General features: G+C 40.1%; 50 protein-coding genes (2 of these 50 running past the window's edge). 28 read left to right on the top strand and 22 right to left on the bottom strand.

The window, feature by feature from the left end:
* From C7Y70_RS06740 to C7Y70_RS06730, 3 genes are all read right to left on the bottom strand, one after another.
* On the bottom strand, positions 1 to 2830 hold the 5' portion of the coding sequence (locus tag C7Y70_RS06740) for a hypothetical protein (protein ID WP_135473906.1). 1850 nt of this gene lie to the left of the window's left edge; only the first 2830 of its 4680 coding nucleotides appear in the window; it begins with the start codon at positions 2828 to 2830; its stop codon lies off the left edge, out of view.
* A gap of 250 nt (positions 2831 to 3080) precedes the next feature.
* Positions 3081 to 4228 (bottom strand): IS3 family transposase gene (locus C7Y70_RS06735; protein WP_135473904.1). Its coding sequence is split into 2 segments (ribosomal slippage): positions 3081 to 3991 and positions 3991 to 4228, totalling 1149 coding nucleotides; the frame shifts between segments, so codons are not numbered across the junction.
* Between the two features lie 32 nt (positions 4229 to 4260).
* Positions 4261 to 5106: a tyrosine-type recombinase/integrase gene (locus C7Y70_RS06730; protein WP_135473902.1), complete on the bottom strand. Its 846-nt coding sequence runs from the start codon at positions 5104 to 5106 to the stop codon at positions 4261 to 4263.
* Positions 5107 to 5238: 132 nt separating this feature from the next.
* Here C7Y70_RS06730 and dusA point away from each other — a divergent pair, with 132 nt between their 5' ends.
* The 7 genes from dusA (at position 5239) to C7Y70_RS06695 (ending at position 10051) form a co-directional block, all read left to right on the top strand.
* Complete coding sequence (gene dusA, locus C7Y70_RS06725) at positions 5239 to 6213, top strand: tRNA dihydrouridine(20/20a) synthase DusA (protein WP_135473899.1); 975 nt, start codon at positions 5239 to 5241, stop codon at positions 6211 to 6213.
* A 237-nt stretch (positions 6214 to 6450) separates the two neighbouring features.
* Entirely contained in the window at positions 6451 to 7119 is a 669-nt protein-coding gene (locus C7Y70_RS06720) for a PspA/IM30 family protein (RefSeq protein WP_135473897.1), read from the top strand.
* 12 nt (positions 7120 to 7131) lie between these two features.
* The gene (locus C7Y70_RS06715) at positions 7132 to 7335 is read left to right on the top strand and encodes a PspC domain-containing protein (protein ID WP_099294827.1); all 204 of its coding nucleotides are present in this window, start codon (positions 7132 to 7134) and stop codon (positions 7333 to 7335) included.
* A gap of 12 nt (positions 7336 to 7347) precedes the next feature.
* The gene (locus C7Y70_RS06710) at positions 7348 to 7674 is read left to right on the top strand and encodes a hypothetical protein (RefSeq protein ID WP_135473895.1); all 327 of its coding nucleotides are present in this window, start codon (positions 7348 to 7350) and stop codon (positions 7672 to 7674) included.
* 98 nt (positions 7675 to 7772) lie between these two features.
* On the top strand, positions 7773 to 8291 hold the full coding sequence (locus C7Y70_RS06705; RefSeq protein WP_135473893.1) for a copper chaperone PCu(A)C: 519 nt from the start codon (positions 7773 to 7775) through the stop codon (positions 8289 to 8291).
* Positions 8292 to 8299: 8 nt separating this feature from the next.
* Entirely contained in the window at positions 8300 to 9286 is a 987-nt protein-coding gene (locus C7Y70_RS06700) for a DUF2333 family protein (protein ID WP_135473891.1), read from the top strand.
* Between the two features lie 3 nt (positions 9287 to 9289).
* Positions 9290 to 10051, top strand: a complete 762-nt coding sequence (locus C7Y70_RS06695; RefSeq protein ID WP_099294823.1) for a TIGR04219 family outer membrane beta-barrel protein — start codon at positions 9290 to 9292, stop codon at positions 10049 to 10051.
* An 18-nt stretch (positions 10052 to 10069) separates the two neighbouring features.
* Here C7Y70_RS06695 and C7Y70_RS06690 read toward each other — a convergent pair whose 3' ends face one another.
* Both C7Y70_RS06690 and C7Y70_RS06685 read right to left on the bottom strand, forming a co-directional pair.
* On the bottom strand, positions 10070 to 10957 hold the full coding sequence (locus tag C7Y70_RS06690) for a TIGR03899 family protein (RefSeq protein ID WP_135473889.1): 888 nt from the start codon (positions 10955 to 10957) through the stop codon (positions 10070 to 10072).
* 1 nt (position 10958) lies between these two features.
* Entirely contained in the window at positions 10959 to 11366 is a 408-nt protein-coding gene (locus C7Y70_RS06685; RefSeq protein ID WP_245321383.1) for an SRPBCC family protein, read from the bottom strand.
* 283 nt (positions 11367 to 11649) lie between these two features.
* On the opposite strand from C7Y70_RS06685, the gene C7Y70_RS06680 reads away from it, so the two are divergent.
* Positions 11650 to 13845, top strand: coding sequence for an EAL domain-containing protein (locus tag C7Y70_RS06680; RefSeq protein ID WP_099294820.1), 2196 nt, complete (start codon positions 11650 to 11652; stop codon positions 13843 to 13845).
* A gap of 104 nt (positions 13846 to 13949) precedes the next feature.
* A complete protein-coding gene (locus tag C7Y70_RS06675; RefSeq protein WP_099294819.1) occupies positions 13950 to 16124 on the top strand; it encodes a YgiQ family radical SAM protein in 2175 nt (724 codons plus the stop codon).
* A 63-nt stretch (positions 16125 to 16187) separates the two neighbouring features.
* On the opposite strand, the gene C7Y70_RS06670 is transcribed toward C7Y70_RS06675, so the two are convergent.
* The 3 genes from C7Y70_RS06670 to coaBC all read right to left on the bottom strand — a co-directional run bounded on the left by C7Y70_RS06670 (position 16188) and on the right by coaBC (position 21039).
* Entirely contained in the window at positions 16188 to 18947 is a 2760-nt protein-coding gene (locus C7Y70_RS06670; RefSeq protein WP_135473885.1) for a prolyl oligopeptidase family serine peptidase, read from the bottom strand.
* A 198-nt stretch (positions 18948 to 19145) separates the two neighbouring features.
* Positions 19146 to 19733 carry a nucleoid occlusion factor SlmA gene (gene slmA, locus C7Y70_RS06665; RefSeq protein ID WP_135473883.1) on the bottom strand — a complete coding sequence of 196 codons (588 nt, stop codon included), beginning with the start codon at positions 19731 to 19733 and terminating at the stop codon, positions 19146 to 19148.
* Between the two features lie 112 nt (positions 19734 to 19845).
* A complete protein-coding gene (gene coaBC, locus C7Y70_RS06660) occupies positions 19846 to 21039 on the bottom strand; it encodes a bifunctional phosphopantothenoylcysteine decarboxylase/phosphopantothenate--cysteine ligase CoaBC (protein WP_135473881.1) in 1194 nt (397 codons plus the stop codon).
* Between the two features lie 160 nt (positions 21040 to 21199).
* Between coaBC and radC the strand changes: the two genes are divergently transcribed.
* The 3 genes from radC (at position 21200) to rpmG (ending at position 22551) form a co-directional block, all read left to right on the top strand.
* A complete protein-coding gene (gene radC, locus C7Y70_RS06655; RefSeq protein ID WP_135473931.1) occupies positions 21200 to 21874 on the top strand; it encodes a DNA repair protein RadC in 675 nt (224 codons plus the stop codon).
* 273 nt (positions 21875 to 22147) lie between these two features.
* Positions 22148 to 22384, top strand: a complete 237-nt coding sequence (gene rpmB / locus C7Y70_RS06650; protein WP_006793236.1) for a 50S ribosomal protein L28 — start codon at positions 22148 to 22150, stop codon at positions 22382 to 22384.
* 11 nt (positions 22385 to 22395) lie between these two features.
* Complete coding sequence (rpmG, locus tag C7Y70_RS06645) at positions 22396 to 22551, top strand: 50S ribosomal protein L33 (protein ID WP_004587947.1); 156 nt, start codon at positions 22396 to 22398, stop codon at positions 22549 to 22551.
* Positions 22552 to 22751: 200 nt separating this feature from the next.
* On the opposite strand, the gene C7Y70_RS06640 is transcribed toward rpmG, so the two are convergent.
* A complete protein-coding gene (locus C7Y70_RS06640; RefSeq protein ID WP_099294815.1) occupies positions 22752 to 23678 on the bottom strand; it encodes a manganese-dependent inorganic pyrophosphatase in 927 nt (308 codons plus the stop codon).
* A gap of 199 nt (positions 23679 to 23877) precedes the next feature.
* Here C7Y70_RS06640 and C7Y70_RS06635 point away from each other — a divergent pair, with 199 nt between their 5' ends.
* Complete coding sequence (locus tag C7Y70_RS06635) at positions 23878 to 24393, top strand: hypothetical protein (RefSeq protein ID WP_135473879.1); 516 nt, start codon at positions 23878 to 23880, stop codon at positions 24391 to 24393.
* Between the two features lies 1 nt (position 24394).
* Positions 24395 to 25204: a bifunctional DNA-formamidopyrimidine glycosylase/DNA-(apurinic or apyrimidinic site) lyase gene (gene mutM / locus C7Y70_RS06630; protein WP_099294813.1), complete on the top strand. Its 810-nt coding sequence runs from the start codon at positions 24395 to 24397 to the stop codon at positions 25202 to 25204.
* A gap of 43 nt (positions 25205 to 25247) precedes the next feature.
* On the opposite strand, the gene C7Y70_RS06625 is transcribed toward mutM, so the two are convergent.
* Genes C7Y70_RS06625 through C7Y70_RS06610 form a run of 4 tightly spaced genes read right to left on the bottom strand, consistent with a single transcriptional unit; the run spans position 25248 to position 28855 of the window.
* Positions 25248 to 25709: a DUF3299 domain-containing protein gene (locus C7Y70_RS06625; protein WP_245321396.1), complete on the bottom strand. Its 462-nt coding sequence runs from the start codon at positions 25707 to 25709 to the stop codon at positions 25248 to 25250.
* A gap of 49 nt (positions 25710 to 25758) precedes the next feature.
* The gene (locus C7Y70_RS06620; RefSeq protein WP_135473875.1) at positions 25759 to 27078 is read right to left on the bottom strand and encodes an ABC transporter permease; all 1320 of its coding nucleotides are present in this window, start codon (positions 27076 to 27078) and stop codon (positions 25759 to 25761) included.
* A complete protein-coding gene (locus C7Y70_RS06615) occupies positions 27075 to 27764 on the bottom strand; it encodes an ABC transporter ATP-binding protein (protein WP_135473873.1) in 690 nt (229 codons plus the stop codon). The genes C7Y70_RS06620 and C7Y70_RS06615 overlap by 4 nt, the downstream gene beginning before the upstream one ends.
* Before the next feature lie 17 nt (positions 27765 to 27781).
* Positions 27782 to 28855, bottom strand: a complete 1074-nt coding sequence (locus tag C7Y70_RS06610) for a CDP-glycerol glycerophosphotransferase family protein (RefSeq protein ID WP_245321381.1) — start codon at positions 28853 to 28855, stop codon at positions 27782 to 27784.
* A gap of 211 nt (positions 28856 to 29066) precedes the next feature.
* Here C7Y70_RS06610 and C7Y70_RS06605 point away from each other — a divergent pair, with 211 nt between their 5' ends.
* The 9 genes from C7Y70_RS06605 (at position 29067) to C7Y70_RS06565 (ending at position 38185) form a co-directional block, all read left to right on the top strand.
* Positions 29067 to 30173 (top strand): phosphoribosylaminoimidazolesuccinocarboxamide synthase, encoded by a 1107-nt coding sequence (locus tag C7Y70_RS06605; RefSeq protein WP_099294809.1) that lies wholly within the window; start codon positions 29067 to 29069, stop codon positions 30171 to 30173.
* Positions 30174 to 30332: 159 nt separating this feature from the next.
* Positions 30333 to 30992 (top strand): methylamine utilization protein, encoded by a 660-nt coding sequence (locus C7Y70_RS06600; RefSeq protein WP_099294808.1) that lies wholly within the window; start codon positions 30333 to 30335, stop codon positions 30990 to 30992.
* Positions 30985 to 33300: an EAL domain-containing protein gene (locus C7Y70_RS06595; protein WP_135473871.1), complete on the top strand. Its 2316-nt coding sequence runs from the start codon at positions 30985 to 30987 to the stop codon at positions 33298 to 33300. The genes C7Y70_RS06600 and C7Y70_RS06595 overlap by 8 nt, the downstream gene beginning before the upstream one ends.
* Entirely contained in the window at positions 33287 to 34120 is an 834-nt protein-coding gene (locus tag C7Y70_RS06590; protein ID WP_135473869.1) for a DUF3034 family protein, read from the top strand. Before C7Y70_RS06595 ends, C7Y70_RS06590 begins: the two co-directional genes overlap by 14 nt.
* Positions 34120 to 34536 carry a group 1 truncated hemoglobin gene (locus C7Y70_RS06585; RefSeq protein ID WP_135473867.1) on the top strand — a complete coding sequence of 139 codons (417 nt, stop codon included), beginning with the start codon at positions 34120 to 34122 and terminating at the stop codon, positions 34534 to 34536. Before C7Y70_RS06590 ends, C7Y70_RS06585 begins: the two co-directional genes overlap by 1 nt.
* A 92-nt stretch (positions 34537 to 34628) precedes the next feature.
* Positions 34629 to 35696: a CDP-glycerol glycerophosphotransferase family protein gene (locus C7Y70_RS06580; RefSeq protein WP_135473865.1), complete on the top strand. Its 1068-nt coding sequence runs from the start codon at positions 34629 to 34631 to the stop codon at positions 35694 to 35696.
* Entirely contained in the window at positions 35693 to 36100 is a 408-nt protein-coding gene (locus C7Y70_RS06575) for an adenylyltransferase/cytidyltransferase family protein (protein WP_135473863.1), read from the top strand. The genes C7Y70_RS06580 and C7Y70_RS06575 overlap by 4 nt, the downstream gene beginning before the upstream one ends.
* A 71-nt stretch (positions 36101 to 36171) precedes the next feature.
* Positions 36172 to 37407 carry a capsular biosynthesis protein gene (locus C7Y70_RS06570; RefSeq protein WP_135473861.1) on the top strand — a complete coding sequence of 412 codons (1236 nt, stop codon included), beginning with the start codon at positions 36172 to 36174 and terminating at the stop codon, positions 37405 to 37407.
* A complete protein-coding gene (locus tag C7Y70_RS06565) occupies positions 37340 to 38185 on the top strand; it encodes a sulfurtransferase (protein ID WP_135473859.1) in 846 nt (281 codons plus the stop codon). Before C7Y70_RS06570 ends, C7Y70_RS06565 begins: the two co-directional genes overlap by 68 nt.
* On the opposite strand, the gene C7Y70_RS06560 is transcribed toward C7Y70_RS06565, so the two are convergent.
* The 3 genes from C7Y70_RS06560 to C7Y70_RS06550 all read right to left on the bottom strand — a co-directional run bounded on the left by C7Y70_RS06560 (position 38186) and on the right by C7Y70_RS06550 (position 42750).
* Positions 38186 to 39715: a sulfotransferase gene (locus C7Y70_RS06560; protein WP_135473857.1), complete on the bottom strand. Its 1530-nt coding sequence runs from the start codon at positions 39713 to 39715 to the stop codon at positions 38186 to 38188. It lies immediately after the preceding gene.
* A 52-nt stretch (positions 39716 to 39767) separates the two neighbouring features.
* Complete coding sequence (locus tag C7Y70_RS06555; RefSeq protein WP_135473855.1) at positions 39768 to 42167, bottom strand: TonB-dependent receptor; 2400 nt, start codon at positions 42165 to 42167, stop codon at positions 39768 to 39770.
* A gap of 232 nt (positions 42168 to 42399) precedes the next feature.
* The gene (locus C7Y70_RS06550; RefSeq protein WP_135473853.1) at positions 42400 to 42750 is read right to left on the bottom strand and encodes a DUF5522 domain-containing protein; all 351 of its coding nucleotides are present in this window, start codon (positions 42748 to 42750) and stop codon (positions 42400 to 42402) included.
* 52 nt (positions 42751 to 42802) lie between these two features.
* Here C7Y70_RS06550 and C7Y70_RS06545 point away from each other — a divergent pair, with 52 nt between their 5' ends.
* Positions 42803 to 43129: a hypothetical protein gene (locus tag C7Y70_RS06545; RefSeq protein ID WP_099294799.1), complete on the top strand. Its 327-nt coding sequence runs from the start codon at positions 42803 to 42805 to the stop codon at positions 43127 to 43129.
* An 89-nt stretch (positions 43130 to 43218) separates the two neighbouring features.
* On the opposite strand, the gene C7Y70_RS06540 is transcribed toward C7Y70_RS06545, so the two are convergent.
* Entirely contained in the window at positions 43219 to 44187 is a 969-nt protein-coding gene (locus tag C7Y70_RS06540; protein WP_135473851.1) for a class 1 fructose-bisphosphatase, read from the bottom strand.
* 162 nt (positions 44188 to 44349) lie between these two features.
* Here C7Y70_RS06540 and C7Y70_RS06535 point away from each other — a divergent pair, with 162 nt between their 5' ends.
* Entirely contained in the window at positions 44350 to 46779 is a 2430-nt protein-coding gene (locus C7Y70_RS06535) for a zinc-dependent metalloprotease (RefSeq protein WP_135473849.1), read from the top strand.
* Between the two features lie 134 nt (positions 46780 to 46913).
* Positions 46914 to 47687 carry a YggN family protein gene (locus C7Y70_RS06530; RefSeq protein ID WP_099294796.1) on the top strand — a complete coding sequence of 258 codons (774 nt, stop codon included), beginning with the start codon at positions 46914 to 46916 and terminating at the stop codon, positions 47685 to 47687.
* A 58-nt stretch (positions 47688 to 47745) separates the two neighbouring features.
* On the opposite strand, the gene C7Y70_RS06525 is transcribed toward C7Y70_RS06530, so the two are convergent.
* Positions 47746 to 49374, bottom strand: a complete 1629-nt coding sequence (locus C7Y70_RS06525; protein ID WP_099294795.1) for a methyl-accepting chemotaxis protein — start codon at positions 49372 to 49374, stop codon at positions 47746 to 47748.
* 127 nt (positions 49375 to 49501) lie between these two features.
* Entirely contained in the window at positions 49502 to 50200 is a 699-nt protein-coding gene (gene rsuA, locus C7Y70_RS06520) for a 16S rRNA pseudouridine(516) synthase RsuA (RefSeq protein WP_135473847.1), read from the bottom strand.
* Positions 50201 to 50258: 58 nt separating this feature from the next.
* Between rsuA and zapE the strand changes: the two genes are divergently transcribed.
* Positions 50259 to 51377 (top strand): cell division protein ZapE, encoded by a 1119-nt coding sequence (gene zapE, locus C7Y70_RS06515; protein WP_135473845.1) that lies wholly within the window; start codon positions 50259 to 50261, stop codon positions 51375 to 51377.
* 97 nt (positions 51378 to 51474) lie between these two features.
* Here zapE and C7Y70_RS06510 read toward each other — a convergent pair whose 3' ends face one another.
* Positions 51475 to 54495: a TonB-dependent receptor gene (locus C7Y70_RS06510; RefSeq protein ID WP_135473843.1), complete on the bottom strand. Its 3021-nt coding sequence runs from the start codon at positions 54493 to 54495 to the stop codon at positions 51475 to 51477.
* Between the two features lie 325 nt (positions 54496 to 54820).
* Between C7Y70_RS06510 and C7Y70_RS06505 the strand changes: the two genes are divergently transcribed.
* Positions 54821 to 56947: a winged helix-turn-helix domain-containing protein gene (locus tag C7Y70_RS06505; protein ID WP_135473841.1), complete on the top strand. Its 2127-nt coding sequence runs from the start codon at positions 54821 to 54823 to the stop codon at positions 56945 to 56947.
* A gap of 58 nt (positions 56948 to 57005) precedes the next feature.
* On the opposite strand, the gene C7Y70_RS06500 is transcribed toward C7Y70_RS06505, so the two are convergent.
* Both C7Y70_RS06500 and C7Y70_RS06495 read right to left on the bottom strand, forming a co-directional pair.
* A complete protein-coding gene (locus tag C7Y70_RS06500; RefSeq protein ID WP_099294790.1) occupies positions 57006 to 57335 on the bottom strand; it encodes a 5-carboxymethyl-2-hydroxymuconate Delta-isomerase in 330 nt (109 codons plus the stop codon).
* Between the two features lie 8 nt (positions 57336 to 57343).
* A protein-coding gene (locus tag C7Y70_RS06495; RefSeq protein WP_099294789.1) for a hypothetical protein crosses the window boundary here: on the bottom strand, positions 57344 to 57671 show its 3' portion. 260 nt of this gene lie beyond the right edge of the window; only the last 328 of its 588 coding nucleotides appear in the window; its start codon lies off the right edge, out of view; the stop codon is at positions 57344 to 57346.

The following is a 57671-nucleotide window of genomic DNA, read 5'->3' as shown; positions in this document are numbered from 1 at the left end:
AGTTTAACCTCACTTCTGATTCCGCCAGAATCCAGTCAATTACATAGTCGGCTTTGCTGACTGGCAATTGAATCAAAACCTTTGCTAATAAGTGGTTTAAAATTAAAGAAGTTGTTTTTAAATACGGTTTTATTATGTCATTCAATGCATCTGGGTCGTTTTGCAGGTTTCCCGCTGCATTTTCAATTATTTTAATAACATAGTGGGATATACTTTCAGCTGTATCATAATGAGTGTAACCGTCTCTTCTAAGCCAAGTATTTTCGTCTTGGTCTTCATCAAGCTCAGAAATAATTTGGCTAATATTTGCTAACAAACGTTTCAGCGCTTTTTTAGGGATATGGTCTGCAATTATTTCTGCACCTTCCATGTCAGACTCGGAAAATTTGTCCCTGTTAGTTAGTTGTCGGATTTTATCGTCAACATAGTATCTAGGTTTTCCTAATACAGGTTGATAATGCTCCAAGAGCATAACGATTAAATCTAATGCACGCTCCGGTGAACGTTTAGGTAATTTTCTCCAGTCAACAAAGTTTGTACTGGAACCTAATCTCAGTAACTTTTTTCTCAACTCAAACATTTCGTTTGAGTCATCCTCTAAATTCCAACACAGTGCACTAAAAGCTAGTCTATTTGAGTCACCGGATGCTCCAACTATACGTTGCACTGCTTGAATAACTTTTTCAGGTATTTTCTCTGCTACAGAACTAAGCAGCTTTGCTGCCTTTCTTTGTATCTCTTGATTTGACCCTTCAAGCCACTGGGTCAAAGTTCCATTATTAATAAGGTACTCGATGATGGCTTGGTTGCCATACGCAGATATTGATAAGAAGTATGGTCTATGTTGCTCCAACAATAAAATTGAATCTACAAACATTTTAGCGGGCGCTTTTAAATCAGTTACCTCTTTCAATGCATTAAAAGTTAGGTATTTAAGATGAAACCTGATGCTATCGCACTCTAGTAAGGTTTTAATACTATTGAAAAAAATTTTCTGCCCTTCAGCAAGCAGCATATTTAAAGCGTATTTAAGATGCTCTCTTTTTGTTAAAGTCTGTTTGTTAAAGCTGCCTATTTGTTCAAGTAATTTTTCTGGGGATTCTAAGGCTGCATTGAATAAGTTGTAACCAACTTGATAGTCAAATAGAGCTTGATGTCGAAAACTGATTTGTTTGTTTTGTATTGTTAAAATCCCAACAGAAGTCAAGATTTTTAATGCATTGACTGGGATGTTTATCACAGAGGACTCAGCTATGGACAACTTAGACTGGACAGTCATTAGTCTTAAAACTTCATCTAACGCATTGGTAATTTGTTGTTCGGTAACGCTTTTACTTGCAACCGTTATTCGGTCATCCCAAAAGCTTTTTACTAGCTCTAGTTTGTTGGCAAAGTTTGGTGCTGTACCACTTGATTGAGCAATGGACAAATAGATACTTAACCATAGTGGAATTGATAAAGTATTTTGTTTAGCTTCGGTTAACTCTGAAAAGTTTTCATAAGGAGTTACGAATCTAGATATATCGCCTTCGGACAGCTTAGTAAGCTTAACTGTGTTGACTAGCTCTCGGTCATCCATCATTTTAACCCAAGAGTTTAAAGCTACATCTTCAATAATATCAAAGTCTCTTGAAGCAAATACTATTGATATGTCGATATTTTGTCTTCGAAGTTCTACTATTTGACGTACTAGATCTTGGCAAATATTTAAAGCTTCATCTGAATGTGCTGCCGTCCACCTTATTGCATCTAATTGATCAAGAATTAATACTATTCTTTGACCGCCAGCATATTCAGAAAGTGCCTGTACAGGAGAATAAGGGAAACCTAGAGATTGTCCCATTATGTCTGCGTTTTGTTCTAATTTCTGCCTGTCGAGCCTAAATGAAAGTATAACGTGTTGCTTGCTTTCTAGCTTGTTATGTAACTCCAAAAGGAACGCGCTTTTACCCATCCCAGCTTCAGCGGTTACTAAAGTTACAGGGAATTCTTTTATTGAATCAATAGTCTCAGTTATCTCCGGCCTCGTAATTAGGGTATTACTAATTAAAAATGGAGTTATTGATTGTTTGAAGTTTTTATTAACATTCGCAATGGTTGTTGAAATACGACTGTCGTCAACAGTTAACTTTTTCTCAAATCCTGCTTTAGACAAATCTTCAACCAACATTTGAGTAGTTATCTTAGCCCTTAACTTATTTTCATTGTCGGCATAGTGTTTAAGATAATCGACAAGTAAGTTCGGTTTTCCTAAATACAGTCTGTTTGCATAGTCATGAAGTAGCTCAACTGTGAACTTATCAATTTGGTAAGGCTTTATAATTAAACTTCTTAAAACTAGCCTCGCTTTTTCCAGATCGACATCTTCCTCAGTATTAAGGTTTAAACGTTTACATAACTCCTCAAAATGGGCTTTTCGGGCTTTGCTGGAACATATCTGTTCCTTGTAGAAATCTTTTACGTCTTCAGGGCTATTTAGTGCGCTGTCGCGCAGATCAGATAATTGTTTGGAAGGTAGCGGAGAAACAACATGAAACTCTCTATTTCCTCTAGATATTTGCTCATAAGCATTTGCCAATATACCTTTCTCAGCTAAAAGGCTTATTGTCCAAGTTTCTCGGTCTCCTGAACTTGATTTACACTGGTGATGTTCAGCAGAGCTGTCTCTATTTTCAACAATGACATCCGTGCCAACTTCGTCAGAGCCTACAGGTTCTACAATGACAGATGTAATTTTTTCATCTAGTAACCTTAATAGCTGATATGCAATCCAGCTTGCTTCGTATCTATTCCCTATTTTTTCAGCATAGCCACCGCTTTCTAATGCCATTATCCCTCCTGAACAACCTTAGACTTAATACATTATCTTATTGTTATATGTGGCACAAATAAATCAAAACAATAGAGGCAAGGAAAGGAATTTTCTCCATTTGGTACTATTTAGAGTTAGGTCATTATAATTTACATGAGGATGCTCAATCACCACTTAGAAAATGCCGTCAACCACCGCTCCCAGGCCGTGGAACGTGACTGGAAGCCCCTAAGGAAATCCAACTGACATTTGGACTTCCCAGCTTTCACTAGACAGTTTTTAACTCAGAATAATACGCTTCTTCAAACTTAGCAGGTGAAACACCGCCTGTATGTGAGTGGCGCTTTTTGGGATTGTAAAACATTTCTATAAAATTGAATATCTCAGCTTTCGCATCTTCGCGTGTCGAGTATATCTTACGCTTAATTATTCGCTTTTTAATTGTCGCAAAAAAGCTTTCAGCAACCGCATTATCATGACAGTTCCCAGCGCGGCTCATTGAAGGCACAAGATTATGTACTTTCATAAATGCGAGATAATCAGCGCTACCGTATTGACTACCTTGATCACTATGCACCATTACCTCAGCCTTCGGTTGACGTTGATATACAGCCATCAACAGTGCGTTTATAACAAGGTGCTTGTCCATATTTTTATCCATCGACCAACCCACAATACGCCGAGAGAATAAATCCATCACTGTTGCCACATATAAAAAACCTTCATAGGTTCTTATGTAAGTTATGTCGCTTACCCACGATTGATTCGGCGCTGGTGGGTTAAATTGACGCGCTAATAAGTTATCTGCAATCCGCGATGTCTTACCGCCTTTAATATGGCGGCGCTTATACCCAATTTGCGCTTTAAGCTTATGTTGTCGCATGATCTTAGCTACACGATTTACGCTGCATTGCTCACCGGCTTCACGTAAGTCAGCATGTATCCAAGGGCTACCATACGTGCCGCCGCTGGCTACGTAGAATTCTTTGATGAGTTTCAACAAGCGATTATCTTCAAGCGCTCTATCGCTTAAAGGCTTTTTTAACCACGCATAAAAACCACTACGATGCAGTTTAAAAAGACGGCACATCGTCGTAATGGAAAACTCATCTTGGTGATCACGAATGAAGCCGTACTTTACTCGGGGTTGCTGGCAAAGTACCTTGCGGCCTTTTTTAAAATATCCCGTTCCTCCGTGACACGTTTTAATTGCGCTTCTAATTTAGCTATCTTCAATTTTTCATCGGATGATTGAACGGCTTTAGGTTTATCCGATAACTGGCTCCGCCAGTGATATAACGTTTTGGTACAAATATCTAATCGTTCAGCGACTTCTGCAACTGAATATCCACGCTCTGTAATTTGTTTAACAGCCGCTTCTTTAAACTCTTGGGTATAACGTTTGCCTTTGCTCATAAAACACCTCTTATTAGAAGTTACAATGTAACTTATTGGGTGTCTAGCAAACTATGGGAAGTCCAAAGTATTTCAATGGCATTACCAAGAAGTGGGATTTCATCATGATTGCCACTGGAGCCGTTTGGGTTTTTACGGTCTCGCACTAATATTGTTTTTCTTGCCAAATTGAGATCACTCCACCGTAATGAAGTGACTTCTGATATTCGCAGGCAGGTAAGCAAAGAAATCTTGAAAATACTAACGTAAGGAATTTGGTTGCAATGGTGCTGAGCCTTTTTAGTCAGTTCATTCAGTAGCTTGTCGTACTCGTTACACTCTAATCTACGGCTTCTTGGAGTTGATTTTCCTATAAGTTTAAGATCGTAAAGTGCTTGATAAGCTTCAACAACAGGTTGTTGATTACAGTGCACGCCAAGTAGCGACTTACCAATTCGAAGCACCTTTCTTATTAAGCTTACATCGATACTGATGGTTGCTGGAGAGGGATTATGTTCTGAATTTTTGCGTTGCAAACAAAATTGAACAATATCGTGGCTTTGTATTTTAGAAGAAACTAACTCGGCAATAGGATATTTGATAATCGTTTTATAGCTGTAACTAGCAGTACGACCCAGAGGGCGGTTCGACTTTTCTTTGCTTTTCATATACTCATTGATTAGATCTCCTAATGTCATTTCTTTTAGCCCTAGATGATGCATCGCCTCATTTATTTCTAATTGACTCACTAGGTTTTTGGCCCACTTAACAGCAGCCGTTTTTGATGAATGTGTTTTAGATTTTGAAAAGGTAATTTTGCCCTTATTTTTCTGAATAACCGACGCACAAAACACAGGTTGTTCTGCGCGAAATCGTTTTCGGATGGTATAATGAGCCATAATTGTTGTCTGCCTATTGTCTTCCTGAGGGTTAAAAATCAGAGGAAATAGCCGGAAATCGTCAGAATTTTAGAGAATCAAAAAGTTGTTAAAAATTAACGTAAAGCCATATAAATCGGTAGGTGCAGAGAGATGACTGCAAAAAAAATAGATCGAAGATTTTCAGTAGCACCCATGCTCGATTGGACAGATCGCCACTGCCGTACTTTTCATCGTAAAATGACAAAGCACACTGTGCTTTATACCGAAATGGTTACTACGGGCGCAATTTTGTTTGGTCGTGGTGATTACCTTCATTTTAATCAGCATGAAAATCCGGTTGCTTTGCAATTGGGAGGCTCTGATCCCGAAGCGCTTGCTAAATGCGCTAAGTTGGCAGCTGAACGTGGTTATGATGAAGTTAATCTGAATGTTGGCTGTCCGTCTGACCGTGTTCAAAACGGGCGGTTTGGTGCGTGTTTAATGGGCGAACCGCAACTGGTCGCCGAGTGTGTTGCTGCCATGAAGGCCGAGGTGAATATACCAGTAACGGTTAAAACGCGCATAGGTATAGATGAACAAGATTCATATGAGTTTTTATGTGAGTTGATTGAAGCAAGCCATAAGGTTGGCTGCGATGATTTTATTATTCACGCTCGTAAAGCATGGTTAAAAGGCTTAAGCCCTAAAGAAAACCGAGAGGTTCCTCCTCTTGATTACCCACGTGTTTACCAACTTAAAAAAGATTATCCTCAATTACATCTAAGCTTAAATGGTGGCGTAAAAACAATTGCTGATAGTCAAACACACCTTGAGTATGTTGACGGTATAATGATCGGCCGTGAAGCGTATAGTAACCCGTTTATTCTTAGCGAAGTTGATGAAGCCATTTATAATGAGCAACCCTTCACTTTATCTCGCCATGACGTAGTACGCTCAATGTATGACTATATTGAGTTAGAGATGCAGCAAGGTGCAAATTTTTGGCATATTGCACGCCATATGCTGGGCATTTTTCAAGGTCAGCCAGGCGCGAGGGGGTTCCGTCGTCATTTATCTGAAAATGGACATGGAAAGCAGGCAGATTTATCAGTAATGGATAAAGCACTCAGCTTTGTTCCTGAGTAGTTTTTTATTGAATACGAATAAAGCCGCTTTTTAGCGGTTTTTTTTGATCCTAAAAGTTAGTCAAAACATTCATTTTTTAGTTAATTTAACTTTTCCATTCATTCTCTAGTCATCTTTCTTGTTTTCAATATCAAGATTAACTAATTGAAATTAATAATATAAATTCATTTTTATTTAACTTGGCACAAGTCTTGGAATCTCTTAGTGGTAATTACCCATATTCAACAGGAGAAAATCATGGGCTTAGTAAACCGCGTAACAGATCTTATTCAATCAAATTTAGTATCGGTATTAGATAAAGCCGAAGATCCAGAAAAACTACTTGCTCTACTTGTGCAGCAAATGCAAGAAACGCTGGATGAATGTCGTTCAACAGCCGCCGCTCTTTTATGCGAGGAAAAGACATTAAAGCGGGAGCAAAAAAATAAACAAGCTCGCATTGCTGATTGGCAAACTAAGGCTGAAATCGCCATCGAGAAAGGCCGTGATGATTTAGCATCCGCCGCATTAAAAGAGAAACAAAATGTGTCTATTGAGTTGGCGGCGATAGAGCCTGAACTTACTAAGCTAGCTGATTCTCTGGCGACGTTACAAGAAGATGCCCAGCGATTGCAAAATAAGTTAACTGAAGCAAAAGCAAAGCTTGCTAGTTTTCAAAAGAAACACACTGTAGTTGCTGCAAGGGAGCGAGTGAATCACCAACTTAATAGTAACAAAATTGCAGATGCACTATCTCGTTTTGACGTGATTGAGCGTCGTGTTGAGTCAATTGAATCTCAAGTTGAAGCATACGATATTACCAAATCAGCTAATAGCACAGCAGAGCAAATCGACGCACTAGTTAAAGATGAGGCGCTCGATAAAGAGCTTGCAGCGCTTAAAGCTAGCTTAAAACAAAGTGCATAGGAGTAAATAAAGATGAATACATACAATAACCAAACCCGTTGGAAGAAAGATCCATTAAATAAAAAGATTTCAGGTGTCTGTAGTGGCTTTGCTCGTCGTTTTGATTTTCCTATATGGGCAACGCGCTTAGTGACTATCTTACTTTTAATACAGTTTCCATTGTTTATAGGTGGCGGTTACCTTGCCGCGCATTTTTGTTTAGATAATGAAGTGTAGCGGGAGAGTGCCATGAAATTTATTGCAGTGTGCTTATTATTAATCGTAATTATAACGTGGAGCCCATTTGAAATAGTGCAGTTTGATTCATGGCAGCTTCCTTTAATTATTGCAGATTTGAGCTGGGTTGGTATTGAATTATTTGGTGTACTTGTAGCCATTATTGTAGCTATCGCTGCAATTGCTTTACTTAGTGCGGGTTTGCTTGGTGCTGGGATCATAGTTTGCATTGGTGTGATCTTGGCTTTGTTATTTGGATCAGTAGTTATTGCATGGCCGTTAATATTAATTGTGTGTTTATGTTGGCTTATAGCTGATAATAAAAAAGCCGCGCAGTAGAGTGGCGTAATATGGTGTTGAATCACTAATATTACTGACTATTTTTTCGCAAATATGCTAAATTTAGTCTAAAGAATGATTTATTAACAAGGAACGAAATGACTTTTAAACCATTATTCCCATTAGTGTTATCGGCTATTATTGGCATGAGTTTATATTCAGTGTGTGCCCACGCTCATTCAGAGCATCATCATGACACAGACAGCCAGATTATTGTTAACCATGCACAAATAAGGGCTTTCTTACCAGCTAGTGAATCGACAGTGGGTTATTTAAGTATTGCGAACCACGGTGAAAAGTCGATTCAACTTACTAAAGCAAGTATAGAAAGTTTAGGACGTGTTGAAGTTCATGAACATACTCATGTTGATGGCGTAATGAAAATGCAGCAAGTCGATTCATTAGTGATAAAAGCACATCAACAAATTGACTTTAAGCCAGGTGGATACCATTTAATGGCTTTTGAGCCAATTGAACCGTTAAAAGTCGGGCAAGAATTAAAACTCACGCTATATTTTAATGACGGAAACCGAGTGTTTACTCAAGCTAAAGTGGTATCTTTAGAAAGCCAAGTTGAACAAACGTCGCAATCTGATAACAATCACAAGCATCATTAGGAGGCTTAATGTCACAACATAAAGGGAAAATTATTGGTGCCTTGGTACTAATATTTATCTTGTTTTATGCATTAGCGGTGTATTGGAGTGTTGAACCTGAACGCGTCAATGTCGTTACCTATGCAAAGCAGCAAGCACAAGAGCGAGGTGAGAAACTCGTTACTGGTTATGCGACAACGTCATCGTTAATTAATGTGACAAGTACATTATTGAATAAGTCAGGTGGTTACTTATCAAATGATATGATGCCGCCAAGTGTGCTTATGGATAATATGCCAGCTTGGGAGTTCGGGGCTTTAGAGATGTCCCGTGATCTTGCACTATCGATGCGTAAAGATTTTAGTCGCTCACAATCTCAATCTACCGAACATGAATCTTTAAAAAAAGCACAACCGCAATTTAACATCAGTTCTGAAGCATGGGCTTGGCCAAGTGCTGAAAGTGAGTATCAAAAAGGAATCGACTTTCTAATCCTTTACCGTACGCAAATTGCAGACCAAGGTAATCGTCAGAGTCAGTTTTATGCTCGTGCAGATAATCTTCGTGGCTGGTTAAAAGAAGCTGAAAAACGCCTTGGTAGCTTAAGTCAACGATTGAGCGCTAGTGTGGGTCAAGAGCGCCTCAACACTGATTTAGCGGGCGATAAAGAAGCACATCAAGCAACATATACCCCATTACAAAATCAAGTAAAAACCTCTTGGTGGGAAATTGATGACGTTTTCTATGAGTCGCGAGGTGCAACTTGGGCTTTATTGCACTTTTTGCAAGCTGTAGAATATGATTTTGCTGATGTGTTGGAAAAGAAAAATGCACGCGTTAGCTTACAACAAATTATTCGTGAGTTAGAAGCAACTCAAGAAACTGTTTGGAGTCCGGTGATTTTAAATGGTAATGGTTTTGGCTTAGTGGCAAATCACTCATTGGTAATGGCAAATTATATATCTCGGGCCAACGCGGCTCTAATTGAACTTAGCGAACTTTTAGCGCAAGGATAAAAAATGAAAAAGTATTGTTTAGCAGCTGCCCTTTCTATGGCATGTTTAGCACCAGCAGCTCAGGCTGACACTTTATTAGGTCTGTATATTGGTGCAGATGGGTGGCAATCAGATAACTCTGGTAGCTTTGCTGATAGTGGTAACATGCAAGATTTTAATTTTGAAGATGAAACATTCATCAGTTATTACGCAGCATTAGAGCACCCAGTGCCATTGGTACCAAATGTTAAACTAAAGTACACAGAGTTAGAACTAAATGGTTCAACCACGTTGAATGGTACTTTTGAGTTTGGCGGCTCAACTTTTACTACAAACACGACAGCAACAACGGTAAGTGATTTGTCACACGTTGACTATATTCTGTACTACGAAATTTTTGATAATGACCTTGTATCAATTGATTTAGGTCTGAATGCAAAGCAGTTTGATGGTGACATTACTGTAACAGGCACTGATAATGGTGAAACAAAAAGTGAGAACATTGATTTTTCAGGCTTTGTTCCACTTGCTTACGGACGTGCTGAAGTAGGCTTACCGCTTACAGGTTTAAGTGTCTTCTTTGAGGGCAGTCTATTAGCTATTGATGATAGCAAAGTACAAGACTATCAAGCTGGTATTGCTTGGGAGTTAATTGATAACTTAGCAGTAGACGTAGCGATTAAAGCAGGTTACCGCCAAATGACTTTAGAGCTTGATGATATTGATGATCTATACACAGACATTGATGCTTCAGGCCCGTTTGCTGGCATTCAAGTCCACTTCTAAGCATTATTTTGCGTGGCACTACTTTTTAAGTGTGTGCCACGTTACATCAAACTCCTCATCTAACGCACTGCTTAATAATTGTTTATAGCCTTTATTTACAGGCATATTTATTAGCTTTCTTAATTCATCGCCAGTTTGGGTAAATTTATAATAGCTTAAAACTAGATCATTGCTTTTTGGTTTCAGCATTGCTTTTTGGTTTAAAAAAGTTAAGTTCAGTTCTTGGCCTGCTTTAAGTACCCCTGACTCTATTTCTTTGCGGTATATAAGGCCAATATCCATTAAGGTCAATATATCTGGAAAGCTGATCCCCGCTCTACCTAAATTAAGCGACACTTTATTCCCTTTGCGTAAGAGATCAAATATAGATGGTTTTTTATAAAAGCCGAGTAAAATTAAATGACTGTCGTCCTTTTCGTTGTAACCACAAAGCGCGGTACACTTTTGCAATGCATCAGCTTCTCTTTGTGTCATTTGCTTAAGAGTTTGCAAGCTTTTGATTGAAAAAGTCCCTGGTGCAACCGTTTCTCCGGCAAGTATTTTAGCCCATAATTTTTGCATTGACTCATTTGAGGTGTCTTCACATAGTGCAATAAAGCGCTCTACCCAGTCACTATCAGGTTGACCATTACTTGTTACATCTGGGCAAAAGTTAACGGCCATTGCCATAATTGCTTCAATATTTTGTTGCTGGTTTATCAGTAAGCGCTGCTGCCTATTTTGAGCGCGAGTAAATACAGAGTCTTCGCTGTTAATCCTAAAGGGAACAGGTGAGCGGCCTTGCGCATCATAGCTCTCATTTTGCACTGAAGCGCGAGGAGCGCTACTCTTAACGATGGCATAGCCTAGCTTAGATTCAATGATATTAGCTAAGTTAATTTTTGCTTGTGAAGCTTTGACAGTCATATTAATTCCTATCGTCCTTGATTTTCAGTTGCACGGTTGTGCTTAAGTTATTAAGTCCAAGTGCGACAGTATTGTTTAAAATATATTGGCTAAAAAGTGCAAGATATCCCCCTAGAATTGGCGTAGTGACTTCACCAATCAACTTACACGAGACAATTGTATGTGCTTGCGCTTGAGTAAAAGTGAAAGACCCACTAACAATATGCTCATTATTAAAAAGAATATTAAAATTAATGGAAGAGTCAGTAATGCTGGTGATTGTCATTTCACCCGTGCCCCATTTACTTTGCCAAAATTGATGCGCGCCGACGCCTGAGCTTGGCTTTGCAATCTCAAATTGAATACTGGGATCAAGCTTCTCCCAAGGAGACCAAGTCCGCCAGTTTGAAAGGTCAGTAATATATGGCATTATCAATTCTTTATTCGCTTTGATATCTAGCTTTTGAGTAACCTTATACTGCTGAGGCAGTAATAACCCAATGACTAATAGGGTTAAACAGAGAATAAATATCAGTTGAATTAACGTTTGTATGATCTTAATGCTTAATCCTTAAAATATAATTTGATTTCAAGTACAACAAGGTGTTATTCATTGACTATAATACGTAATGTGTCATTCATCTATATTAAATAAGACATCATTTAAATTTAAAATAGCTGTTGCACACTGTATTTAAACTGAAGGATTTATAATGTCGTCTAAGCACAGTGACTTTTTGTTTTTTGATCATGAGGAAGAAGCCTCTTCGCAAAGCGCCTCTACGGGGTTTTGGGATGTATTAATAGTTGATGATGATCCTGAAATTCATTCAGTGACTAAGCTTGCTCTTTCAGGCGTTGAGTTTTGGGGACGGATACTGCGTTTTCATCATGCATATTCAGCAGCTGAAGCTATCGAGGTGTTGAGTAATACCCCCAATATTTCGGTTATATTATTAGATGTTGTAATGGAGTCTGATGATGCGGGTTTAAATGCCGTTAAGCACATTAGAGAAACGCTTCAAAACCATTCAGTGCGTATCATTTTACGAACCGGGCAACCCGGTTATGCCCCAGAAGAGCAAGTCATACGCGAATACGATATTAATGATTACAAAACCAAAACAGAACTAACTCGCAGTAAACTGGTGACCTCTTTAGTGACTGCCATCCGCTCTTACGAACAGATTTGTAAATTAGAGTATCAAGGACAAGCGCTGAATAATATTCTTTCAGCGTCTAAAGCTATTTTAGGCTTTACTGACATAAAAGCATTTACTATGGCGGTTATTAAGCAGTTATCAGTCATCCTTGATTGCGAGGCGCAAGGTATTGTGTGTGGTTCGCTAGATGATACGAACCGTATTCAAGTATTAGGAGGCTGCCAAGAGTACAGCGATTTTTTTGGTCAAGGCGTTGAGCAATTAGATAATGGTAGAGTGATTCTGCAAGTACAAAAATGCTTTGAACAGTTAGAGCATCAATACACAGATCACGATGGGACATTTCTTTTAAAGAGTAAAAATCGTCAAGCAGCCATTTTTTTGGAATACGCATCAAAGCCTAATATTGAACAACTCCAATTTGCTGAGATTTTTTTAACAAATGTTAGTGTTGGGCTTGATAACGTTCGGTTATTTAACCGCCTCAGAGATGCTGCATTTAAAGATACCTTAACTGGGCTTTCAAATAGAACGCATTTTATTGAGCAAGTAGAAAAATATCACAGGGTTAATAACAACGCGCATGTTTTTGTATTAATTGATGTGGCTCACTTTTCAGATATCAATAACGGATTGGGCCAAGAGGTTGGTAACCATTTACTTATAGCGATTGTCGAACGTCTTCAACAAGAGTACCCAACGGCTCAATTACTGTCTCGTATTGGTGCAGATGTTTTTGGTTTTTTGATTGCCCAAAATGAGTTTGATGAGACTGAGCTATTTGATAATTTAACCTTACCTTTTCTCGTTGCAGAGCACCTATTGCCGATTGAATTTAAAGCAGGGCTTTGTGAACAAAAAGATTTTCAAAAAACCGGCATACAAACGTTAAAACTCGCTTACATTGCATTAAACCAGGCCAAAAAAGATAAGCGTAATTCAGCCGTTTATTATACACCAGACATGGAAGAGAAAATGGCGTGGCGATTGGGTATTATTCGTCAGTTACGCCAAGACTTTGAACGCTCAAAGTTAGCGGTTTGGTATCAGCCTCAACTTGACTTAGATAACCTTGAATTGATTGGTTGTGAGGCATTACTCCGTTGGCCTTCAGGGCAGGGCAACTTTATTTCTCCTGCTATATTTATTCCTCTCGCTGAAGATGCTGGGTTAATTATAGATATCGGGCAATGGGTATTGGAGCAAGCATGTGAGCAACATAAGCGCTTAGAGGCGCTAGGTTTTAAGGTGCGAATTGCTGTGAATGTATCTGTTCCACAGTTTAAAGTAAAAAATTACGCCGAATTGGTTAAAAATACTTTATTGAAGTATCAAGTTAATCCAGCATACATCGAGTTAGAAGTGACAGAAAGTGTGGTGATGGATGAGCTTGATATTGTGATTGAAACACTACAAAACCTTAAAGCTTTTGGTATTGATGTGGCAATTGATGACTTTGGCACTGGCTTTTCATCGCTGAGTTACTTACAAAAGCTTCCCGTTAATCGCTTAAAGATAGATCGTGATTTTATTAAAGATATTCCAGATGACGACAATGGAGCGATTGCCTCGCTTGTGATAGCGCTGGGTGCTCAGTTAGGCTTAAAAACGATTGCTGAGGGAGTTGAAACACAAGCCCAAGCTGATTTTTTGAAGCAGTTGGGCTGTAATGAAGTGCAAGGTTTTATGTATGCTAAGCCGATGCCTGAAAGTGAGCTTATTCAATATCTTGAGAGTAATAAATAGGTTTTACTGGGCAGCTCATTGAGCATTTACGAAATCGTTAATACCGCTTGAGCATTTATTCGGGTATACTTTGCGGCCATTTTTAAAGCAATTGGTCATATTTTATGAGCGCACTAAAAGCCAAGCGAGCCTTATTCTCGTACCCTAAGTATTGGGCAGAATGTTATGGCACAGCACCATTTTTACCTACAACTCGACAAGAGATGGATGCACTTGGCTGGGATAGCTGCGATATCATTATTATAAGTGGCGATGCGTATGTTGATCACCCAAGTTTTGGCATGGCGGTTATTGGCCGAGTACTCGAAGCGCAAGGTTTTAGAGTAGGTATTATTGCTCAGCCAGATTGGCAGTCAAAAGATGCCTTTATGGAACTTGGTCGCCCTAACTTATTTTTTGGTGTGACAGCCGGTAACATGGACTCGATGATCAATCGTTATACGGCTGAAAAGCGTATGCGCCATGATGATGCTTATACACCGGGTAATGTGGGGGGCAAACGCCCTGATCGCGCCGTGATGATTTACTCACAAAAATGCCGCGAAGCCTACAAAGGCATTCCTATTGTTATCGGTGGTATAGAAGCAAGCCTTCGTCGTATAGCGCACTATGACTATTGGCAGGAAAAAGTACGCCGCAGTATTTTATTTGATGCCAAAGCGGATATTCTTATTTATGGTAATGCTGAACGCCCGCTGGTGGAAGTCGCTCACCGCATCGCTGCTGGTGAAACCATGGATACCATTCAAGACATTCGTGGTACTGCGGTTATTCGTAAAGAGCCCATACCCGGATGGCGCGGTAGTGATTCCACAGCCATTGATAAAATTGGCAAAATTGATCCTATCCCCAATCCGTATGGTGCAGACGATGTAGGCTGTAGTAAAAGTGAATTCAAGCAAGCCGGCATTGATTTAAAGGCCGAAGCCGCTAAGCCAATTACGATACAACCTGCGCGTCCTAAACCATGGGAAAAAACCTACGTTAAGTTGCCAGCGTTTGAGCAAGTAAGCGTTAACAAGCCGCTGTATGCGCATGCCTCACGTATTTTGCACCAAGAAACTAACCCAGGTTGTGCCCGTGCGTTGTTCCAGCGTCACGGCGATCGCTCTATTTGGGTAAATCCGCCAGCGTATCCGCTGGAAACTCATGAAATGGATGCCGTATTTGGTTTGCCGTATCAGCGTATACCACACCCAAGCTATGGTGATGCGAAAATCCCAGCCTACGATATGATTAAAACCTCGGTTAATATTATGCGGGGTTGTTTTGGTGGGTGTTCTTTTTGTTCAATCACAGAGCATGAAGGGCGTATTATTCAAAGTCGCTCGCAAGAATCGATCATTGATGAAATTGAACAAATTCGCGATAAAGTACCGGGTTTTACAGGTGTTATTTCTGATTTAGGTGGCCCTACAGCGAACATGTATAAGTTGCGTTGTAAGAGCAAAAAAGCCGAGAGCACGTGTCGTCGTTTATCATGTGTTTATCCTGATATTTGTAAGCATATGGATACTGACCATACGCCAACCATCGATTTATACAAAAAAGCGCGTGAAGTAAAAGGGGTTAAGAAAATCCTGATTGCATCGGGTGTACGCTATGATTTAGCAGTGCAAGATCCACGCTATGTAAAAGAGCTCGTTACGCACCATGTGGGCGGGTATTTAAAAATAGCACCGGAGCATACCGAAGACGGGCCATTATCTAAAATGATGAAACCTGGAATGGGCGCTTACGATCAATTTAAAGAACTTTTTGATAAGTACTCGAAAGAGGCGGGTAAAAAGCAGTATTTGATCCCTTACTTTATCTCGGCTCACCCGGGCACAAAAGATGAAGACATGGTGAACATGGCATTATGGCTCAAGTCTAATGATTTTAAACTCGACCAAGTGCAAAACTTTTACCCATCACCGATGGCTAACGCCACGACCATTTACCACACTGAGATGAACTCGCTACGTAATATTAAAAATAATACTGAGCAAGTAGCAGTGCCAAAAGGTGCGCGCCAACGCCGCTTACATAAAGCTATTTTACGTTACCATGATCCAGCAGGTTGGCCGATGATCCGTGAAGCACTTCGTAAAATGGGTAAAGCAAAGCTCATTGGTAAAGGCCCTAACTGCCTAGTGCCAGAAGAAAGCCGCGACGAAAAGTCTGCCAAAGCGAGCAAAGGTGGCCGTCCTGCACTTAGCCGCCATACGGGCTTTAGCCAATTTAAAAAGGCCAATACTAAGCCAAGAGTAGGCGGTAACCGTCAACGCGCAAGGTAAGTTAATACGCTCATAAAAACGCCCAGCAATTGCTGGGCGTTTTTGTTTATGTTTTAAAGTACATTATTCTTCAATAAACGCTTCACCTTCAGTCATCCACTTTGCGGCTGGTTTGCCTTTTAAGTAATGATCAAAGTACTGCATCATCCGAATAGAGAAATCGACTTGATTCGGGAATTTCTTTAAGTGATGCGGTTCACCTTCGTATTGCAAGAATGTAGCGTCTTTACCGGCACGGCGCAGTGCTAAGTAATATTGCACACCTTCATGCCATGGCACAGCGTCGTCTTTATCACCAAACATGATTAAGATAGGGGTATTTACTTTGTCTGCAAAAAACACGGGTGAATTTTCAATATAAAGCTCAGGTGCTTCAAATAAGTTTTTACCGATCCGGCTTTGCCCTGTTTCGTACTGGAACTGCCGTGCAAGCCCTGATTTTAAACGAATGCCGCTGTAGGCACTGGTCATGTTAGAGACCGGCGCACCCGATACCACTGCTTTAAACATGTCTGTTTCGGTGATCATAAAAGCACTTTGATATCCTGCCCATGAGTGGCCTTGTAAGCCTATTTTATCAGGGTCTGCAATTCCTAAATCAATTAGCTTTTGGGTTGCGTTGATCATGGTTTGGGTTGATGATTTACCCGGGTGGCCTATTTCAAAACGAATATCAGGCAAAAAGATTGCGTAGCCGTTTGATGTGAACATCGGGAAGTTAGGGCGATGATTGAGCTCCATTTTAGGAAAGTCATACATGCGTTGACTCATATAGCGGTAAAAATACACCACCACTGGCACTTTATCGCCTTTTTTGTAGCCTGCAGGTTTGATAAGTACGCCTTGTAGGTCTTCTCCATCAAACCCTTTATAGCTGATAAGCTCAGGCTTTTGGCCCCACGCAAAGTTAGTAACTTGTGGGTTTAAATTAGTGACTTTTTGTGGCTTATTAAAGCTAAAGTCAGTTTGGTAAATATCAGGGAATTGCTGATATGTTTGTTCGGTAAATAAGTACTTATTAGCATGTTTCGCTTTTTTAATAACATCAAAGCGCTTGTTACCTGTTAATACTTTAGTAATTGCGTTATCTGTTAGGTTTAATTTGGCAACTTCAGTTTGCTTATCTTTTAAGTTTGTTGCACTGACGAGTAATGTTTGGCCTTTATTAAAACCAACCAGCTCTCTATCAAGCCTAATAACACGATACTGAGTATTACTTTGCTTGCCATTAGTTAATTGCGTAGCTCGTTGCGTGGCTACATCAAACGCCCAAATATCGTACTTACTATAAACCAGTACTTGGCTGCTATCGTTAAGCCAGCCGGCAAAACCATAACCTGGTTGTGCAGATGGATAGTCGTGCTTGTCATCAGCAAACGTTGCTTGAATCGCTTTGGTTAAAGTGCTTACTTTGTTGTTAGCTAGGTCTTTCAACTGTACTTGGCTGTCTTTAAAATAAGCGGCAAATTCACCATTTGGCGAAAGGCTTGGTCTAAATGGATAATCTTTAATAATTGACTTTTGCGCACCCGTTTTTACATCAACCGCATAATAATCAGCAAAAAAGCCGCCATACATAATTCGCTCAAGATAGGCTTGATTGTTATAACCAAGCAGTGCATCGCGCTTGGTATTAAGTGCAACCTCTGGCATTTCAGGGGTACTCAATTGCACTGATTTATTATTGTTTAGAAAATAAACGCTTTGATAATGGCGGTTTTTATTGGATCTATTCCATTGTTGTTCTTCACGCGGCTTAATTTCAGCATCGTTATTGTGCCAAACATTTAAGTCTTTTTGGTCGCGAATAGTGCCGTAGTCATACAGCGAGGCTTCGTCAGTATATTCTTTTGCTTTTATTTTAGGTACTAGCTTGGGTCTGTTTTCAAAGTACAGGCGTTCACCGTCTTCTGACCATTCAAGCTTGGCTGTTTTACCAATTTGCCATGTTTTATCAGCCGATTTTATATCAGTCAGTTGCTCGTTTTTATATAACTTTAACTGGTAGTCGCGACGACGCATATCGTCATTAACATAGTTACCTAGTGTAAAGGCCACAATGTTTTGCGTGGGATGCCACGCTATTTTGTTAACAACAACACCGGGCTCATCAATGAGCACATTGTTGGTAAAGTCATTGTTGAGATCGAGTAAGGTGACTTGGTTATCAGTCCCATCGCTGTCTATTTGGCTTGCAAGTAACTGGCTCGCGTCACTGCTAATTGCGTAGCTAAATACCTGTAAAATAGTGTGGCTGGTTTTATTGTTTAAGTTAACAACGACTAAATCAAAAGCGGTGTCTTTTTTATCCGGTTTGATTTCACTTGTTTTGTTTTTATCGGCATCACTTGAATCATCTTCTTTATCAGCTTTTTTGTTTAAACGGTAAGCGAGCCAGTTACCGTCATCTGACAGTTTGTAGTCTTTTACATCATCAAACTGTTGCTGCTCACCACTAAGAGCATTAACTAACACGAGGTTATTTTTAAGTTTGTTTTTCTTTTTAGTGGTTTCTTTTTCTAGCAAGGTAGGAATTTGGGTAAATACAACCCAGTTAGCGGCTTTGTTGATTGTGGGTTTAGTACCGCGTGGTACTTCGGCAATTAATTTATTATTGGTTAAATTATAAACTTGGCCCGTTGCATCACCACGGTAAGGTTTAGCGCTAAAGCTAAGGATGTTCCCGTCTTCAGACAGCTGAGTGCCTTTTGCTGCTTTAAAATCAAATACATCTTTAAACTGCAGTGCATCTTTGGCTGTAGCCGCTGCACTACCTAAGCTTGCCACTAAGGCAATACTAAGTAGGGATAATTGCGCTTTCATTATTAATTCTCGTTTTGTTTTATTACCCTTATCATAACGGGTTTATTTAACAATTCGAGTAGAAGCGATAAGTGCACGAAAATGAGAGTTAAGATAGCAAATACAAAAAAACCTTGTAAGCATAACTCACAAGGTTAATGATTTAGAACCTAGAACCTAGAACCTAGAACCTAGAACCTAGAACCTAGAACCTAGAACTTAAAGCCAAATCTTTTGCAGCTCAAGCCATTGTTTTTCAAATTGGGCGCTGGGTTTTGCTTTAAAGTCACTGCGAACAAACTGATTCATTTTACCTTCGATGTACGCCAGTAAAAAGTTTGCGATAGTGACCTCATCACTTTGAAAGGTTTTCCCTTCACGTAATTTACGCTCGCGCAGCACTTGTTTTATTTGCGTTTCTAGTTTCTCAAATAAACCTTGTACACGCTCTCGTAATCGTTCTTGCTCACCTTGAAGTGCATCCCCCGTGAGAATTCGCGTAATACCTGGGTTTTTCTCTGCAAACGCTAAAAGTAATAACAAAATATTGTAGATGCGGCTTTGGGTTTCTTTTTCATTTTCAAGAATGAGGTTTATTCGTGAAAGAAGTGTGTCTTCAATAAACTCAATTAAGCCTTCAAACATCCGTGCTTTGCTCGGGAAATGACGATACAACGCAGCTTCAGATACACCTACTTCAGCTGCTAACTTAGCTGTTGTAATGCGTTGTCCTAGGCTTGTTTCCAACATTTGTGCGAGTGCTTGTAGTATTTGCTCTTTGCGATTACTTCTTTTTGTCGCAGGCATGAACATTCCTTTCTTTTAATTATTTATTGGGCTTTGCCAGAGTTGGCCACTCACTTTTTGAGCGAATGAGTGGGGCTATGTTAATGTTTTATTCAGTTTCTTTCCAGCCTTTTTACAATCGCTGAGCAAGCTCTTTCATAACATTTAGGGCTAACGCATATTTTGTGTCTATAACTAATTCTTTTTGCTGATCATGCCAGTAGAGTGTTAACGCATTATGATCAGAGTTAAATCCCAAGCCAGATTTCGATACATCATTGGCACATATCATATCAAGGTTTTTATTACTGAGTTTGCCCTTCGCATAGCTGGCGACATTTTGAGTTTCAGCAGCAAAGCCAACTGTGTAAGGCCTTTTGTGATCGAGATTTGCGACAGCAGCAATAACATCAGGGTTTTTTACTAGTGTGAGGGTAAGCTCGTCGCCTTGCTTCTTCATTTTTTGATCAGCGATATTGGCTGCGCGGTAATCCGCTACAGCGGCACACCCGATAAAAGCATCTGAATTGACTGCATGCGCTAATGAGTGTTGTAATAATTGTTCTGCAGTTTCAATGTTAATGACTGACACGTCTCTTGGTGCTGCAATATTAACAGGTCCAGAAATTAGGTTTACCGTAGCGCCTAATTCCACGGCAGCTTGAGCCAGTGCATAGCCCATTTTTCCTGAACTATGATTAGATATAAAACGTACAGGATCAAGTGGCTCTCGAGTAGGGCCCGCGGTAATTGTGATAGTTTTACCAGCGAGTAGCTGGGGTTCAGCTGGCGCAGTGCAAAGAGTAACGAGCTCACTTGGCTCGAGCATTCTCCCAGCGCCAATATCGCCACATGCTTGCTCGCCTTTACCCGGACCCCAAATATCTACACCGCGCTGCGCAAGGGTTGATAAGTTAGCTTGGGTTGCAGGGTGAGCATACATTTGTTGGTTCATAGCGGGTGCAATAGCGACTTTTGCTGGTGTGGCTAATAACAAGGTTGTTAGCAAGTCATCTGCGATACCTGCGGCCATTTTAGCAATGATATTGCTGGTGGCAGGGGCGACCAAAATTAAATCGGCCCATTTGGCAAATTCAATATGACCCATTGCGGCTTCTGCTGAAGGGTCAAGTAATGAGTCTGAGACGATTTCTCCACTGACGGCTTGCATAGTTAAAGGTGTTATAAAATGTTTTGCCGACTCGGTCATAACCACTTTTATTTCGCATCCTTGCTCTTTTAAGCGTCTCACTAACTCTGCGCATTTATAAGCGGCGATGCCACCAGTGATCCCAAGTACAATTTTTTTGTTCTTTAACATTGTTATTACTCTGCCAGCTAAATGTTCTTACTTTTATGCGCTAACGATATCAAATCTTTGGCGTAGGGACGAAGTTTTTAATTTGAATTTTATTTGTCATTTCGCAGGCGAAATTTAATTTATAGATTACAGTTATATGAACTTACTCCATTTTAGGGACGAAATGATGCAGTTAACTTCTTTACCGTTTGAGCAGCGCCCCCGTGAAAAGCTACTAACCAAAGGCGCCAAGTCGTTGAGTGATGCGGAGTTGCTCGCTATTTTTTTACGTACAGGCTTACCAGGTATGAATGTTGTAGAGCTTGCGCAACATTTAATGACTCAAAATGAAACCTTGCACAATTTATTTAATGCCTCCATAGATGATTTTTGTGCACAAAAAGGATTGGGTAAAGCTAAATTTGTGCAGTTACAAGCAGTGCTTGAGCTCAGCCGGCGTTATATGATGGAGCAATGTCAGCGCAAGGCTGTTTTTAACTCACCACAAGCGGTATACGATTACCTAACATTGGAGCTCAGAGGTTTGCAGCAAGAGGTGTTCATGGTGCTATACCTTGATAGTCAGAATAGGTTAATAAAAGAAGAAACGCTTTTTTATGGAACGATCAATGCTGCATCTGTTTACCCAAGAGAAGTGGTCAAAGCAGCGCTGAAAAATAATGCCGGGGCACTTATTTTAGCGCATAACCACCCATCAGGGATTGCAGAACCGAGCCAAGCTGACAAACTTATTACTAATAAATTGCAACAAGCTCTGCAATTAGTCGATATAAATATCTTAGATCACATCATTGTTGGTGCAGATAATTGTATTTCGTTCGCTGAGCGGGGCCTTATTTAGCTTTGTTTGGTAGATAAGTGTGTTAAAAATAAGCTGTTTACGCTTTTTTGCTAAATTAGTTTAATTTAAATGCAGTTTTTACTTTCCCTAAGGGCTTTCGATCTTTATAATTAGCCGCTATCAAATTTACATATGAGCTGATTGGATAGATCAGTGTTTGATCTTTGCCTGTAAAAGCTGTATAAAGAGCGCCCTTCGATTTATTCTCTAGGGCAGAAATACATGGCCTTAGGTTAAATTAAGCTCGAGCGAAGTTATTGGAGATATATAGACATGTCTAAAGTATGTCAAGTTACAGGTAAGCGTCCTGCGGTTGGTAATCACCGTTCACACGCGAGAAACGCGACTAGACGTCGTTTCCTACCTAACCTACAAACACACCGTTTTTGGGTTGAAAGTGAAAAACGTTTTGTAACATTACGCACTACTACTAAAGGTATGCGTATTATCGATAAAAAAGGCATCGACGCGGTTCTTACAGAAATCCGTGCTCGCGGCGAAAAAGTTTAAGGAACTGAATCATGCGCGATAAAATCCGTTTAGTTTCAACTGCTGGTACTGGTTTTTTCTACACTACCGACAAAAACAAGCGTAACATGCCTGAAAAAATGGAAATCAAAAAGTTCGATCCTAAGGCTCGTAAACACGTGATTTTCAAAGAAGCTAAAATCAAGTAATTTTAGTTCTCTTCAGAATATCAAAAACCCAGCTTATGCTGGGTTTTTTGTTTTTATTTAGCCGTCAGCCGTCAGCCGTCAGCCGTCAGCCGTCAGCCGTCAGGTTCAAGTTTCAGTTATAAAAAAACCTTGCAAGCAAAGCTCACAAGGTTAAAAATTTACAGCTTACAGCTTACAGCTTACAGCTTACAGCTTACAGCTTACAGCTTTGCGAACGCATCTTGCAGTGGTGGTACAACTTGCTTTTTACGGCTCAGTACGCCATCTAACCATACTTTACCGTCTTTAGGTGTTTCACCGTAAGCGGTTTCAACAAGCGTTGCATCATCTGATGCAATTAGCATTTGTGAGCCTTCTTTCATGATGTCAGTTAGCAGTAAAAATACTGAGTGACGGCCGCCTTCTTCTTTAAGAAGAGCAATGTCAGCTTCAAGGTCCGCTTTAATTTCATCAAATACAGCAAGGTCAATAACTTCTAATTGGCCAATGCCTACTAACTTACCGTTCATGTTGAAGTCTTTAAAGTCACGCATTACTAAATCACGTGCAGGTGTGTCTTCAACCGCAGATTTAACGCGGAACATGTCCATGCCTAGTTCTTTAAAATCTTCAACACCTGCAATTTCAGCTAGTGCTTCAACGCACTTGATATCAGCTGTAGTGCACGTTGGTGATTTAAAGATAACGGTGTCGCTTAAAATGGCACACATCATGATGCCAGCAATGTCTTTTGGTATTTCAACATTGTAAAAGTCATACATCATTTTAATGATCGTGTTTGAACAACCTACAGGGCGGATCCAACATTCAAGTGGAGTCGATGATGTTAAATCACCTAGTTTGTGGTGATCAACTACGCCGACAACGCGTGCTTCATCTATGTCATCAGGTGCTTGTGTTTTTTCTGTATGGTCAACAATGTAAACATCTTCACCGGCATAGCTTAATTTAAGTTCAGGTGCCTCAAAGCCAAAGCGGTCAAGAATAAATTGTGTTTCTGGTGAAACATCACCAAGACGAGTTGGTATAGCTGGCTCATCGATTTGGTTTTTTAAATAAGCAAGTGCAATTGCACCACAAATTGAATCTGAATCTGGGATTTTGTGACCCACTACATACATTGACATTGACGGAGCTCCTTAAAATTTGCAGATATTCTAACAAAGTAATTGTACTTTGGCACATCTCACGTCGCTGAATTTTTGTAATAATTAATAACCAAAGCGTGGGAGGTTTTGAAGGTGGATACTGATTTATTTACAGGTGCCATTTTAGTTGTTTTTTAGTTACACTTTAGTGAATTGAATCTTCAGTAAAGAGTCTCAAATGCAGCTTAGTCGCAAAGCATGGAACAATGTTTTAATTTTCTCTATGTTATTGATGATCTTCTTTTTTAATGGCCTTCATAAAAAGCTAAATAGTGTGCCTGAGCAGCCAAGTATACAAACGGTCCTGCCAACCCAAAGCTTTATTCTTGCACTTAGTTTTCCAGAACAAAAAATTGAGCGCATAGGCACCGCGTGGCGAAGTATGCCCCTTATTGAAGGTTCAACCAGTAGCGAGTGGCCTGCAAACCAAGAAAACATTGTTAAACTTATAAATGATTGGCAAAGCGCCGAACTCAGTGTGAGCGATGCATCACCAGCAAAGCTAGCCCAACCAATAACAGTTGCAACGCTGTGGTTAGCGGGTGAGCAATTACCTTGGCTGTATCAATTATACAGCGCACCACAAGGATATTATTTGTTAGATAAAAGTACACAACGGGTGTTTTTAGTTGATGTAAATAAAGCCCAGCAGTTATTCGTGAATTTTGAGTTTTTACCGAGTGAGTCTAAATAGTATGCCTGAATTACCAGAGGTCGAAGTAAGCCGTATGGGGATAACCCCACATATTTTGCAACAAACAGTGGTTAAGGTGAATATTCACAACCCAAATATGCGTTGGCCGGTACCTGACGAAGTTTACCAAATAACTCACCTCCCCGTTGTTGCTGTCGAGCGCAGGGCGAAGTATTTACTGCTTACCTGTGAGCTTGGTAGCGTGATTTTACATCTGGGTATGTCTGGTAATTTACGGGTTGTAGATAAAACTGAGCCACTTAAAAAGCATGACCATATTGAGTTTATTTTTGAAAATGACAAAGCGCTTAGGTTAAACGACCCGAGACGGTTTGGCTGCTGCTTATGGCAAGCCCCTGATGAATGCCATACATTATTGAGTAAACTGGGGCCTGAGCCATTAACCGATGAATTTACAGCCAAACGTGTGTATGAACAATCACGCAATAAAAAAACGGCGATTAAGCAATTTATAATGGATAACGCAGTTGTCGTCGGGGTGGGTAATATCTACGCGAATGAATCGCTTTTCAAAGCGGGCATTCATCCAAAACGCGAAGCTGGCAAAGTCTCTTTAGCTCGTTATCAAAAATTAGTGCCCATTATAAAAGAAACTTTAGCAGCTGCGATTGTACAAGGCGGCACGACATTAAAAGATTTTGCGCAAAGTGATGGTAAGCCTGGTTATTTTGCTCAGCAATTATTGGTGTATGGCAGAAAAGGAGAGCCTTGTTTTATCTGTAAAAAAGAATTAATAGAGATACGTTTAGGACAGCGTAGTACGGTTTATTGCAGTCAATGCCAGCGATAGGTATTAAACCTTGTAAGCAACACTTACAAGGTTAAAATTAGGCTTACAGCTCAAATGGTGCAACTCCAATCGCTTTTATTTTGTAGCCAACCTGTGCGATATCTCCACTCCATGTTTCTGTAGTGATAACACCTGTTACAACGATTGCATCATACAAGCTTTCGATAGGCACACCGCCTTTAATTGTTACATGTACAATTTGGTTTGGTGGCGGTGGCGGTACGTGAATACAGGCTCCAAAATATGGCACTAATAAGAATTCAGTGATCACTTCGCTATCACCTTCAAGTGGTACCACAAACCCCGGTAAACTTACTGATTTACCATCAAGTTCTTTAACGACTGGCGCATCGAGGTCAGGCTGAACCCAGTTTTGTTCACTGCCTTCATGATTTGCTTGATCTTGGGTGTCTATCTGTACATGGCCTTTAGGAATTAAATCTTCCCAAAAAATTTCTTTTGGTGCATTCGCATAGCTGAAAAAGCTCATCGCTAAACTAATCATAACGACGCCTAATAAGCTAAGTTTTTGAATATACTGCATGGTGTTCCTCTTAAATTCTAATACTCATGCCATCGGCAAGTGAGTAAAAATATGCACGCGTTGCGGGAATAAGCCCCACGATAAAGCCTGCCGCCATGATAGCGCCGATCAGCGCTAGTTCATAGTGTGACAACCAAGAGACGGTGATTGAAATACCTGCGTTGCTTTGTAAAAAGCCAGCGGCTCCATTCATTAATCCGTAAAACAGTCCACAGCCAAGTAAGCAGCCCAGTAAAGTGATTAATAATGATTCTATACTGATCAGTGAGAATAAGTGCCAAGGCCGCGCTCCCACAGAGCGCAAGATTGCCAATTCTCGACGGCGCTGGTTCAAACTTGCCAGCAGGGTGGTTAACATTCCTAATAGGCTAACCAATACAACCACACCAGAAAAGAGCAATAAGATTTTTTCGATAATTGATAGCATTTCCCAAAGCTCACGCAAAGTGACGCCAGGCATGATTGCAAGCAAGGCTTCATCTTTATATTGATTAATATTACGACGGATTTGCAAGGTGTACAGTGGCGAGTCAAATCCCATTAAAAAAGCAGTAATTTGCGTTGGCTCGCCAATGAGGTTTTCAGCATTATGGTCATGGTCATGGTCATGGTCATGGTCATGGTCATGGTCATGGTCATGGTCATGGTCATGGTCATGGTCATGCTCATGTCCATGGTCAGTGGGAGAGTGGCTGCCGCCATGCATTAGCTCTATCGCAGCCAGCGGAATGTGTAAGGTTTTATCAACCGGTGTCCCTGTTGCGTTTAAAATACCAACTACGGTAAATGGGTTATCATCGTGGTGGTGAAAACTGGTATTGCCCATGCCGTGGGAGATAATAATTTTCTCACCGACTTTATAACCCAGTGTTGAAGCAATTTCACTACCAATAACAACATCATTTAAATGATTAAATGGGCTACCTTGGAGGAACGATAATGTTTGCTTTTTCCCATACTTATAATGTGTGAAGTAATCAGGGCTGGTTCCAAGTACTGCATGCCCCTTATGGCTATCGCCAAGTGATAATGGAATAGTCCATTTAACACCACGTTGCTGTTTTATGTACTCATAGCTTTGCCAGCTAACACCGTTGTTGGTGTGACCAATACGAAAAACCGAGGAAAGCAGCAGTTGTATATCGCCTGTACGGGCGCCGACAATAAGATCGGTACCTGATATCGTATTACTAAAACTGCTTTTGGCGTCAACGCGGACACGCTCAATACTCAATAACAACATGACGCTTATAGCAATAGTAAACAAGGTCAAAAATGCACTGCCACGGCGATTGAGTAGGCTCTTATAAGCAAGTTTTATTAAAATCATTGTGCTTGCTCCATAATATCAACAAGACTAATTGAGCGGTTAAAAAGTGCTTGCAAGGATTCATCATGACTTACAAATACCAACGTACTACCCACTAAGTTAGCTTGTGCAAATAACAGTTCGATAAACGCTGTTCGATTCGCTGCATCTAAGGCTGATGTGGGTTCGTCGGCAATAATAAGTTCAGGGCTACCAATAAAAGCGCGTGCGGCAGCAACGCGTTGTTGTTGACCAATACTTAAATTTGCTACGTTTTGCTGGTGGTGTTCCGTTGTGAGACCAAGCGCAGTTAATAACCTTGCGGCTTCTTGCTCTATACAGTCACTTTGTTGTAGCGCCTTTTTCTGGCGAGGCTTCGAAAACTGGCAACCTAGCATCACATTTTCAATGGGTGACAAATAAGGAAGTAAATTAAAATTCTGAAAAATATACCCTATATGATCAGAGCGAAAAACATCACGTTTACGGTTACTTAAGGCTGTTAAGTCAGTATTTAAAAGTTTTACGGTACCTGAGTTGGCAGTATTGATACCAGCTAACAATGACAATAAGGTTGATTTACCAGAGCCGCTAGGTCCATGTAAAAAAACATGTTCTCCATCTGCAATGTGTAATGCAGATATACTAAGCGTTGGCTTGGTTTGTTGTTTGTGCCATTTGAAAAGTACATTATTAAGTGTGATCATAAAAACCTATATAATAATTACCAACGCCAATAATTTAACTTTTTACGCATCTTTAAGTTTCGAATTAAATTAAGCGGTTTGGGCTTAAGTTTTGGATCTGTTAATACTAATTCATTGCATGCTGCAAGTACACGTTGGCTCGATAGGCCGTCTTGGTATGGATGAAGCTGTTGACAAAAAGACTCAATATCGTCCATTAGCTGAACTGGATGAGTTAAAGCAAGCTCAATGGCTGCTTCTACCTTTTCAGGATCCGTGACATCAATAAGGTGCTTTCCTGGATTTTGATTGCAAAAAGTGACGACTGGTTTTCGTTGCAAAATAAACATTAATAAAATTGATGATGTATCACAGAGCATAACGTCAGCAGCTTTTAGAAGTGGTAATACATTATCTGTTTCAATAAAGGTTAAGTTTTCATTTTGTAATGCTTTATATTGCGCAACGAGCTGTTGTGGCATTTTTGGATGAAACTGCATTAAAATACGCCACTTACCTTGTTCACTAAAAGTCTTTATTGTTTGATAAAGCTTCGGTGCCAGAGATAAGTTTCTTGAAAATGTTGAGCAAATTAATAGGGTTTTTCTTTTATCATCAGGCTGAGTATAAATACTTTTGGTGTCTGGGTTAAATAGGGGATCCAATGTTGGCCAACCAGTTTCTTTAACAGCAAAGTGCTTATATTGGTTTGACAGTTGTTCAAATTTCGATGTTGTATTAGGACCTTGGGTACAATATAAATCAAAACACCCTCTGATATTAAAGTGATCTTCAAAGCCTTTACGATTTAGTTTGCCTGAATTGAACCCATGGAAAAGGCCTACTTTTATACCCGGAATGAAAGGAGGGATAACATTTCCTGGAACGAATGAAACATCTGGAGACCACCTGATAACTTCTTCAATCGTTAATAGCTGAGCTTCATTATCTTTTAGGAAATTTGATGTAACTTCGTCTCCTTCCAAAAACCACTTTACCTCACCTCCTTGAGTTATTATCTCTTGCTGTAATGGCCTTAAAATAGCATAAGAGTAATTTTGAGAAATATACATTAAGTATTTTTTGTTTTTAGTTGCTGTTAAATAGTCCAAGTATAGTCCCCCAATGAAAAGGCCCATATTATAACTCTATATTGTTTATGACAGCAAAATTACACTGAAATAACCTTTTACCTCTTATTTGTGAGCTATGTATAAAAGCGCGGAGATTGAGCTTTTGGCTCGTCTCGATTATTATTAGCACCTCATAACCCCAATACCATACTTATGCTCATTATGAGCATGCCATACATCCGGAGATAGCATGACTAGCTATAAAGTTTTAGACGTAAACGATGATTTACCTATTCGTACAAAAGGCCCTGTTCACAGTGGTAAAGTACGCTCAGTTTACTGGTTAACAGACGAAGACAGTGCACGCTTGATCAGTGAAAAAGGGTATAAAGTTCCTAAGGGAACTGAGCTTGCCATTATGGTGATTTCTGATCGTATCTCTGCGTTTGATTGCATTTGGCAAGGCGAAAATGGGCTCAGTGGTGTGCCGGGCAAAGGTATTGCTTTAAATACTGTGGCTTCTCATTGGTTTAAACTGTTTGATCAAGCCGGTTTGGCTGGTAATCATATTGTTGATATACCCCATCCTTATGTATGGATTGTTCGTAAAGCGAGCACTGTTAAAGTTGAAGCGATTGCACGTCAGTATATTACAGGTAGCATGTGGCGTGATTACAGCAAAGGTGTGCGCAATTTTTGTGGCTTAGAGTTACCTGAAGGCTTAACAGCTAATCAAAAACTAGACGAAGTACTAATAACACCTTCTACAAAAGGAATTATTACAGGTGTTGATGACATTCCTGAAGTTGATGATGTGAATATTACCCGAGATAACATCACTAATAATCTGGCTGTATTTAACTTCAAGTCTGAGGCCGATGTTGCGCAATACGAAAAGTTACTCGTAGAAGGGTTTGGCTTGATCAGCGCCGAGCTTGCCAAATTGGATCAGATTTTTGTTGATACAAAGTTTGAATTTGGGTACGTGGAAGATATTGATGGCACAGATAAACTTATTTACATTGATGAAGTAGGTACCCCTGATTCATCACGAATTTGGGATGGTCCAGCCTATCGCAACGGCAAAATCATTGAAAACTCTAAAGAAGGGTTCCGTCAGTTATTGATTAACAATGTGCCTGAAAGTGATGTGCTGTTAAATAAGGATCGTATGGCAGAGCGCGAACAGTTAGCGCAAGACTATGTATTACCAGAGTCAGTTATGTTGTCCGTATCTGATACTTATGTAGGTATCGCAAGTAAAATTGCAGGTCATGAAGTTACTATTCCACGCGACCCTCGCGGTGAAGTAATTGCAATCTTAGATGAGCAATACGGTCTTATTTCTAAGTCTTAATTATCATTATTTAATAAAACGACTTTTAAAAGCCCAATGATTAACTATTATTTAGTGTAATTGGGCTTTTATTCTTGCAATTGAAGTCATAGTTCAATTAACTTAATCACATCCTGATAAAAAATAATTAATGTGGTTATAAACACAAAGGATAATAAAATGGTCGTGCAAGGAATTATCATTAATTGCTTAGCAATGCTTAGTATGTTGTTTTTTTCTTATGCTACCTTTGCCGCAAATATTACAGTAAATGTTAAAGATCAACATGGTCAGCCATTACCTGATGCAGTTATTGAGCTTAATGCTCAATCCTCTGATATTAACGCTGAAAAGCTACCTAAACTCATAATGGATCAAGTTGACAAGCGGTTTGCTCCAACGTTACTTATCGCGCGCAAAGGCCAGCAAGTTAACTTTCCTAATAGCGACAATATCCGTCATCATGTGTACTCTTTTTCTAAAGCAAAACCCTTTCAATTAAAGTTATATTCAGGGCAACCAGATAAGCCTATTGAATTTGATACTGACGGGGTTGTGGTGCTTGGATGCAACATCCATGACTCGATGGTAGGGTATATTTACGTTGCTAGTAGCGAACACGTTTATCAAAGTGATAGCAATGGGAATGTTGTACTTGATGATGTTACTTTGCCTGCTCAACTTACGTTTTGGCACTCTACACAAACGATACCTCTAGAAGAAAAAACGCCTTTAGCACTAACTAAAGACGCGGTCGGTAGTGTGACTGTTGTTATTGCTACGCAATCACCAAAACCGCGAAATACATTTGGTAATAAGTTTAAGGCTAATAATGACTAATAGCTTAAAAAATCGAGTTATCATAGTTTGTGTCGGCCTTGTTTTATTGACGACGGTAGTAAGTTTATTTAGTTTTTGGTGGTCCACAAGCCAGTTCAATGAGAAAAAAGTCACGCAAGATATTAATGTGGCTGAGAATGTTTATAAGCAATATTTAACAGCAAAAGAAAGCTTGCTATTAACGGCCGCAAAGGTACTAACGTCTGACTTTGGATTTAAGCAAGCCGTCGCTACGCGAGATGCAGATACTATCGGTAGTGTGCTGTACAATCATAGTCAGCGAATTGATGCTGAGCTTATGCTGCTGCTTGATTTATCAGGTAAATTAATTTCATCTAATAAACCTAACCAAGAGTTTAGCAATGATTTAGAGCAAATGATGAATGAGCTGTTAACGAATGCAGAGCAATCTAATTTTGTCGTGCTTGATAACGATTTATACCAAGTGATTTTGCTGCCAGTTCGAGCACCTCGAACAATTGCGTATAGTTTGGTTGGCTTTAAGATAACCGATGAAGTAGCGACTGAGTTAAAAAACCTCACCAATATGGATGTGAGCTTTATTGCTGAGCAAGATGGGCTAGTACGCAGTTCATTATTATCAAGGCCATCACCATTTTCGCCAAATGATTACTTTTATCAAGCAACCACCTCTCGCATATTTGGAGAGCAAGTAATTTACCGCAATCGTGATTTACACCTTGCATCATTGAAAGGCCATTCGGTTAATGTTTTACTCAGTGCTGATCTAACACAAAGCTATACTGAATTTGAGCGCTTGTTTTTTACCATTATTTTACTGGCTGCTTTAACAATTATCATTGGCGTTGTTGCCAGTAGCTTACTCGCCAAAAATCTGACTATGCCCTTATCTCAACTAGCGAGTTTAGCTCGGCAATTCGCGCAGGGTAATTACAGCGTTGATTCAATGAGTAATAAGCAAAGCACCGAAATTAAAACATTGATAGATGCGTTTAAAAACATGGGTAATGATATCAATGAGCGTGAGCAACAAATCAGCTTTGCTGCAAAGCATGATACGTTAACAGGTTTTTATAATCGCTCAGCCATGCTTGAGGTATTAAATGAATCTCTTGCTAAGAATCAAGATTACACGTTAGTCGCTATCGATATCAAAGGGCTTCGTCATATCAACGATAAGTTAGGACCTAGAGTCGGTGATGATTGCTTAAAAGCTGTAGCGTGCCGTATCGCTGAATTTTCAGATGAGTTAGGGGGCTTTCACGCTCGAATCGGTGGGGATGAATTTTTAACTGTTTTTCCAACGACTTCTAGCCAAAATTTGAAAAAGGGTATTTCAGGATTAATGGCGTTACTAGAAACGCCTTACATGTTACAAAAACTAAAAATCAATTTACGCTTTAGTGCCGGTGTTGTTAGCTATCCAGATCAAGGAACCGCACCAGATGACTTGATGCGACGCGTACTGATTGCCGTTGATAGCGCGACTAATGAGCATGAAAATATTCACCATTATAGAGAAGGTGAAGATGAGGAGCATCTAGAGAGTTTACTCATTATTGATGAATTAAAACAAGCAATTGCAGATGATGATGGGCAGCTTTTTATGACCTATCAGCCGAAACTTAACTTTGCGACTCAAAAAGTAGATAAAGTGGAGTCTTTGATCCGTTGGCAAAGAAAAAACGGTAGTTGGGTATCTCCTGAGCTGTTTATCGATCTCGCTGAACAGTCAGGCTTAATTGTAGAGCTAACTGAGTGGGTTATTGATACTGTTGTAAAGCAGGTTGGACAATGGCAACACGCAGGCATATTTATGCAAGCTGCAATCAATGTTTCCGCACAAGATATTGCTTATCCAGGCTTTCATGCGAACTTATTAAAAGTATTAAAAAGTTATTCTGTGGCTCCTGCATTAATAACAATTGAGTTAACAGAAAGGGATATGATTGAGAATGAAGAGAAAGGTATTCAAGCGCTGAACAAGCTTAAAGCGATAGGGGTTAAAATATCGCTTGATGATTATGGGGTTGGTCAAACCTCGCTTGGGCGTTTAAAAATGCTTCCTATCGATGAGCTTAAATTAGATAAATGTTTTATATTAAAACTGGATGAGTCAGAAAAAGACCAATTCATAGTAAAATCAACTATTACATTGGGCCATCAACTGGGTTTTTCAGTGGTCGCTGAAGGTGTAGAAACACAAAAGTCTTTAGAGATACTGCAAGATCTTAAGTGTGACCATATCCAAGGGTACTATTTAAGTAGACCTTTAAAAGCGGATTTATTTGAACAATGGCTGGAGCAATATAATGAATTGGCATAACACTTTTTTCGCATTGCTTATTGTATTTTATTCATTAGATTCTTTTGCAGGTCAAGGCAAGTTATTGGGTACGCCTGGTGTCTCGCAAGTAGAGGGGAGCGCTGGTGGTGGGCTTGTTCCTTGGGCACAGCTTGCGGGTTATGCTAGCGATGAAGAATTTGCTGTAAATGGCTTTTGCAGCCGAGCTGATGTCAGCGATTACTCTCTAGATGTCTGTGGCGCACAAGTAAATGTATTGGATCGTGTGGAATTAAGTTATGCGCAGCAACGTTTTGAAGTGCTAGCATTAAACACCACCATAGAGCAATCGATTACTGCAGCAAAGGTACGACTGTATGGTGATATAGTTTACAGTTCATGGCCGCAGTTAAGCCTAGGGGCACAGCACAAGTCGCTTGACGATGGAACTGTTGCCACGCTTGTGGGCGCGCAAGAAACGAGCGGAACAGATATTTACTTAGCTGCTAGCAAATTACATTTAGGTGCTTTAGCAGGGTATAACGTATTTTGGAACTTAACTACTCGCTACAGCGATGCTAATCAGCTAGGTTTACTTGGCTTTGGTGGTGAGAATGCGAGTAAAGAGTTGCTGTTTGAAGGTAGCACCGCTATTTTTCTTAGCCGCGAAATTGCTTTGGGCGTGGAGTATCGTCAAAAAAGTAACAATCTAGGGTTAGGTGAACAAAATTGGCAGGATATATTTGTAGCTTGGATGCCAAATAAATATGTAAGTATAACAGCTGCTTGGCTTGACCTAGGCAGTATTGCTGGGGCTAAAGATCAAACCGGATGGTATCTATCTGTAACAGGGTATTGGTAATGAAAATAACAGTATGTGTTTTATTTGTCGTATTGCTAACTGCGTGTAAATCAGCTCCCAATACAACACTTTATCAACAACTTAATGGCCATGAGGGCATTGAGCGTTTAACCGATAGTTTTATTAACCAAATTGGTAATGATGACAAAATCTTAGCCTACTTTAGGGATGCAAACGTTGCTCATTTTCGTAATGGCTTTATCAACCATTTATGTGCTTTAACTGATGGCCCCTGTGAGTACACAGGTGATAGTATGGTTGCTATTCACACTGGTATGAATATTACGGAGGCTGATTTTAATCGTGTAGTTGATTTATTGATAAGTGCCATGGAGGAGCAAAATATTAGCCATACTATACAGAATAAAATATTAGCCAAAATGGCACCATTACGACCAGAGATTATTCGTATTTAATCAAAAATAGCTCCTATATTTCATAGTTATGGCTGAAAAAGTGCATTGATTTATGTACAATGGTCTTTGTTATCGTTAATTAAATGTAAAATATGTTTGCTTATTTTGATGTTCAGCACATTTATTATATCCCCCAATATTTACCTGTTATAAAAAAACTAACTGGAAAAGGCCACCAGTGCGTGTTGGTTTTTTATAAGTCTCAAGACACTGAGCTTATCGCTATTTGTGAGCAATTTATAACAGATAACCAGATCGAAGCAGTGTGGTTAGCCAATACAGGAGAAGCGTTTGATTTTTATCAAACGTGTCATGCTGATTGGGTTATATTTGGTAATGCATTCGCACAAAGCGAAGCATTGAACAAGAAAACGGCCATGATGCAGCATGGTATTGGGCCAAAGCAATGCTATTACGATGTATCTAATACAGGTATGACCGTGCGTTTTGTTGAGGGAGAGCACAGAAAAAAACGCCTTGAAGCGCTCTATCCAAAGGGTAACTTTGTTGACTCAGGGTATGCTAAATTAGACCCGCTATTTGATCATTCTGTTGAAAAAATTCAATTGACGTCATTAGGTCTTGATCCTAAAAAGCCGACTTTATTGTATGCACCGACATTTTACCCTAGCTCAATAGAGTGTATGAGTGACGCATTTGCAGAAGACTTTTCTGCATACAACATTATTATTAAGCCGCATTTTTTCTCCCTAACAAAGCCTCGTTATAAAAAGCAACGTATTAAATTAGCGCGCTGGCAGCAAAGTAATAATGTATTTGTTGCTGATACAAATCAATTTGACTTAACTCCATTTTTAGCTATTTCGGACATTATGCTTTCTGATGCCTCATCGGCAATTTTTGAATTTGCAGCCTTAAAAAAGCCTGTTATTTGGTGTGATTTTTATAAATTGAGATGGAGCTACCGTGGGATTTTTTCGTTTCGTTTGAAAGAGCGATTAGATGATGACATTCATTATTTTAATCAAATTTGTCACCCTGCCAGGAAGTATACGGAGGTAGCTTCGATGATTGACAACTCTTACAAAGAGAGCCAAGCTTTTAAAGAAAATAAAGCACGATTAATAGCACAGCTTGCAGGAAAAATAGATGGTTTTGCAGCTCTGCGTATAGTTAATTACTTAGAGGAAAATTCATGAAACGGGTTGTTACTTTTGGTACGTTTGATATTTTCCATGTGGGGCATATCAATATTTTAGAACGAGCTAAAGCACTTGGCGACTATTTGATTGTTGGTGTTTCATCTGATGCGCTTAATATGTCTAAAAAGAGTCGTAACCCAGTTTACAGTGAAGAAGAGCGGGTGAAAATTATTAGTTCATTACGCTGTGTTGACGAAGTGTTTATTGAACATTCACTTGAACTAAAAGGTCAGTATATTATAGAAAAACAGGCTGATTTACTGGTTATGGGAGATGATTGGGCCGGGCGTTTTGATGAGTTTAGTAATTTATGCGAAGTTAAGTACTTACCTCGCACTCCATCAATTTCGACAACTGAAATAATAGAAGTTGTCAGAAAACCAGTCACCTCGTTGTCATGATTTAGCAATCCAATAGTCATAAAGGCGGCTTAATATTTATACCAACCTATAAATATTGGTATAAGCCCATTATGCACTTTCTATTTGTATCCCGTCGTAATGTACACGCCCGTTATTATAAAAAACTAATTTCTCAGCTTAACATTAGTGCCAGCATACATATCTTTGGTAAGCCAATGCTTGGCGCTTTAAAATACATACCTCAAGCACTTAATACTTCTTTTGACGATATTATTGCTACTCAGATAAAACGTAAGCAAGCCAAAAACAGTATGTGGAACAGTCATATATTTACTATGCTTTATGCATTTTTCCTGAATATCATTGAGTGCTGCCGTTATGCCAAATACTTAGCTTTATTTGAACAACAAAAACCGACTCATTTAGTTATTTGGAATGGCAATAAACTGCCTAACGTAACGGTTGTAAAGGCAGCTAAAAGGCTAGGCATAAATGTGTTTTATTATGAGAATGGGTTGCTGCCTAATACGAGTTGCTTAGACCCTAAAGGTGTAAACTTTGCATCGTCAGTAAAGCGTGAACGTGAGTTTTATGAAAATTTTGAGCTTCCTGAGCATTTCAATGTACATATCCCAAAGCTAACGCCTAGAGCAAATCATAAAAAGCGCAAAAAGTTTGTGCAGAGCAAACTGCCAGCACGCTATATTTTTGTGCCATTTCAAGTGCCCCATGATACACAGATTGCGAGCTATTCGCCCTGGATACATTCTATGGAAGCACTTTATGATAAGGTGATGGAGGCTGTGGAGGAATTGAATGACCCGCAATTAAAAGTTGTTTTTAAGGAGCATCCATCGTGGCATAAACATTATCCTCATCTATACAAAAAGCATCCCCAAGCACTATTTGCAAATGGTAATGTCACCGCTGATTTAATCGAAAATGCACAAGCAGTTGTAACAGTAAATTCAACCGTTGGTATTGAGGCGCTGTTAATTGGACAGCGTGTTATCACCCTTGGGCAGGCATGTTATAACATCGATGGTTTGGTGTTACATGCACCAAATGAAATCGCGCTGCGTAATCAGCTTTTGCAAGTAATGCATGGTTGGCAAGTCGATTCACATTTAAAAGATACGTTTTTTAGCTATTTAAAGCATGTTTACTCTGTTCAAGGAAGGTGGCAAGATTGCTCTAAAGATCATGTTGAAGCTGTCGAGAAACGTTTGCTCGGCCTTGATGCGTTTTCTCAGCAAGTAAATGAAGTAAAGGAACACAATGAACAACATTGTCACATGCCAGTGGTTGAACGAACACATAAACGATTCAAAACTCGTTATCTTTGATGCGGGTATGGTGCGCCCAGGGCAACCAGGGCGATACCAACCAGATACTAAACTCCCAAATGCCCAGCGGTTTGATTTTAAAAAGCAGCTCGCTGATTTATCCAGTGGCTTGTCGCACACTATGTGTAGTCCTCAGCAGTTCACTGAGCAAATGCAATCGATGGGGGTAGATAACGACTCGCTAGTTGTCATATATGAAGACCAAGGGTTGTTTAGCTCTGCTCGCGGGTGGTGGATGTTTAAAGCAATGGGGTTTGATAATGTTAAAGTGCTCAGTGGTGGTTTAGCTAAATGGCAGTCTCTGGGCTATCTCACTCAAGTCGAATATAGCCACAACCAGCATAGAGGGAACTTTACTGCTAAACCAAGAGCAGACTACTTCATAGATGCCGCTGCGGTGTTTAATGGCATTGATGATGATAATGTCCTGCTGCTTGATGCGCGAGGTTATAAACGCTATACAGGTGAGATGGCTGAGCCCAGACCCGGTATGCGCAGTGGTCATATCCCAAACAGCCTTTCATTGCCCTTTATTGAGTTACTTGTTAAAGGCGAAGCTAAATCAATTGAGCAAATTAAAGCGGCCTTCGCTACGGTTGTTGATCAACAAACTCAGCTGCAATTTAGTTGTGGTTCTGGGGTAACCGCATGCATATTAGCCTTGTTTGCTGAGGAATGTGGTTATCAAGGTTTACACGTTTATGACGGTTCGTGGAGTGAGTGGGGCGCACGAGATGAACTTCCCATCGAAACCGGCCCTTGCCCTAAGCGCGCATAGTTATAATGAATTAATTGCAAAATCATAGTGTCGCCAATAGTTAATAGCCTTGTTATTTAATGGTTGGCGTACCTGTACTTTGCTGGCTGTAGCCGAGGGACTTTGTTGTTTGTAAAAGTCTAAGCAGTCAGCTTTCCACTCTAAATTACAAAAAGCGTATACCTTTTTCGTGTTACAGGCAGGTTCAGTTACTAACTCTTCGTATTGCATGATCAAGACGTTGTTTTTATATGTGCTCGCGAAGTGATTTATAAGGCTACAGTAGTCGTCGTAAAAGCGGTTTATATTGTTTAAATCATAACTGTAATGATGAAAAGCACTCGCAGGATTGTAAAGCTGACGGAAATTTGCAATACAACTAGCTTGTTGCCCTCGTTGCATACAAATTATTTTAGCTTGTGGAAAAGCGGCTAAAATCAAATCAATATAATAAAAGTTAAACGGTTGTTTATCGCAAATACGTAATGACGGCGCTACTAATTGACTCACGCGTTGTTGATAATTATTAAGTTGCTCAACTGTATCTTTATTATTATAGGCGGCGGTTAATACCTCACTATTTAAAATCTGCTTATTGCCTCCTTGGCATAGTTGAGCAATGTCGTTGAGTTCACCTACACCTTGAACTGCCGCAGACTGGTTTATGACTTTTTCCATTAATGTGGTGCCTGAGCGTGGCATGCCGACAATAAATATGGGCGCAAAGGTATTGTCGGTTTGTGTTGTCGAGAACTGCTGGCTAAAGCTAATTAGTTGTTGGCAGAATTGACTGTGTTGATCAGGGTTATATTTTACGAGTTGGTTTATTGTATTTTTGCTTGCATTAAAAGCGATAAATGCATTTTTGTAGTCCTTTTTATGCTCATAATTGAGCGCGATGGCGTGTTGTGCATAGTGGTTGTCTTGCGTTGCAAGTTCGCTTTTTACTAACGTCTTAAGTTGTGCCAGATGTGTTGTTGCAGAGTCAGTATTATTGAGCTCTGCCAGTGAATAATGTGCTTGAAAGTACAAAGGATGCTTCGTTATTAATTGCTTTAATAAATTATGTGCTTTGTCAAACTCGCCCATAACTTTATAGCCAATTGCTAAGTTGTAACTTATTTGAGGAGTTGATGAATCGCGCAGGTAGGCTTTTTTTTGCCAGTTGAGTGCCTCTTGATAATGCCCTAAACGAGTCAGTACGTTAGCAATGAGGTCATTATAAATCGCATCATCATATTCACTATTTAGCGTTTTATTTATGTACTGCTGCGCGTTAATTAGTTGCCCAGTCAGTACCGCTATTTTAGCTAAATGAGCAAAATACAGGGGCTGCTCTGTAATACTAAGTGCTTTTTCAAGTAGCTTTTGTGCTTTGTTTTTATCGCCAACGGCTAAGTTTACTTGTGCCAACAAAAAGTAACTAAAGTGACCAGTTGGATCCTGTGTTAAGTTGCTTACTAGTATGTAATGAGCATCATTGAATTTGCCTTGCGTAATTGCAAGCTCAATTTGCTGCTGAAGCTGAATTTGGGCTGATGTTAGTTGCATAAGCTAAAGGATAAAAGCCTTGGTACAAAACACCAAGGCTTTTACTCGTTGTTTATAATTCAAAGTTATAAGTAAACTTCATACCTATCGTGCGCGGTGTTGTTGTGTAATGAGCGTATACACGTTGCAACTCAGGTAAAGCCTTGTTGTCACCTGTTTGAGACATACCCGCCCATGATTTATCACGGCGCACTGAGGTAAACGCGTATTTGTCGAATAAGTTATCAACATAAATAGTGGCTGACCACATGTCACCAGTTATTCTTGCTGACAAGTTACTAAGCGAATAACCAGCCAGTGTTTCAGCGTCATCTCTAAGACCTACTTTAGTTATTACATCACTTTGTGCTGTCATACCATAGTTAACACTTAAAAGTTTGTCGTCCATTATATCTTGCTCATAGCGTAGCCCAAATGAAAATTGATGTTCAGGAGCGCCTGGTAATCGATCGCCATTTACTGCGCCATTATTAATGCCAAAGAGATCAGGTGCATCTTCAGTTAGTTCTGCTTTAGCATAAGCGTAAGTAGCGTAAGCAGTCCAGTTATCAGCAAATATAGCGCGAGATGAAATTTCCACCCCTTTTGAATTTGCTGAGCCGGCATTTGCAGTGATTAGTTCTTGGCCATTGACAGTGGAACTACCTACTTGCGCATCTTTCCAATCGACATTAAATAACGCCGCATTAAAATGTAGGCTGTTTTTAAACCAACTCGATTTAAAGCCAAGCTCATAGTTAACTGTGGTATCAGGTTCATAATCTTCTTCATTCGCAAGTGCACATACGATTTGTTGCTCTGGTAACACATCTGGACAAGGTGCTATACCGTTACCACCGCCAATTCTAAATCCTTCACTTACTGTAAAGTAGGCCAACATGCCAGATTCAAATTTATAGTTAGCGTTAAACTTAAATAAGTTACCACTATCATTGGCACTGACATTTTCCATTTCAAGTTGATCAAGTGATGAAAAATCTCCAGAGTACAGTGGTGTAGCTGAACCTGAGTTAGTAGAAATGTCATATTCGTATAAACGTGCGCCAAGTGTAACATCAAGTTGCTCAGTCAGGCTGTAACCAACCTCTCCAAAAACTGCTTGCTCTTTGATTTTAGAATTGCTGATTACAATATACTCTAAGTCTTCTTGTACATTAGGTATTCCACCGCCCCAAAATTCAGTTAAACCCGGTGTATATTCACGGTCGTCTGAAAAGTTATCTTGTTTATTGTAATAAACACCTACAATCCAATTTAAAGCGTTATCTGAATTAGATACTAAGCGCAGCTCTTGAGTAAAGTTATCACGATCAGCAGTATCAAGTGTTTGCCCGACAAATGCTGGGAAATCAGCGTAGCCAGTCCAAATATCATAAAGTAAGTCAGTTTGGTCTCGTTGCCCTGACTGCTCATAGCTTGACCAGCCAGAGGCGGATACCAACTCTGCAAAGCCTAAGTCAGCCTTTACTTCAAGGCTTAAAAGATCATTTTCTTGTTCACCAGGCTCAAGTACGCGAGCTGCGTTTTCATAGCGGCCAATAGTTCCTTTCAGGGCACTACTATCAGCTAGCGTATTATATTGTGTTGTTGAGTTGCCACCGTGTTCTTGCTTTTGATAAAAGTAATTTAGCGTAGCATCAACGTTTTCATTTGCTTGCCAGCGAACAGATAGGCGTCCAGTGGTAATTTTCTCATCGTTTGCATCATTCACACGACGTAAGTTGTTATCAATATCATTTTGATTTGTAAAGTCGGGATTTGGGTTAGATACACCAGGTTCTTGCACTGCATATTTGTAATCGATATAACCTGGTTTATTATAATAATTCAGGCTAGCGCGAACCGCTAATACATCGTCAATTAATGGTGTATTAAAGACTGCACCAAATTCACCACCAGTATCATCACTTTCATTGATTGAAAAGATATCACCGGAAACACTGCCTTCGGTAATATCAAGTTGAGGCTGCTTTAGTAAATATCGGATTGCGCCACCTAGAGTACCTGCACCGTATAGAGTACCTTGTGGGCCAATAAGCACTTCCATGCGATCAATGTCGGTTAGGCGTAAACTTATATTCAGCGGAATTTCACCGACATAGGTTGCCACAGTCCCGCCATCTGAGCCGCGATCTGAAGAATTAGTATTTAAACCACGAACAATAATCGGCGAACCTTCTCGGCCACCTTGATCAGAAATAGTTAAACCAGGTACCCAGCGAGCAACGTCTTCAAGGTTACCAATGTTTTGATCAGAAATAACATCACCATCTAAGGCGGTAATATTAAGCGGTGCATCTTGAATAGAGCCAGAGCGCCTGGTTGCTGTTACTTCAATAGTTTCGATTTCTTTATTAGCAGTTATCTGCTGTTCAGCTGCAACAGTATGATGAGCAGTAAAAAATTGAGCGGCTATTGCACAAGCGATAATGCTCGGCTTGAACTGTTTCATTTAGTATCCTGTTTTTTTCTGGTTGTTGTTACTAAATAGAAAAGCATGTTAAAAAAACATAAACAAGATGGTTGAAATTGGTACAGAAATTTATATTCAAAAATACGCGTGTATTATTCACGTAAATGCATTTTTAAGTTGATATTCTTTGTTTTTTTGAATAAAAATATTTTTAAATATTTTTCTTGTAAATTTTATGTTTGAAGGAAAGAGGAGGGTTTTGCGTATAAACTTATGAAAATGGGCAATTCTTACAATTGTTTTTGCAGCAGGTTCCACGCTTTAAGAAAAACCAACGACTGAATACCATGTAGCCGTTTTGCATTTCATAATCGAGATTTTCTATCAGGTTTGCGTTGCTATGGAAACGTTTAGCAAAAGTCAGTTGTTCTTTTAAAGGTTGCGTGTACAAGGTAGCTAAAAACTGATTGATTTTAGCTAACGTACACTCTTTGCATAAACAACTGGTGGTTGAGTCATTAAGCGGTAAAATAGCTGGGAGTTCATTGCACCAACAGGCGTTGATGTTATCAACATTACATGTAAGCGTTGTTTGACATTGTGAACAGGCTAAAGTTGTCATTTAATATTCATTCAGTTTTTAAAATCATTATTAGAATAACAGATAAATAAACATGAACAGAGCACAAGCGTTAGCAGAATTTGCCACCCTAGGTAAAAATAAGGACCAAGCCATTGGTATTATTGTTTCAACGAACGAAGTTGAACCTATTTTATGCTACACGTTAACGCTCGAAAACGTCATTGATGTACTTAAACGCTGCCTTGCTGGCGAAATCGACTTAGATGACCTTGAGTTGTGGGCGAATGTAATTGAAGCACGAACTGACATAGACTACAGCGCAGTGGAAGGTGTGATATATGCACTGAGTAACAGCGAGCAAATGGGCGAGCTAGATAATGATAAAGTGGCGAAGTTGGTTGAGTTATTGAAATGCTAGCCGTTAGCTTTTAGAACACATAGCGATAAATTAAAGCCGCGTTTGATTTAACAAGCGCGGCTTTTATTTTCAGCTAAAACTGCCTGCTTTTACTTGTGGTAGTTTAAGCAGGTTTCTACTTCGTTTTTAGAACCTAAAATAACAGCTACGCGTTGGTGGATAGCGTCAGGTTGAATATCCATAATACGTTCAGTACCTGTAGATGCAATACCGCCAGCTTGTTCTATTAACATCGCCATTGGATTTGCTTCATAAAGTAAGCGTAGTTTGTTTGGTTTGTTAGGATCTTTGGTGTCAGTAGGGTAGGTAAAAATTCCACCTCGGCATAAAACTCGATGCACGTCACCGACCATAGCAGCAATCCAGCGCATGTTGAAATTACGCGCTCGTGGGCCTGTTTCACCGGCCATCAAATCATTGATGTAGCTTTGCATCGCAGGTTGCCAGTGACGTTGATTTGATGCATTGATAGCGTATTCGCTGGTTTCTTCAGGTACTTTAGCAAAGTCTTCAGTTAATAAAAACGTACCATGTGTTTTATCAAGCGTGAAAAAGCGGGTACCTTTACCCGTTGTTAATGCAAGCACAGTTGATGGGCCATAAAGTACATATCCCGCTGCCACTTGGTTTTTACCCGGTTGCATAAAAATGCTTTCATCCGCAGCATCCGAACCTTCAGGTGCTCGCATAATTGAGAAAATAGTGCCGACTAATGAGTTGATGTCAGTATTTGATGAACCATCTAATGGATCAAATGCCACAATATAGCTTGCATCTGGGTTGCCTGCTACGGTGTAGTCTTCTTCTTCTGACGCAATCGCTTTAACGTAGCCAGATTCCAGCAAAATATCTTTTAATAACTGGTTGGTTAACACATCAAGTTTCTTTTGTGTTTCACCTTGAATGTTCTCATCCAGTGTTGAACCAAGTACGCCCGATAATGCACCTTGACCTACACGGAACGAAATCTCTTTGCACGCAGCTAAAATCGTTCTTATTAACGAGATTAAATCTCTTGGGCAACCGTCTTCAAGTAATACTGGGGGTAGTCTACGCATTCTATTTTCCTGATAACGTTAAAGGCCATGATAATCATAGGGTGAGAGGGATCATCAAAGCTAGCGCTGAATTTCGTCTTAAATAACTGTATTTTAAAGCTGATATCCTATACTAGAACCACCTTCAAGCTTATTTAAAACGCGAATAACAAAGATAAGATTATGCAAAAAATACCACTGATACGTTACATACTCTTTACTGTGTTGCTGACTATGATAACCCAAGCGCACGCAGCAATTAAGTCTATAAATGATTTTACTGCACAAATGAATCATTTTCCTGGCTATTTTTCATTCTTTTACGATACCGAAAATGGCAAAATCTATTTAAAAGTAGATAAACTTGAACAGCAATTTTTACTGCAGCAAAGTTTACCTTATGGTGTTGGCTCAAATGATATTGGCCTCGACCGTGGTCAGTTAGGCAATACACACCTAGTAAAGTTTGAGCGCTTTGGTGACAAAGTGATGCTCAGAGCAATCAACACGTATTACCGAGCTAATACATCTAATAAGGCTGAGCAAAAAAGTATTCAAGAGGCATTTGCGTCAAGTATTTTAGCGGGTTTTAAAGTAGTGGCGCAAAGCCCACAAGCCGTTTTAATTGATTATACCCCTTACTTACTGAGCGATGTTCATGGTGTTAGCCGCACCTTGGCTTCTCGCAAACAAGGTAGCTTTAGTCTAGATGAGAGCCGCAGTGCAGTGTATATGCCGCGTTCTAAAGCCTTTATGAAAAACACTGAGCTTGAAGCTGTGCTCACCTTTAAAGGGAGTAAGCCGGGTAAGTATATCCGCCAAGTCAGCGCAGACCCTTATGCGTTGACGGTTCATATGCACCATTCATTAATTGAACTACCTGATGATAACTACACACCTCGTAAATTTCATCCTCAATCAGGTTACTGGAGTATTGAACATAAAGATTACGCTGCGCCGTTGAGTGATTCAATGTTAGTACGTTACATTCCACGTCACCGTCTTGCTAAAAAAGACCCTTCACTACCAATCAGTGAACCGGTAAAACCTATTACGTACTATTTAGACCCAGGTGTCCCGGAGCCTGTTAAAACCGCTTTACTTGAAGGTGGTCAATGGTGGAATGACGCTTTTGCAGCAGCAGGATACAAAAATGCATTTATTATTAAAGTATTACCAGATAACGCAGACCCGATGGATATTCGATACAACGTGATTCAATGGGTTCATCGTGCAACACGAGGTTGGTCGTATGGCAGCTCAGTGATTGACCCTCGTACAGGTGAAATTTTAAAGGGCCACGTTACATTAGGCTCATTACGTGTTCGCCAAGATATTTTAATTGCAGAAGCACTTGCAGCGCCATATATAAATGGTAATGAAGTGACTAAAGCCTTGCAAGCTATGGCGTTGGATCGTATTCGCCAACTCAGTGCTCATGAAATAGGCCATACGCTAGGTATTGCCCATAATTTCTCTGCCTCAGTGGCAGACCGTTCATCGGTTATGGATTACCCTCACCCGTTATTAAGCTTTAACGAGAAAGGTAAGCTAGATGTCAGTCGTGGATATGCGCATGGCATGGGTCAATGGGACACACAGGTCATTAAATATGGCTACAGTGATTTTACCGGTTTTGATGAAAGTGCGGAGCTTGCAGCTATTTTGGCGCAAAATAAAGCCAAAGGATTGGAGTTTATCTCTGATAGCGACGCCCGCCCTAAAGGTGGCGCTCACCCTACTGCTCATCTTTGGGATAATGGTGCATCACCGAGTGAAGAGTTAGCCCGTGTTCTAGAAGTACGTAAATACGCATTGGCTAATTTTGGTATCAAGAATATAAAAACAGGCACGGCTTTATCTCAACTTGAAGAGATGTTAGTGCCTTTGTATTTATTTCACCGTTACCAAGTTGAGTCGGTTGTTAAATTGATTGCCGGTGTTGATTATGACTACGAAGTACGCAGTGATGAGGCCGTAAAAGGGGCTCAAGTAGTGAGTAAATCATTACAACAGCAAGCGCTCAATGCCATGTTAAGTACATTAACAGCCGAAAATTTAATGCTACCTGAGCATATATTGGCACTGATACCACCTAAAGCATACGGTGAGTCAAAAAGCCGTGAAAGTATTGTCGGTCGTACAGGCTTAACACTCGATGCGATGGCCTTACCTGAGGTGGCTGCAAATCACAGTTTATCGTTAATGCTAAATAGTCAGCGCTTAAACCGCCTTGCGCAGCAACAAGTCCATAGTAGTGACTTTTTTACATTTGATGAAATGCTTGCGCAAATATATGAGCACATATTTGAAAGCGCGCAGCAAACAGGCATGGCAGCTAAGATAAATCAGCGCGTGCAGTTGTTAACGGCTAAGCAATTTGCAGATCTAGCTGTTAGCCATGATGTGGATCCTGAAGTGCAGGCTCAGTTGCGTTATTACTTAGTCAAGTTAAGTGATGACTATCAGCAGCGTTCGCTACTTGGCAGTGTGAGTATCGGTGAAAGTGCATTTAAGCAGTATTTATCTGAGCAAATAAAGCAATTTTTAGCATCAGGAGAGTGGCCTTCAAACTTTAAAGTTTTACCAATCCCACCAGGTTCACCCATTTAAATGGAAGCGCGGGTTTATCCCGCGCACTTGAAGCATCCAGGCGCGATGTCAAATCGCGCCTACCATTTCACTTGCATAAAAATGGTTTTTTGTTAACCTACTGGCCTTCCATTTTTAGTCTTTTTGAGGTGTTTATGGCGTTTTTATCTCGCTCGATATTGGCGTTATCTGTAGCACTTTCAAGTTCCTTTGCCTTTGCCCAAGCCCAATGTGAGGTTGAACTCAGCCATGGCCTTATAATTACTGATGATGTAATTCGCATTGTGGATAAAGGCCAAACTCGGGTACAAATAAATAATAATAACCAGTTATTTATTCGAGGTTATTGGATAGATTTAAGCACTGAAGAAAGCCAAGTTCTTGCGCAATTTAGTAAAGGAATTAGAGATACTGTTCCAGAGCTTGTTGAACTTGCTACTGATGGTGTGAACTTAGGTTTGAGCGCAATTGAGCAAGTTGTTGAAGGTATGTCAGACAAAGAACCTGAAGTGCTTAAAACCCAGCTACAATACGTTGAGCGCGCATTGATGGATAAATTTAAGCGTGGTGACGACTTCTTTTTTATTGCCCCACAGTCGTTGTCTAAAATCGATGATTTCTTTACCGAAGAGATCAGTAAAAAAATCCATTCAGCTGTGCACGGTTCATTAGGGGCTATTTTAGTCTCACTGGGTGATGCATTTAAATCGCGTGAAGGGAATATCGAGGATCGCATTAACGATATGGGCCAGCGAATGGATATTATCTCTAAAGAAATTGATAAATCATTACAAAAAAAAGCTCACCAATTAGAGCTTAAAGCCTCAGAATATTGTGAGTGTTTAAATTCGTTAGATATAACAGAATCGCGCTTACAAACGATTGTGCCAGATCTTGCCGATTTTGATTTAGTGCAAATAAAATCGTAATTGCTGGCCTAATAAAAAAGCCCGCAAACGAGTACGGGCTTTTCAGGGAAGTTGATGATTAAGATTTAAATTTACCTGTTTGCGCTTCTAAATCATTCGTTAAACCTTTTATTAAATCAGTCGCCGCGTGAGCTTGATGAGATACATTCGCTGTTTGTGAAGCGGTATCTGAAATTGTCACAATCCGTTTGGCTGTATCTTCACCTGCATCAAGTTGTTCTTTCGCCGCGATAGCAATTTGGTGACTCATTTGCGCAATTGCACTGAGCGAAGAGGCCACGCGTTGTAATTCTTCACTGGCGTCTTTCGATTTAGCAACAGTTTGCTCACTGGTCGTAATGCTTAAGTTCACTGATGTTTTAGCATCTTGGGTGGCTGATTGTAGCTTGCCAATCATGGTGTGGATCTCTTCAGTGCTTGATTGAGTGCGCTGGGCGAGTTGTCGCACTTCATCAGCAACAACGGCAAAGCCGCGGCCTTGTTCGCCGGCACGGGCAGCTTCAATAGCTGCGTTCAAGGCAAGTAAATTTGTTTGCTCAGCAATTCCTTGAATTACACTTAGCACGTTAGCAATATTATTTACTTCATCATCAAGAACTTGGATGTTATTACCAGCGCTGTCAATTTGTTGCTCTAATAACGCAATGGTGTTCGCAGCCTCAGTGGTTAAGTGGCTGGCACTTTGGCCTTGGTTTTCAGCTTCTTGAACTGAATGCGCGGCTTGTTCTGCATGTTCTACAACAGTTTGAGCAGAAGCGGTCAGCTCTGTAATAGCGGAAGCAACCATGTGGGTTTCTTCGTTCAAGCTTCGCGTTAATTTATCAAGTTCTATCGAGCGGGATTCATTATCAATACTTTGATTTTTAAGGCTGTCAGTCACATCTTTAATACCGCCGACTACGCCCCGCAAACCCTGCTGCATATATTGCATTGCTGCAATAATACTCTCGGCTGGTGCATCGCTTCGGATGTGAGAGTCTAAATTACCTCTTGATACTTGTTTAACTATATCAATAACTTGATTTACTTCACCACCAAGTGCGTTACTTAAAGATATACCAAAGCGCGCAATCGCAATTGTCAGTACAATAGCAATGATTAATGACAGCCCAAGCAGCCAACTTGCTGTATCCCAATAACGTGCGTTGACTTCTTTGGCGCTAATACCAGTGCCAACGTACCAGCCAAAGTAAGGCGTTTTCTGTACTACAGAGGTCAAATCGACTGTTTCACCATCGCGCACTGAATCCCAGTGGTAAGTGATAATCTTATTGGTTTGGTTGCCTACAAGCGACTCTACCATTCGGCCAATACTGTTGCCGTTTGCATCTTTAAAATCATTAAAGCTAGTACCGTGAAGTTGTGGGTCATGCGGCGTGGCAATAAAATTAAGTTTATCATTTACGACATAAACGTATTCAGAATCGTGGTATTTATTTTCACGTAACATTTGCGTTGCAAATTCACGGGCTTGTTGTTCAGAGAGCTGCTGTGTTTTAGCGAGTAGCTCGAATTGTTCAACAATGTTTGTGGTGCTTTTCATGAGTTGGTTGATGCGCGCAATGTTATCGCTCTCACTCGCGTGGCGTAGTGACTGTAAGCCGAGTAACGCAATTGTATTGAGTGCTATAAACATAGCTCCTGCGAAGAGGATAATTTTCGTTCTTAATGCTAGACCCGACAGCATGGTAAGCCCCTTATTAATTTTTATGACATTAATTTTCTACCACGTTTATCGGCCAGTTGTTAGTTATAATTAACAATAACATAGGTTTTGGACGTGATATTTGCTCAAGTTTCTGTTAAGGGGACGGTTATAGCCCGATTTCAGCAGCCGTTAGTTGGCGGTACTCACCGCTTTCAAGTGTGCAATCAAGTTCAATGTTTGCAATTTTTTCTCTATGTAATTCAACAACTTTATTATCTACAGCAGCAAGCATACGTTTTACTTGGTGATATTTACCTTCGCTTATTGAAAGGCGTAAACTATAGCTGGCTATTAACTCTGCAATGGCAGGGCGAGTCAGGTCTTTCTCGTTATGTAATTGTACCCCGTGACGTAATTGTTCAAGCGCTTCTTCGCTAAGTGGCTCTTGGGTTTCGACGAGGTAAGTTTTAAACTTATTGTGCTTGGGCGAAGTAATTTTATGTGACCAATCGCCATCGTTGGTAATGAGTACTAACCCTGTGGTATCAATGTCTAGTCGCCCAGCAACATGAAAATCATTCATATTAGGTTCATCCAATAAATCAAAAACGGTAGGGTGTAGTTCATCAACATTCGCACATACATAACCTACAGGTTTATTAAGCATGAAATAGCGTTTACCAAGATAAGTGAGGGGCTCACCATTAAGCACTACCTGATCAGCTTGCGCAACGGGATGATCAAAGGCGGTGACAATCAGATCATTGATCATTACGTTTTTCTGTTTGATTTGCGCTTTTGCTTTACTGCGGGGAATTTGTGCTAGGTGGCTAATAAATTTATCTAAACGGCAAGGAAATTTCATTGGGTTCCCATTTTCTGTCGGCTACAATGGCGGCGAGTATAGCCGATAGTAAGCCACCATGACAGTGTCACAGATACAAATATTAGCCGCCTACAATCAGCAATTAGACGCTGGTAAGCTACAACAGGATAGGGCGCAATTTCAGGCCGTTAACGCATTACAACAACTTGCAGAAACGCTGAGCCGTAAGTCTTCGTGGTGGCAAACTAAACCACAATATAAAGGGATATTTTTATATGGCCCTGTAGGACGGGGGAAATCAATGCTGATGGACTTATTTTATCAACAACTCCCTACTGAAAAAAAACAGCGGCTGCACTTTCACCATTTTATGGCACAAGTGCATAGTCAGTTAAATAGCCTGCAAGGGAGTAAAAACCCACTTTCTATTATTGCTAAACGATGGGCTAAAAGCATTCGTGTATTATGTTTTGATGAGTTTTTTGTCAGTGATATTGGCGATGCGATGATTATGTCGAGGTTATTTGAAGCGCTATTTTCCCATGGCGTAGTGTTAGTTGCTACATCAAACTGTCAACCACAGCAGCTCTATTTTAATGGATTACAGCGTGCTCGATTTTTACCGTGTATTGCATTGTTAGAAAGTCATTGTCATATAATTAATGTTGCAGGGGAGTGTGACCATCGATTTCGTTTTGGTCGCCAATTAAATCATTTTATTTGCCCTCATGATCTACCCAAAAGTATTGATGACTTCAAAGTATTCAGTGGTAAAAACTCGATTGTAGAGAACCAAACTCTCACTATTTTAGGGCGGCCAGTGAGTTACTTGATGCGAAGTGATCATGCAGTCATGTTCGATTTTATGGCGCTTTGCTCAGGGACGCGTAGCACTTATGATTACATTAAGTTGGCGAACAGTTATTCACGAGTGTATGTGGTGAACATTCCCGCAATGGGGCAAGGGATGACATCAAAACGAATAGTGCACGGAATTGAAGATAGCTATCAACGGGAGCACCAAGCACACAACGACTATTATTTAGATGATGAAGCGCGACGGTTCATTGCCCTTGTTGATGAGTGTTATGACCGTGGCACATTATTAGTACTCAGCGCGCATGTGCAAATTGAGCAGCTTTACGAAGGACAAAAGCTGGCATTTGAGTTTGCCAGAACAACTTCACGCTTAGTTGAAATGCAATATTGGCAATAGAAAAAAGGTACGTTCAAATGAAGCGTACCTTTGCTAACAACCTAGTAAGGATATGGTTAACGGGCATTAACCATGTTGAGGTGGTTTGGGTAAAAGTTTAAAAGCTATATTGAGCACCTAAGTAAACATAGCGCCCTTTACCACCGCCATAACCAGAGTAATAGTTACCTCGGCCATACGGGTAGAAAGCCCCTTTATCGTTAAATACATTCTTGATGCCACCAAAGATACGTAAATCACCTTGGTCTTGCAGGCTCATGCTATAAGACGCCGATATATTATGTTTCATAAATGAGCCGTAGTTTTGGTACTTTAATGGCTCAGGATTAGCGATACAGCTTTCTTCTTGGGCTGCACAACGCTCGTTATTCGTTGCCATATACTCTTGCCAATCTTCTTCTAAGCTCTGACTTGCTTTAAATGAACCAAGGAAGTTGGTGCTCCAACGTACGCGTACATCATCATTGCGCCATGTCAAAGAAAGCGTTGCTTTATCTTTGCTACTCCCATAGCCCGCATAATGGCTTGTGATATAACTGCCATCATCACTTTGATAAGTCTGTGAGTTTTCGATTACATGATTATAATCAGCTTTAACAGCAAATGATCCTACGCCATCAACATCAAACTTATATTGCGCTACAACATCATAGCCACGCGCAGTGAGTTCATCTAAGTTGTATTGGCGTTGTAAAATTTTAGTGATGTTACCTTCATCATTACGCGTTACATCATTACAAAAGACATTATCATCGCCCCATGAGACATCCGAGTCATAGCACTCACGCAGAATGTTTTCGTTACTGATGGTTGAAATGGCATCAACAATCGCTATGTCATAATAGTCCACAGCCAGCCTAAAGTTATCGATAAATTCAGGTGCCAGGGTTATGCCAAATGTATAGGTATCTGCGGTCTCTTCTTTTAGTTCCTTGTTACCAGCACCTGGAGAGTACGAGTTGTTTTCATCTTCAAAAGCAAAGTCAGCATCTTCTGCAAGCAAGGCTTTAAATGCAGGCTCCTGTCGACAGCTATCATGTCCTGGTTTTGTCGATGTGGCTGTTAAGCCATCACAAATATCAGAGTAGCTATCGTAATCGCCACGTTCAGGTGACATAAGCTCTGTAATGGTGGGGGCTCGCTGTGCGCGAGCATAGTTAGCTCTAAATGCATAACCGCTAATAGGTTCCCAAAACACACCAAGTTTATAACTGGCAACAGTACCTACATTTTCCATACTGTAATTGGCTAAACGCAGCGAGGTTTCGGCACTTAAGTTTTTAGCTAGTGGTGCATCTTTTAATAATGGCACGGCGAGCTCTGCAAATGCTTCATAAACGTCTACTTCGCCATAAAAGTTTGGCACGTAGTTAAACGTAATGCCACCTGCTTTCATGTCGTCGCTGGTTTTTAAGTCTTGTGAATCTTTTCGGTATTCGCCGCCAAATACAGCAGAAACAGTCCCTGCTGGCAGTTCAAATAAATCACCAGATACGTAACCTACCACGCCGTACTGCTCTATTTCAGTATCTATAATCGGTGTCGTACGAATCCAGTCAGCCATTGCGGGTGTAATTGAACCTTCACCAAATAGGTTAATTGGCACACAGCCTGCTGCACGGGCATCTGCGTCTTTACATTGAATGGTGCCATCAGCCAGTTGTTCAGCTTGCAGTGCTTGGTTTAGTTTTACTGTATTTAGTTCGTTGTTACGCTCTTGGTGTTGTGTAAATCGACCATAGCTTGCCGAGATATCCCAATCCCACTCGTTATTAAATACAGTTCCTTGAAGGCCCGCCCAACTACGTATGGTTTTTCTGCTGTTGTCGGTGTTGATGTTGCCCACTTCACCAAAGCGGCGATCCCAATAAATACGATCTTTATACGGGCTTGCATCTAAAATTTCTTGCGGTACATAGGGGTTATCAAGTGGGATGTAACCCGGTCTAACATCACCGGCAGGTTCACCTGTTACTGGGTCAAAACGCGGAACGTAAGCACTTTCATATTCATCTTCAGGTGACTTATCATTAAATGAGCCGCTGTCACTGTATTGAATTTGACCATACAGCATGATGTCATTGGTTAAATCAAAATCAACTTTAATGGCCGTAGAAAAGTTATCACTTGGTACATCAAGTTTCACATACTTTCTAGAGTTAATGCCGTAAATTTCCTCATTGCCTTTCCAATCATCACGAAGCGTTTGGCCGTCATACCAAAACTGAGTGTCGTTGAGGCTATTTTCTAAGAATACACCACCTAGCGTGCCATCACTTTTACTGACCCAATCAGCTTGGGTGATGTCACGCATACATTGCAGACCTGATGCTGTGCGCATTTGATTACACATCTGATCATCATCATAGGAATATGAATCTTCTATTTGGGCGCGCTTTCGGTCATAAAAGCTCATACCAAAATCACGGTCCCAGTTTACACTGAGATAAGCATAGCCTCTGTCATCTGCAAATGAATCACCATAATTCAAATCTAGGGTGAATTCTTTACCGCCACCATCTGTGGTTTCACCGGCACGAGCTTTAAAATCGAACCCTTCTTTTTTAGATTGGGTAATGATGTTTACAACGCCTGCAACAGCATCTGCACCATAGGTTGCCGATGCACCACCACTGATCACTTCAACGCGCTCAACCATACCACTTGGAATGGTGTTTAAACTAACATAGTTACCACTGTAGCTATTTGAGACAACGCGGCGGCCATCGATCAATGTTAAGGTACGGTTTGCACCTAAGTCACGTAGCTGGATAGTTGATAAACCCGTCACCGATACACTTGATTGGCTAGTTGTATTACCAATGCTTTCAGTTAAAGCAGGCATATTTTCAACCAAGATATCAGCTAGGTTTGTTAGACCCGTGTCTTCAATCGCGTCTCTGTCCATTGTGACAAGTGGCGTTGCAATTGAAAAACTATCTCTTTTTAAGCGTGAGCCTGTCACAACGATTTTTTCCGGGCTTTCAGGGGCTACTTCGCTAATTTGCTTACTGGGTGATGTTCTTTCAATTTCTGCAGTATTTGCAATGGTATGGCTTGAAAAGCTTGCTGTAATAGCCAGTGCCAATGCGCATTTTCTTGTTGATATGTTGCTCACAGATTTCCCTTACATTTTTGGTTTTTATAAAAGCTACTGCGTTAACTGGTTGAAGGGCAGTTCAAAGTATTCATTAACACAGTAGCTGGTGGGCTTTATTCGTTAAATGTTTTATGGAATCGTGAATCAAAGTACAATGAGAGGTGTCTCGTTTATATCCCTATTTTACATCTATTTAATATCTATTCCTTTAAAAACAATGTATTGTATTTATTGTTACTTGATTTTTGTTTAAAGGTTATTTACTTTAAGCCTAATCTTTTGCATTTTAATTCAATTAAAGGTTACCCTTCTAGACTTCTAAACTAGGTGCTTGCTTTCATTTATGGATACTAAAAAACCGTTTTTATTAAATCAGTGCCATGTCTCTGTGCTTGAAAATAAGCTGATATGGGCAGATGTGGAAATAGTTTTGCAGCCTAAATTTATCGAATTATTGTCAGTTTTAGCATCGCGTTATCCACATGCGATAACGCGTGAAGAGTTGATTCAAGAAGTATGGGATGGCAACTACTTTGTTGGTGAAAAAGCATTAACCAATGCAATTTGGCACCTTCGGAAGTCTTTTAAAGAGCTAGATCCCAACAACACCTACATTGAAACACTGCGAAAAACGGGCTACCGATTAACGGTAGCGCCTACCACTGTTGAAGCTAAGCAACCTAAACAAAATAAAGCGGCCTTATTTGCACCTTTTAGTCTTGCAATAGCTGCATTAGGTTTAGTTGCAGTCGTGACTTTTTGGGCAAGTCAGCATTGGCTGTTTTCGCACAAAGAGCAGTCTCTCGGATCGTCTACTGTTTTGCTAACAGACTATATTGAAACGGTTACAACAAGCCCAGGAAGAGAGCTTTATCCTGCGGTCTCGAGTGATGACCATTTTATGGCGTACTCTTGGCGTCGGCCAGGTAAGCAAACAAACTTATATTTACGTGATTTATTTTCGCCAGAGCAGGCGGTGAAATCACTTACAAATACAGATTACGTTGAGGGCAGAACCGTTTTTAGCCCTGATTTCCAGCGTCTTTATTATTATCGACGCATCTCAACAAGCACGTGTGAGGTTGTAGAGCATATTATCGTATCAGGCGAGATTTCGGTATTGGCATCTTGCTCTGCAAGCAATCCTACAGATCTTGACGTAAATTTTTCGGGAACTGAGCTGGTTTTTATTAGTGAGCAAATAACGAAAGGGCGCGTTAAAACAGAGCTTAATATTCTTGATTTAACCTCAGATAAAAAAGATATCAAAAAGATTCCGTGCTCGGGTGAATGTGACTTTAATGATGAGTCAGTAATATTCTCCCCTGATGCAAAACAGCTTGTTGTCTCACGCAATCTCCCTACTGGGAATGAAAATCTATTCTTAGTGGATATTGCAACCGGCAATACACGCGTACTAACTACTGGCTTTCTTGATATTCGTGGTGTGGATTGGCATCCATTTAAAGATCAACTGGTGTTTTCAGCGGTAGAGCAAGATGAGCGTCGAGGTTACTTTTATAACTTTGATACTCAGACTGTCACTGATATGAAAGTAAAGGGTCTTAGCTATCCTGAATTCAGCGCTCAAGGAGATGTGTATTTTCATCAATGGCATATCGATTCAGCTCTTATGCGCATAAAAGTCAATGATCCTATTGTAAGTTCGCCTTTTCCTGTTTTATCAACGCATTTTACTATGCGCTATGCTGATTATAATGAAGCACAAAATAAGATAGCATTTGTTTCAAGTGAGTCGGGAGACTCAGAGCTATGGGTTGCTAATTCAGATGGCACTAATAGAGTGCAGTTAAGTCACCTAAAAGCCAGTGTATATAGCCCTGTGTGGTCTTATGATGGTCGTTATATTGCCTATACCGCAAATATTAAAGACAAGAATCAGTTATTTATTTATGACTTTCAAAAACAATTAAATAGTAAACCTTTGCAAAGTGGGTTTGATAGTTATGGTAAGCCCGCATGGTCGGCTGATAGTCAAAGCGTGCTGGTATCAAACAACGGGTATGTGCACCGTTTGAGTCTTCAGGGTGAAAACTTAGGCAAGGCAATAGCGTTACCCGCGTATTATGCGATTGAAACGGCTAAGCGAGATCTTATTTTTGCCAATCCAAAAACAACGCAGTTATGGATTAAGCATCACGATACTGGTGAAGAAGAGGTGTTAATTGAGTCGATCAATTTATCTAACAGCGTTGGATGGCATTACGCCCAAGGAGCAGGTAACGAACCTGATAGGGTGTTTTATTTTAATGTCAATCAAGGTGACTACCGACTAAGTGCTTATAACTTACAAACTAAACAACACCACGACGTGATGCGCTTGCCTGAGCGGGCATTTAGTCGCTCATCAGGTTTAACTTATGTTCCCAAGCTCGACTGGTTGATTTACACGTCGTATAAGTCACCCCAAATAGACATCAAGCGCATTAGAGCTGAGTACCTACCATAAGCGAATACACCTTTTGGTAGCTAGGTAATTATTTTAATATTTTTACCGAAGTGTCGTATTAGCATTTACGATAAGTTTCGCTACTGTTTTCGTAAACATTAACGCTTAAACTATATGATTCCATGCAATAAGTACGCAAACAATTAAGTAAGCTTTCACTTAAGCGCTGTTTTTCTTCGGTGCTTCTACCAGCCATTATGTAGGCCGCTATATAAATAAAACCATCTTTACCTTCGCCTAGCTGGTAGTGCTGATAAGCAATGGCACGAGTTTTAATTGTCGAAAGCTCAAACAAACCACTTTCAAAGGTAGTTTGATGTACTTTATCAACTAAAACTTGTGGCAAAAGTGGTAAATCTTCAGAATGTTCAATCACAATGTGGGGCATGAAGGCTCCTAAAAACGGTAAGTAAAACCTAAACTTGTTTGAAATTGGTTTAGTACGTCGCCATCAAAATGCCATAAACATTTATCATCTTCGTTGGTCGGCAAAGTGCAGTTAACCGTGCTTTCGTTGTTAACTATAGTAGCCAACCAGCGGGTTTCAAATAAAACTCTGGCTTTATCACTAAACAAATATTCAACGCCGCCATATAAGCCGCTGGCAAAGAATATGTCATTACTTGTAAAATTAGTTTGTACATAATTGGCGCCTAATTGCGCACCTATATAGCTATTAATATGATTACTTAACGCTACTTCAACAGCACTTTGGAATAAAAAG

It is taken from the genome of Pseudoalteromonas sp. KS88, from assembly GCF_004766475.1.
Taxonomy (GTDB): Bacteria; Pseudomonadota; Gammaproteobacteria; order Enterobacterales; family Alteromonadaceae; genus Pseudoalteromonas.
This window is presented reverse-complemented; position numbering and strand designations above follow the sequence as displayed.

Coding starts and splice junctions, on each gene's coding strand:
- C7Y70_RS06600 (WP_099294808.1), top strand. CDS start 30,333: ATGGTCGTGCAAGGAATTATCATTAATTGCTTAGCAATGCTTAGTATG.
- C7Y70_RS06550 (WP_135473853.1), bottom strand. CDS start 42,750: ATGACAACTTTAGCCTGTTCACAATGTCAAACAACGCTTACATGTAAT.
- C7Y70_RS06595 (WP_135473871.1), top strand. CDS start 30,985: ATGACTAATAGCTTAAAAAATCGAGTTATCATAGTTTGTGTCGGCCTT.
- C7Y70_RS06675 (WP_099294819.1), top strand. CDS start 13,950: ATGAGCGCACTAAAAGCCAAGCGAGCCTTATTCTCGTACCCTAAGTAT.
- C7Y70_RS06690 (WP_135473889.1), bottom strand. CDS start 10,957: ATGACTGTCAAAGCTTCACAAGCAAAAATTAACTTAGCTAATATCATT.
- C7Y70_RS06680 (WP_099294820.1), top strand. CDS start 11,650: ATGTCGTCTAAGCACAGTGACTTTTTGTTTTTTGATCATGAGGAAGAA.
- rsuA (WP_135473847.1), bottom strand. CDS start 50,200: ATGAAATTTCCTTGCCGTTTAGATAAATTTATTAGCCACCTAGCACAA.
- C7Y70_RS06615 (WP_135473873.1), bottom strand. CDS start 27,764: ATGATCACACTTAATAATGTACTTTTCAAATGGCACAAACAACAAACC.
- C7Y70_RS06640 (WP_099294815.1), bottom strand. CDS start 23,678: ATGTCAATGTATGTAGTGGGTCACAAAATCCCAGATTCAGATTCAATT.
- C7Y70_RS06565 (WP_135473859.1), top strand. CDS start 37,340: ATGAACAACATTGTCACATGCCAGTGGTTGAACGAACACATAAACGAT.
- C7Y70_RS06715 (WP_099294827.1), top strand. CDS start 7,132: ATGAATACATACAATAACCAAACCCGTTGGAAGAAAGATCCATTAAAT.
- C7Y70_RS06620 (WP_135473875.1), bottom strand. CDS start 27,078: ATGATTTTAATAAAACTTGCTTATAAGAGCCTACTCAATCGCCGTGGC.
- dusA (WP_135473899.1), top strand. CDS start 5,239: ATGACTGCAAAAAAAATAGATCGAAGATTTTCAGTAGCACCCATGCTC.
- C7Y70_RS06500 (WP_099294790.1), bottom strand. CDS start 57,335: ATGCCCCACATTGTGATTGAACATTCTGAAGATTTACCACTTTTGCCA.
- C7Y70_RS06705 (WP_135473893.1), top strand. CDS start 7,773: ATGACTTTTAAACCATTATTCCCATTAGTGTTATCGGCTATTATTGGC.
- C7Y70_RS06580 (WP_135473865.1), top strand. CDS start 34,629: ATGTTTGCTTATTTTGATGTTCAGCACATTTATTATATCCCCCAATAT.
- C7Y70_RS06685 (WP_245321383.1), bottom strand. CDS start 11,366: ATGCCATATATTACTGACCTTTCAAACTGGCGGACTTGGTCTCCTTGG.
- rpmG (WP_004587947.1), top strand. CDS start 22,396: ATGCGCGATAAAATCCGTTTAGTTTCAACTGCTGGTACTGGTTTTTTC.
- C7Y70_RS06545 (WP_099294799.1), top strand. CDS start 42,803: ATGAACAGAGCACAAGCGTTAGCAGAATTTGCCACCCTAGGTAAAAAT.
- C7Y70_RS06505 (WP_135473841.1), top strand. CDS start 54,821: ATGGATACTAAAAAACCGTTTTTATTAAATCAGTGCCATGTCTCTGTG.
- C7Y70_RS06585 (WP_135473867.1), top strand. CDS start 34,120: ATGAAAATAACAGTATGTGTTTTATTTGTCGTATTGCTAACTGCGTGT.
- mutM (WP_099294813.1), top strand. CDS start 24,395: ATGCCTGAATTACCAGAGGTCGAAGTAAGCCGTATGGGGATAACCCCA.
- C7Y70_RS06535 (WP_135473849.1), top strand. CDS start 44,350: ATGCAAAAAATACCACTGATACGTTACATACTCTTTACTGTGTTGCTG.
- C7Y70_RS06730 (WP_135473902.1), bottom strand. CDS start 5,106: ATGGCTCATTATACCATCCGAAAACGATTTCGCGCAGAACAACCTGTG.
- zapE (WP_135473845.1), top strand. CDS start 50,259: ATGACAGTGTCACAGATACAAATATTAGCCGCCTACAATCAGCAATTA.
- C7Y70_RS06570 (WP_135473861.1), top strand. CDS start 36,172: ATGCACTTTCTATTTGTATCCCGTCGTAATGTACACGCCCGTTATTAT.
- C7Y70_RS06720 (WP_135473897.1), top strand. CDS start 6,451: ATGGGCTTAGTAAACCGCGTAACAGATCTTATTCAATCAAATTTAGTA.
- C7Y70_RS06590 (WP_135473869.1), top strand. CDS start 33,287: ATGAATTGGCATAACACTTTTTTCGCATTGCTTATTGTATTTTATTCA.
- C7Y70_RS06560 (WP_135473857.1), bottom strand. CDS start 39,715: ATGCAACTAACATCAGCCCAAATTCAGCTTCAGCAGCAAATTGAGCTT.
- radC (WP_135473931.1), top strand. CDS start 21,200: ATGCAGTTAACTTCTTTACCGTTTGAGCAGCGCCCCCGTGAAAAGCTA.
- C7Y70_RS06555 (WP_135473855.1), bottom strand. CDS start 42,167: ATGAAACAGTTCAAGCCGAGCATTATCGCTTGTGCAATAGCCGCTCAA.
- C7Y70_RS06670 (WP_135473885.1), bottom strand. CDS start 18,947: ATGAAAGCGCAATTATCCCTACTTAGTATTGCCTTAGTGGCAAGCTTA.
- C7Y70_RS06700 (WP_135473891.1), top strand. CDS start 8,300: ATGTCACAACATAAAGGGAAAATTATTGGTGCCTTGGTACTAATATTT.
- C7Y70_RS06635 (WP_135473879.1), top strand. CDS start 23,878: ATGCAGCTTAGTCGCAAAGCATGGAACAATGTTTTAATTTTCTCTATG.
- C7Y70_RS06625 (WP_245321396.1), bottom strand. CDS start 25,709: ATGATTAGTTTAGCGATGAGCTTTTTCAGCTATGCGAATGCACCAAAA.
- C7Y70_RS06525 (WP_099294795.1), bottom strand. CDS start 49,374: ATGCTGTCGGGTCTAGCATTAAGAACGAAAATTATCCTCTTCGCAGGA.
- rpmB (WP_006793236.1), top strand. CDS start 22,148: ATGTCTAAAGTATGTCAAGTTACAGGTAAGCGTCCTGCGGTTGGTAAT.
- C7Y70_RS06695 (WP_099294823.1), top strand. CDS start 9,290: ATGAAAAAGTATTGTTTAGCAGCTGCCCTTTCTATGGCATGTTTAGCA.
- C7Y70_RS06530 (WP_099294796.1), top strand. CDS start 46,914: ATGGCGTTTTTATCTCGCTCGATATTGGCGTTATCTGTAGCACTTTCA.
- C7Y70_RS06605 (WP_099294809.1), top strand. CDS start 29,067: ATGACTAGCTATAAAGTTTTAGACGTAAACGATGATTTACCTATTCGT.
- C7Y70_RS06540 (WP_135473851.1), bottom strand. CDS start 44,187: ATGCGTAGACTACCCCCAGTATTACTTGAAGACGGTTGCCCAAGAGAT.
- C7Y70_RS06710 (WP_135473895.1), top strand. CDS start 7,348: ATGAAATTTATTGCAGTGTGCTTATTATTAATCGTAATTATAACGTGG.
- slmA (WP_135473883.1), bottom strand. CDS start 19,733: ATGCCTGCGACAAAAAGAAGTAATCGCAAAGAGCAAATACTACAAGCA.
- C7Y70_RS06575 (WP_135473863.1), top strand. CDS start 35,693: ATGAAACGGGTTGTTACTTTTGGTACGTTTGATATTTTCCATGTGGGG.